Genomic DNA, 56,538 nt, shown 5'->3' with positions numbered 1-56,538 from the left:
GGCGGGCCGGGCGGACAACGTGAACGCCGGCTGGATCGTCGTACCGGACCGGGCGCCAGGTCTGTCGGATGCCGCGGTCGCCGCGACCGGGGGCACCGCCCTGCTGCCGGCCACCGTCTACCGCACCGATCCCGGAACGCGGACGGTGAACCGGCCGCTGACCGCGCTCGGTGTCGACCCGACGGGCTTCGCCGCCGCGAACCGGGCACTCACCGTCGTCGCCGGCTCCCTGGAGGACCTGCGGGGCAACGACACGGTGGTGGTCACCGCCTCGGCGAACCTGCTGCCGTCCGCGCCGTACGAGCTGGTCTTCGCCGACGGGACGGTGGTGCCGTTGCGCGTCGTCGCGGTGGTCACCGACAACTCGCTCCCCGGCGACCTGCTCGTGCCCCGGGCCGTGGTGCGGGCGCACGACCCGTCGGCGTTGACCTCCACGGTGTACGTCCGGGACCGGATCGATCCGCCGGCCGGCGCGCGGATCGTGGACGTCGCCACCTGGGCGGCCGAGGCGGACGCCGCCGAGGACCGCCTCGTCTGGCTGTTCACGCTGCTGCTGATCGGTGTGTCGGCCGGCTACGGGGCCATCGCGGTGGCCAACACGCTGCTGCTGTCCGCCGCCGGCCGGGTCGCGGACCTGCGGCTGATCCGGTTGGCCGGGGCGACCCGCCGGCAGGTCGTCTGGCTGGTCACCGCCGAGTCCGCCCTGGTGGTCCTGATCGGCGCGCTGCTCGGTGGCGCGGTCGCGTTCGTCGGCCTGCTCAGCATCCGCGCCGGCCTGGCCGAACAGGTCGGCGCGTCCGTCGACCTGGTGGTGCCCTGGTCGGTGATCGCCGGTGTGGTGGGGCTGTGCCTGCTGCTCGCCGTGCTGGCGAGCGTGTTGCCGACGTGGCGGTCACTGCGTCACCGCCCCGCGCGGACCCCGGCCGGCGTCGTCGGATGATCGTGCCCCCTGAGCGGGAGCGCCGCTCACTCGACGACCGGCAGCACGACCTCGTTGCGGCGCAGGAACCACGGCTTCCACGGCAGGTCGAAGCGTGCGTACCGGACGGCGCCGGTGGGTTGCAGCCCGGCCGCGGTCACCGACCGGCCGAGCATGGTGGCCCGTCGGCCGAACGTCTGCTCGGTCCACCGTCCGGAGAAACGCATGGCCGCCGCCAGTTGTGCCGCAACCTCGCGGACCCGTACCCGGGCATCCACCGGCTCGGGCACGGTCGCCGCGGTGCAGGTGGCCGGCAGGACGAACTGGATCAGGTACGCGCCCGGCCAGTCGCCCTCGATCTGGACCACCGGCACGGTCATGGCGATCTTCTCCGAGCCGCTGGCCGCCGAGGTTGTCGGCTCGGCCGCACCGATCGGGCGTCGGGCCCGATTCGCGCCGCCGAGGTAGCCGGCCAGCGGTCGGAACGCCTCGATCGGCGCCCGGGTGAACGAGGCCTGGACCTGCATCTCGGCCACCAGGTGGGCCGGGTACCGACGCAGCTCGAACCCGGGGTGTCGGGACACCACCCGGTACGGCTGCTGTTCGATCATCGTGCGGCTCCCAGGGTCTGCTGGGACAGACGCTACCGCCCGTCCGGCCCCCGCTCGGCCGAAGTCGACTGCTCCGGCCCCGCAGTGACCGCCCGCGCGGTCAGCCGCCAGTACTGCCGCTTGCCCTCGTCGCGCAGCACCACCCCGAGCAGACCCAACTCCCGGCGCAACTCTCGGGCGTCGTCGCGGCGGTCCCGATCCATCGCCCGGTCGCGGGCACGCAGCAGCGCGTCCGCGCCGGCCGGCAACCCGGGCAGGTCGGGCACCCACAGCCGGTACGCCGACCGGTGCGGGTCGCCGTCCGCCCAACCCCAGCCGTGCGTCCGGAACGCCGCCGCCAGGCGCTCGGCCGGCAGGTCCGTCGGCTCCCGGACCAGTTCCGCGCCGTCGCCGTCGAGCAGCACCAGGTGCTTGTCGGCGAGGAAGACCACCCGGGTGTCGACCCGGGCGACGGCCCGGTCCTGGTCGGAGCGGCGTAGCCGGACCTGCGCCGGGTCGACGGTGACGATCAGCCGTTCGGCGGTGCCGATTCCGGCGATGACCAGGCCGGCGAGGACTCCCACGGCGACGCTGCCGGTGGTGGCCTGCGGCTCGGGCAGCCGGTCCAGCCACTCGATCAGGTCGCCGAACGGCACCCAGGGCAGCCGGGTGAGCCAGCCCGTCGCTGCCGCGAGGAGCCATCCGGCGCCCGCGCCGAGGAGTGGGAATCCACCCCACAGGACCGCCAGCTCCACCGGGCCGCCGCTGACCACGGTTCGTGGTCGGTAGCCGGCCGTGTCCATGGTCAGGACACCTCGCGGCGCAGCGTCCGGAACAGCCCGGCGGCCAGCGGCAGGACCAGCCAGACCAGCAGGGACACCGCTATCCGCCCCCACTGCTCCCCGGTGAGGGCGTCGCTGCTGAACAGCGGTTCCATGGTCTTGCTGGTGTCCAGCCACTCGGAGGGGCCGCGCAGGGGCCGGACCATCTCGCCGAGCACTCCCCAGACGGTGGGCAGCAGGAAGTAGCCGACGATGGCCAGGGGCGGGTTGAGCAGCAGCAGACCGAAGGCGGCGCCGATCAGCACGTTGGTGACCTGGAGGATCAGCGCGTTCACGATCAGCGACCCGTCGAGCTGCCAGCTGCCCGCGCCGCCGATGGCGGAGGCGACCAACGTCCCGACGGCGGCGAGGGCGAGGCTGGCCAGCACCGAAGCCAGCGCCGCCACCATGACCGCGGCCAGCTTGGCGGTCACCACCCGCTCCCGGCGGGGCACCAGGGCGTACGTGGTGAGGGCGGTCCGTTGCGACCACTCGCTGGTGATCGAGAGGATGCCGAGCACCGGCAGCAGCACCCCCACCGGCAGCAGGGAGGGGACGAAGAAGTTGGCGAACGTCTGGTCGGCGTCCTCGGCGTAGATCAACTGGAGGGTGACGACCACGGCGGCGATCAGGCCGATGGTGATCAGCAGCCAGCGTCCGGCCCGGGTGTCGACGAGCTTGCGTAGCTCCACGACGGTGAGCCGGGGCAGCGACGGTCGGCGTACCGGGGAATGGTGCCGGGGCGCGACGGCGCCGGCGGCGGGCGCGGTGGTGGTGGTCATCGGACGGCCTCCTTGGTGGATTCGCCGGCGGTCAGGGTGAGGAAGAGTTGTTCGAGGCCGCCGCCGTCGGCGGGGCGCAGCTCGGCCAGCGCGACGCCGGCATCGGCGGCGGCCTGGCCGACCGCCTCGGCGTCGGCCTGCACGAGCAGCCCTTCGGAGCTGTCGGCGGCGCTCAGGTTGGCGGCGTCCAACGCCCGGCGCAGCGCCGCCCCGTCGCGGGCCCGGACCAGCGTGCCGCCGCCGGCCAGCAGCTCGTTCTTGTCGCCCTGGGCCACGATCCGGCCACCCCCGATCACCACCAGCCGGTCCGCGACCGCCTCCACCTCGCGCAGCAGGTGGGAGGAGAGCAGCACGGTGCCGCCCCGGTCGGCGAAGTCGCGCAGCAGGCCGCGCATCCAGAAGATCCCCTCCGGGTCCAGGCCGTTCGCCGGTTCGTCGAGGATCAGCACCCGGGGGTCACCGAGCAGCGCGTGCGCCAGGCCGAGCCGCTGGCGCATCCCCAGCGAGTACGCCCGTACCCGACGCTTCGCGGCCACCGCGTTCAACCCGACCAGGTCGAGTTTCGCGGCGACCTCGCGGCGGTCCAGACCCATGGTGTACGCGGACAGCGTCAACGCCTCGCGGCCGGTGCGCCCGGCGTGCTGGGCGGAGGCGTCCAGCAGGACACCGACCTCCCGCCCCGGGTTGGGCAGCTCCCGGTACGGGTGCCCGGAGACGGTGGCGCGGCCGGCGGTCGGCGCGGTGAGCCCGCAGATCATGCGCATGGTGGTCGACTTGCCCGCCCCGTTGGGGCCGAGGAAGCCGGTGACGGTGCCCGGCTCGCACTGGAATGACACGTCGTCCACGGCCGGGTGTGGCCCGTATCGCTTGGTGAGGTTCTCCACGGTGATCATGCGGTTGAGCCTGCCCGCGCCGCCCGGCCATCCGCTGCGGCCACCGGTCGGTGCCGCGTCGACCTTGGTCGATCATCGGATCTCGACTTTGGTAGCTGGTCGTGTCGCCCGTCGGCTGCCTAGCATGGTGCCGTGACCAGCCTCGCCGTCCCGGAACACCCCTGGCTGCTGCCCGGGGCGCTGGCCGGCGCGGCCAGCCCGGACGCGGCGACCCGGCGACCCCGGCGCACCACCCGGGACTGGGCTGTCGACACCCTGGCCTTCCTGATCAGCCTGCTCTGGGTGCTGTTCGCCACCGCGGACGCCCTGTCGCCGGATCCGGCGATGGCGATCCCGCTCCCGCACGACTGGATGACCGGCGTGGACGCGCTGCTCGGGCTGGTCTGCTGCGGGCTGCTCTGGCTGCGTCGGCGCTGGCCGCTCGGGCTGGCGGTGGCTACCCTGCCGCTGAACCTGTTCTCGATGGCCGCCGCCATCCCGCTGTTGATCCTCTACTTCACCGTCGTGGTGCACCGGCGCACCGCCGTCGCGGTGGCGGTCACCGGCACCGGGCTCCTCACCAACCTGGTCTTCAGCTGGACTCGTCCGGATCCGGCCATGCCCTACTGGGCCACCGTCGCCTGGGGCGTCGTGATCACTGTCGCCGTGCTGGCCTGGGGGATGTTCGTCCGGGCCCGCCGACAGTTGATCGTGTCGCTGCGGGAGCGGGCCGAGCGGGCCGAGGCCGAGCAGCAGCTGCGGGTCGCCCAGGCCCGCCACCTCGAACGCACCCGGATCGCCCGGGAGATGCACGACGTGTTGGCGCACCGGATCTCACTGCTCAGCCTGCACGCCGGTGCGCTGGAGTTCCGGCCGGACGCGCCGGCCGACGAGGTGGCCCGCGCCGCCGGGGTGATCCGGGGCAGCGCGCACGCCGCTCTTCAGGATCTGCGGGAGGTGATCGGGGTGCTCCGGGCCGAGGACGGTGGCGACGACGCCCCGGAGCCGCCCCAGCCGACCCTCGCCGATCTGCCGGCCCTGATCGCCGAGTCGCGGTCGGCCGGGGTGCGGGTCAACGTCAGCGACAGCGTCGCCGAGCCGGGGGAGGTGCCGGCGGCGTTGGGCCGGGCGGCGTACCGGATCGTGCAGGAAGGGCTGACCAACGCCCGCAAGCACGCGGCCGGCGCAGCGGTCACCGTGGACGTGGCCGGCGGGCCGGGTGCCGGCCTGACCGTGGCGATCGGCAACCGGTGGCCGGTCGGTGCGCCCACCGGCGGCACCCTGCCGGGTGCGGGCACCGGCCTGGTCGGCATCAGCGAGCGGGTCACCCTGGCCGGCGGCCGGCTCGCCTACGGTCGGGACGACGCCGGCGACTTCCGGTTGGCCGCCTGGCTGCCGTGGCCGGCGTGACCGGCGCGCCAGACGGGGCGGGCCCTTCCAATGCGGCCGACCCTTCCGGCGAGACCGGCCCTTCCGGTGCGGCGGGGCCGCAGTCGGTCGTGCCGTCGGTGCGCGTGCTGATCGTGGACGACGACGCGCTGGTCCGGGCGGGGCTCTCGATGATCCTCGGCGGCCTGCCGGACCTGACCGTGGTCGGCGAGGCGGCCGATGGTGCCGAGGTGCCCGCAGCCGTCGCCGCGTACGCCCCGGACGTGGTGCTGATGGACATCCGGATGCCCCGGGTGGACGGGCTGACGGCCACCGAGGCGCTGCGTGCCCAGCCGCACCCGCCGGAGGTGCTGGTGCTGACCACCTTCGACGCCGACGAGCAGGTGCTGCGGGCGCTGCGCGCCGGGGCGGCCGGCTTCCTGCTCAAGGACACCCCGCCGGCGGAGATCGTGCACGCCGTACGCCGGGTGGCCGCCGGCGAGGCGACGCTCTCCCCGACGGTGACCCGGACGCTGATCGCCCACGTGACCGCCGCCGACCCCGGCCCGGTCGGCCCCGACCCGCGCCGGGAGCGGGCGCTGCGGTTGCTCACCGGGCTCAGCGAGCGGGAGCGGCAGGTGGCGGTCGCGCTGGGGCGGGGCCACACCAACGCGGAGATCGCCGGGGAGTTGTTCATGAGCGTGGCGACGGTGAAGGCGTACGTCTCCCGGCTGCTGACCCGCCTCGACCTCAACAACCGGGTCCAGGTGGCCCTGCTCGTGCACGACGCCGGCCTGGTCTGAGGGGCGGTTTCGCCGGTGCCAATGGTCGGGCACACCAACACGGATGACGTTACACTCATTCTTGGTTGTTCCATCTTTGGCAGTATCAGGGGTGATCGTGGACGGCTTTGTCGGACGGGACCGAGAGCTTCACCTTCTGGACGGCATGCTCTCTCGGGTGCAACGGGGTGGTCGGGCGGGCCGGCCGGGGCGTGCCCTCCTGATGCGCGGTCGCCGGCGGGTCGGAAAGTCCCGCCTGGTGGAGGAGTTCGTCGAGCGGGCCGACGTGCCGTATCTCTTCTTCACCGCTTCCGCGCAGCCCACCATTGCCGCCGACCTCGCTCTCTTCGTGGAGGAGGCGGCCGCCTCGACGCTGCCGGGGGCACAGATCCTTCGGGAGCAGCAACCGCAGACGTGGGACGCCGCGCTCACCCTGCTCGCCGCCGCGCTGCCGACTGACCGACCGAGCGTCGTCGTCTTGGACGAGATGCCGTACCTCATGGCGGGTGATCCAGGCTTCGAGGGTACGTTGCAGAAGGTCTTCGATCGTGAGCTGTCCCGGCGGCCGGTCCTGCTGATCTGCGTCGGATCTGACCTGGCCATGATGGAGGCCCTGAACGACTACGGTCGGCCGTTCCACCAGCGAGCCACCGAGATGGTCGTTCCGCCGCTGAGCCCAGCCGACGTCCGCGACATGCTCGACCTGTCCGCCGCCGACGCGTTCGACGCCTACCTGGTGTCCGGCGGTCTGCCCTTGATTCTCGACGAGTGGCCGACCGGCGCATCCGTCCACGAGTATCTGACCGATGCGGTCCGGGATCCGACCTCCGCCCTGCTGGTCAGCGGCGAGCGAGCACTGGCGGCGGAGTTTCCGCCCCAGTCCCAGGCAGGGCTGGTGCTGCGGGCCATCGGCTCCGGTGAGCGGACCTTCTCGTTGATCTCCCGTGCCGCGGGGGATCTTCCACAGGCGTCCCTGAACCGCGCCCTGCGCCTGCTGACCCAGAAGCGGGCTGTGGAAGTCGCCGTTCCGCTGTCGACGAGGCCGTCGCGGGAAACCCGTTATGCGGTGGCCGACCCGTACCTGCGCTTCTGGCTGTCCTTCCTGGGGCCTCACCTCTCCGAGATCGAGCGCGGGCGAGGTGACCTGACCCTGGACCGGATCGTCCGGTCATGGACGTCCTGGCGCGGGAGAGCCATCGAACCTGTCGTCCGAGAGGCGCTGCGCCGGCTGCCCGGAGACGCGCTGCCGGCGGAAGCGGCGGTGATCGGTGGCTACTGGACCCGGACCAACGACCCGGAGATCGACATTGTTGGCGCCGACAGTGGGCCCGTCGCTCGGCGTATCACCTTCGTCGGATCGATCAAGTGGCAGGAGAGCCGTCCCTTCGACGCGCATGACCTGGGCCGATTGCTCCTGCACCGGTCTCGGCTTCCCGGTGCCGACGAAACGGTCCCGGCCGTTGCCGTGTCCCGCAGCGGCACCGCCGTCGACGGGTTGCGCGTGCTGTCGCCGGAGGATCTGCTTGCCGCGTACCGGGATTGAACTTTCGTCCGACGTCTCCCGTACCAATGGACGAGGATGTCGGTGCGGTGAGTCCGCCGTACCGCTGCCGAGCTGCGGGAGGCCTGCCGTGCGAGTTGGTGAGCAGTCGACGGATCCCATCGACCAGGTACTGGGTGAGGTGCCAATGCCGGCACCGCTGACCCCGGAGGATGTTCGGCTCGCGGTCCGGGCGGTGGTCGTACACACCGCCGAGGAGTGGCCCACCGGGCCGCTGTGCCGCAACGACGGTGCCTCCTACCCGTGCCGCCTGCACCGCTGGGGGCGGCGCGTGTTGGAGGCACACGGGCTCAACGAACGGCAGATCGAGGCGTTGATCCGGCACGGCAACCCGTTCGTGCACGTACCCTTCCCGTTCACGGCGACCGGGCCGTCCCCGGCGCGTACCGCCGCTGGCCGGCCGGCGACGACCGGCTATCCGGCACCGGCCGGGCGCACCGGGGGGTTGCCGGCGCGGCAGCAGGCCGCGCGGGTCGTCCCACCGGGCGTACGGCCCACCGCTGCTGGCCGGCCGGTGACTGCCCCCGTCACCGCGCCGCGCTGGCCCCGGGCGAGCTGAGCGCTACCCCTCCGCTCGCGGACCCTGGGCCGACACGACGTCGGCCCGGCGCGGAGATTCCCTCTCCGCGTCGGGCCGGCGTCGCTCCGACAGGTGGCTCAGTCGTTGCCGGCTCCGATGCCGCAGTCCGGCGCGGACCAGTTCGTCGTGTTCGAGCTGCGGTCGCTGTTGTTCTCCCGACGCGAGTCGACGTGCACGTGGTCGTCGTGGTCGGGGTAGCCCGGCCCGTAGATCCCGCTGAACCCCTTGTCACGGGCGGCACGGGCGACCTGGCACAGCGATGACGTCCGTGAGGTGACGTCGGCCGCGTTGCCGTAGAGGTGTTGGCTGTCCGACGCGCCGCCGACCTGGTTGTTGCAGGCGCGACTGCGGAAACCACTGGACACGTTGAGCGGCTTGTCGCCGAGGCTCTTGCGCAGCGCCTCCAACTTCCACATGGTGCGCAGCGCGTTCTGCTTGGTCTGCGCCGCCGACAGAGGGCCGCCGCTCCACCCGCTGCCGCCGCAGCCGTTGTCCAGCTCGCTGTAGCTGAAGTGCGCGGGTGTGCAGTCGTTGTCCTGGAGTTGGTACAGCTTGGCGTAGGTCTGCGGGCCGGCGATGCCGTCGGCGCGCAGCCCGTACGCCTGCTGGAACCGTTTGACCGCGGCGGCGGTCTTCGGCCCGTACCGGCCGTCGTTCTCGACGATGTCCCGGTGGCCGGCCCACCCGGCGACCCGGATCTGCAACTGGCGGACGTCGTCGCCGGAGCGCCCCTGGGTCAGGGTGCGGTTCCACGTGTAGCAGCCGTCCGCATGCGCCGCCGGCGCGGCGACCACCGCGGCGATCGCTGCCCCGGGCAGTGCCAGGGCGAATGCGATGGCAGCACGCTTCAAGGTGTTTACGCGCACAGAAGTCCTCCCGATAGGAGAGCGATTGGGGTGGCCACGGGACATCGACCTGGAAGTCCCGCGATTTCCACCCTGACACTGATCAGGGCGGTTGGAGGCAATTAACGAGAATCGTCCTCACAAATCGCTGTCCCTGGGTATTGGCTGGGAATTCGACTGATTTGCGAAACAGTCATTTCCTGCCGATCGGCCCCTGTTCCGGCCAACCACACCGAACGTCGCAATCAACCACACCGAGGGTGATGTTCCCTGGCCGGCGACGGCCGGTAACGTCAGCCCGGGCGGCGGACTGGCGGAGGTGCACGTGGCACGCGGTGGCGTCTTCTGTGTCGAGGGTCAATGGCACCGCGACCTCAACGAGCGAGGCTCCGTGCTGCCCACCCTGGAGCTGCTGGAGCGGCTGGGCAAGATCCGTTTCATCCACAAGGACGCGGCCACCCGCGACGAGCTGTTCTACTTCCTGGACCGCTGGCTGCTCAAGCAGTACGCCGACCATCGGGTCGGTTTCTTCGCCATGCACGGCGAGCCGAGCCGACTCTGCCTCACCGACTGGCAGTCCGTGGAACTGAACGAGGTGGCCGATCTGATGGCCGGCCGCGCCGAGGGGCGACGGCTCTATTTCGGCAGCTGCTCGGTCCTGCGAGCTTCGGACGCCGTGCTGCGGGAGTTCCTGGAGGTCACCGGAGCCGCTCTGATCTGCGGTTTCACCCGCGAAGTCGACTGGGTCGAATCGGCAGCCTTCGAAACCGTCCTTCTCGACGTGCTCGCCAACGGCCAGCGCCACAATGCCGCCGAGTTGCGAATGGGCTCGGCCCACTGGGCGCCGCTCGCGTCGTACCTCGGTTTCCGGGTGATCTACGCCAACGGCCGGGCCTGGCGCCCGTCCGGCCGCCCCCGGGTGCCCACCCAGGCGGTGCACCGCTCCACGGCCCGGCCCCGCTGACCCGCCGTCGGCGCTGCGCCCGTGCCCTGGTAGGAACGACGAATGGCGCGCAGCATCGCACGGAACACCCGGGTCGACCGGGATGACCTGCTCGACTTCCTCCGGCCACGACACCGCGTCGTGCTGATGACCACCCGGGCCGACGGGCGTCCGCAGTCCTCCCCGGTCTCGGCGGGGATCGACGGGCAGGGTCGGCTGGTCGTCTCGACCTACCCCGAGCGGGCCAAGGTGACCAACATCCGCCGGGACCCGCGGGTGTCGGCGTGCGTGCTCAGCGACGACTGGAACGGCCCCTGGGTGCAGATCGACGGCACCGCCGAGGTGCTCGACCTGCCCGAGGCGCTGGAGCCGCTGGTCGACTACTTCCGCAGCATCTCCGGCGAGCACCCGGACTGGGACGACTACCGGGCGGCGATGGTGCGCCAGGGCAAGTCGCTGATCCGGGTCACCATCGACGCCTGGGGTCCGATCGCCACCGGTGGCTTCCCCGCCCGCCTGGCCGACTGACCCTTCGTTCGGTGGATCTACGGGCTGGCGTTCATCGACTACGGTGAGCCAGGCAAGATCCACTGACACGAACGGGGACCTCGTGAACAACCTTTCTGCCCCTCGCCGGCTGCTTGCCTGGGCGGTGCCGGCCACCCTGGCGCTCGCCGTCGTCGCACCCGCCCTGCCGGCCCAGGCTGCTCCGGTGGGCACCCCGACCTCGGCCGTCACCGGTCCGGTCGACAAGGACCTCAACGGCGACGGCGTACCGGACCTGGTGACCGCCGGCGGCACCACGACCGGCCTCGACTCCGGCGTCTGGACGGCGCGGGGCCGGGTCAACGCGACCACCGGCGTCGGCACCGGCCGGGTGAAGGTCCCGGCGGTCAACATCGGTATCTACGGCAACGGGGTCACCGGCGACGAATCGCCGGCCGACTTCGACGGTGCCCAAATGATCATCGGCCGGTTCTTCGGCACCACGAACCAGGACTTCCTGGCCTACTACCCGGGTGGCGACAACGCTGGCGGCGGCAGCATCATCGCGGGCGTCGGCGACGGCACGATGGCCAAGCCCTACAACGCACAGGTCAGTCTCGCGCGCGAGTTCCTCTCCGACGAGCACGGCAACGCGCCGATCCAGCTCGTCAACGGGTACGTGGCGGACGGCGCCGACACCACCATCGCGGACCTGCTGGGCATCGTCGGTGACGCGACCAATGGGTACCGCCTGGCCTACTATCCGAACTACTGGGGAGCAGGCCTCTACCTTCCGCTGCCCCAGGACAACGCCACCCCGACCGGGGGCAGCGACTGGCAGAACTGGACGCTGGCCAGCACCGAACTGGCCTCGGGGATGGCGCTGGTGCTGCGGAACAGCACCACCGGCGACCTCTACCTGTGGCAGGGCGTCACCATGACCGACAACGGCGACGGGACCGGCACGCTCGCCTACACCCAGTACCGGCTCGCCTCCGGCTGGAACACCGGCGTCACGATCAGCAGCCTCACCGCCGCCGACCTGAACGCCGACGGTGTGGCCGACCTGTGGGCGGTCTTCCCGGACGGGACCGTGCGGGCGTACCTGATCTCGAACCTCTCCACCAGCAAGCCGGCGAAGATCCGCGCGATCCAGGCGCAGCAGCTCAACTGAGCTGAGGTGTGGGGCCGGTCAGCTGCGGCCGGCGGGCCCCGCACCGCCTCAGCCGAGCAGCGCGGCGTAGACGAGTTGGCGCAGCTGGGAGCGGAGCGGGTAGGTGCTCGACGGCATCAGCTGGGTGAACAGCAGCGCGGTGACCTCCTCGGCCGGGTCCACCCAGAACGCGGTGCTGGCCACGCCACCCCAGTAGTACTCGCCGACGCTGCTCGGCACCCGGCTGGGGATCGGGTCGTCGACGACCGCGAAGCCGAGGCCGAAGCCGATCCCGTCGAGGGTCGTCTCGGCGAAGCCGCCGGTGGACAGGGTGCCCAGGTCCTGGCCCCCGGGCAGGTGGTTGCGGGTCATGAACCGTACCGTGCGGGGCCCGAGCAGCCGGACCCCGTCCAGCTCGCCGCCGCGCAGCAGCAGCTGGGTGAAGCGGTGGTAGTCGGCGGCACTGGAGATCAGACCGCCTCCTCCGGACAGCAGGGCGGGCTTGTGGAACGCGAGCGAGCCGAGGCTGTCGTAGCGGACGGCCCGGCCGCTGCGCGGCTCCGGTACGTAGAGCGCGGCCAGCCGGTCGGCCTCCTCGCCCTCCACCCACCAGTAGGTGTCGGTCATGCCCAGCGGGCCGAAGATCCGGTCGGCGAAGAACGCGTCGAGGCTCTGTCCGGAGATCACCTCGACGAGTCGGCCGAGCACGTCGGTGGCGACCGAGTAGCCCCAGGCGGAGCCGGGCTGGAACAGCAGCGGCAGCTCGCCGAAGGCGGCGCAGGCGCTGGCCAGGTCGACGTCCGCCGGCGGGTACAGGTCGTAACCGGCGGCCCGGTACAGGCCGTCGACCACCGAGGTCTGCATGAAGCCGTACGTCAGGCCGGCCGTGTGGGTGAGCAGGTGCCAGACCCGGATCGGCTCGGTCGCCGGCACGGTGTACGGCTTGAGCATCGACCCCTTGGAGTAGACCCGCAGGTCGGCGAACTCGGGGAGCCAGCGGCTGATCTCGTCGGTCAGCTCGAACCGGCCCTCCTCCCAGAGCATCATCGCCGCGACCGAGGTGACCGGCTTGGTCATCGAGTAGATCCGCCAGAGCGTGTCCGCCTCGACCGGCGCACCCGACTCCCGGTCCCGCAGCCCGTACGTCGAGGCGTGCGCCACCTCGCCGCGGCGGGTGACCACCACCTGCCAGCCGGCCAGTCGACCGTCGTCCACGTACCGGCCGAAGTGCTCGTCGATCCGCGCCAACCGCGCCGGGTCGAAACCGATCTGATCCGGGTCCTTGCTTCGGGCGACACTCACGCCGCCGAACCTACTCGCCGGTATGGCCGTACCGGAAGGGGGGCCGACACTGGTCGGACCGGCCGCCGGCTGTCGTTGGTGACCACTAACCTGGCCGGATGCCGGAGCTGACCGAGGACGCGATCTTCCGCAACGAGGACTGGTACGGCGAGGAGCTGACCGACCGGCACTTCGTGGGCTGTGAGTTCTTCGACGTGGACCTGACCGAGGCGGTGAGCCGGGGGGCGGTCTTCACCGGGTGCACGTTCGGCAACGTCCGGTTCAACGCGTCGCGACATGTCGACTCGGCCCTCACCCGCTGTGTCTTCCGCCGGTGCAACTTCTTCGAGGCCGAGTTCACCGGCTGCAAGCTGGTCGGCAGCACCTTCGTCGACTGCGACCTGCGCCCGTTGACGGTCGACGGCGGTGACTGGTCCTTCGTCGCGATGCCCGGCGCGGACCTGCGGGGCGTCCGGCTGACCGGGGTGCGGATGCGGGAGGTGGACCTGACCCGGGCCAATCTGACCGGTGCCACCGTCACTGGCGTCGATCTGTCCGGCGCGCAACTGCTCAATGTGCGGCTCGGCGGCGCGGACCTGCGGGGCAGCGATCTCACCGCCCTCGACCCGACGGTCGTCGAGCGGGCCGGCGCCATCGTCGACGTCGGGCAGGCCGTGGTCATCGCACAGTTGCTCGGTTTTCGGATCGGCTGACCCCGAACGGCGCTCGTGGCCTGCCGAAGTGTCCGCCCGCGCGGCGAGGGCCGCCGTCGGCGCCCGGCTGCGGGCTGGACACGTCCGGCAGTCCGGATCTAGCGTGTCGTCCACACCGCTACGAACGCGAAACGGCCCACAGTGGACGGTGTGATCCGCGGCGGTGGTCGGCGGCGGCCGGGTGGTGGAGTTGGAGGGGTCGGTGGCGGACGAAGACCGCACGCGGACTGATTCGGGTGCTGGGGACGCATCAGCGAAGCACCGTTCGGGTGCCGTCACCTCCGGGCAGACCCGCGCCACGCTGCGCCGGGTCGCCCGTGCCCGACAGCGACGACGCTGGGCGGTGGAGGGTGTCGCCGTACTCGCCTGCCTGGCGGCGTTGATCTCGTACCTGAGCATCCGGTCGGACCCGGCACCCGAGGACGACCAGGCGGGTCGCCCGGGCGGTGTGACCGGAGTCGCCGCCCGATCTCCCGGTTTCCCGGCCACCGACGGGCGCACCGGTGACGCGGGGCCGGCGGAGCCCGGCCTGCGTCCGCGCCAGCGCCCGCCCTCGCCCGACCCGACACCGTCGACGACCGCGCCGGCCCCACCGCCGCCGTCACCCCGGTCGCCGGTGCTGTCGGTGACCCGGGGGGAGATGCCCGCCGAGGTCAACCTCACCGCCGTGGGCACCCGGGACTGGGTGCACTGGGGGCAGCGTGGGGGCAACTCGACGGTCCGCAAGCGGGCCGGCTCCGGGGAGATCGTCGACGAGGGTGGTGCCGGCACGCGGGTCGCCTGGGACGGCAACCAGGAGCACGTGCGGTGGTCCGACGGCTCGTCGCAGCGGTCGGCGCGGGACAGCTCCGAGGGCGTCTACACCTGTGGCACCGGCAACGGGTTCTCCCTCGCCGTCGCGGGCAGCGGTGAGTCGCGCACGGTCCAGCTCTACGGCGGCATCTGGATGGCCCGGGGGCGTCTGGAGGCGCGGTTGTCCACCGGCGGACCCGCCAGCAGCGTGGTGCTGGAGGACCCGTACACGAGTCAGAGCGCTCAGTTCACCATCCGGTTCACGGTGCCGAAGGGTGCTCGACTGCTGCTGACCTGGAAAGTCGAGAAGGTCTTCACTCCGCACTGCGGCAACGTCGGCCTCCAGGCCGTGGCGGTGCGCTGACCGACCAGTCGCTGCGCGGCGGCACAGCGGGACAGTTTGTCCGTCGCCCAGGGTCGAGAAGGTCGTAGCTTTCTGCTGTCCCCATCCGACCATCCAGTGTGGAGGCAGCGGAGATGAGTAGTAGTACCGCCCACCGCGTCCGTCGCGCGGCTTCGTCCGGTGCCGGTGAAGCGTCCGGAGAGGTGCTCCGCGACATCCCCCTGCCGCCGTACGTGACGGGCGAGGACACCCAGTTCGCGGTGCGGGCGGTGGTGGTGCACGCCCCCCGGCGGTGGTCCGGGGGAGTGGTCTGCCGCAACGATGCCAGCCCGCACCCGTGTCGCCTGCACCGCTGGGGCACCCGGGTGCTGGCACTGCGCGGGCTGCGGGCTGCCGAGATCGCCGCGCTCATCGAGCGCGGCGACCCGACGGCGGTGGTCCCCCCACCGGACCGTCCGGCCTGAGCGCGCGTCCGGCCGGGAGGCACCAGCCCGCGCCTCCCGGCCGCCGCTCAGCAGGTGATCGGCTTCACCCAGGAGCACTCGACACCCTCCGGGGTCCGGGGAGTCTCCGGCACTGCCGGAGGCGCCATCCGTGTGGCGCTCGTGCCGCCCGTGCGGAAGCCGGCAAGTGCCACCGCGATCTGGTCCTCCAACGGCTTGACCGACGCCGTCAGGTAGTTGTTCAGCAGGATGGCGAACGCCAACAGTCGGCCGTCGGCGCTGGTGACGTAGCCGGAGAGGCCGGAGACACCGGTCAGGCTGCCGGTCTTCGCGTGCACGTTGCCGGCCGCCGGGGTGCCGGCCATCCGGCTCCGGAGAGTGCCGCCGACGAACCGCTCGGGTTGCCCGGCGACAGGTAGGGCCGCGTACCAGGTCCCGAACCACGGTTCGGCGCGGACGGCGCTCAGCAGGTTCACGAACTCCGCCGCCGGGACCAGGTTGCGCCGGGACAGCCCCGATCCGTCGCGCTGGCGCAGCCGCCCGGTGTCCATCCCGGTGTCGGCGACGTACTCGCTGATCGCGGTCATTCCGGCGGCCCAGGTGCCCGAACCGTTCAGCACCCGGCCGATCTCCTTGGTCAGCACCTCGGCGTGCCCGTTGTTGGAGAGCTTGAGGAACGGTGTCATCAGCTCGCCGAGGCTCATCGAGTCGTGCCGGGCCACCGGGTGGGCCGTCCCCGGGGTGGGCTGGCCCAGCACGGTCCGGCCGACCACCCGGACGCCGTGCCGGTGCAACGCCGCCCGGAACACGTCGGCCGCGTAGCCGGTGGGCTCCCAGACGGTCACCCAGTCGCTGGCGGGCTCGTCGTCGAGGGCGATCTGGCCGGTCACCACCACGGTGTTGCCGCCGTGTTCGCGCTCGATCGAGATCGAGGTCTCGCCCTCGGCGACCGTCACGGCCCGGTTGTCGACGCGGACGTACCCGGTGGGTGGGGTGGTGCTCACCACCGGCGGGGCGCCGGCCCGGCCGGCGGGTGCGGCCTGCACGATCACCGTCCCCGCGTCGTAGTCGGTGTCCGGGGCGACGGTGAGCGCGGAGACCTGCGCGGCGTAGTAGTAGGGCTCGTCGTCCCAGGTCCAGTCGGGGCCGAGGCGGGTGTCGTCGTAGCGGGTGTCGTCGGCGACCAGGTTGCCGGTGACCACCCGTACGCCGTCGGCGGCGACCTGGGCGGCGAGCGTGTCGTAGTCGGCGGCGAGCATGGTCGGGTCACCGCCACCGCGCAGGTAGAGGTTGCCGGTGAGCAGGCCCGCGTGGCGCTTGCCGTTGGTCTGCACGTCGGTGGTGAAGCGGTGCCCCGGACCGAGCAGCCCGAGGGCCGCCGTCGAGGTCATCAGCTTGGTGTTGGAGGCCGGGATCAGCCGACGGTCGCCGTTGCGGTCGTAGAGCGGCTGTCCCGTGCTGGTGTCGACCACGACCACCGACGCCTGTGCCCCGCTGAGGCGGGCGTCGCCGAGGATCGTGTCGATGGTGTCGTGCAGTCGGGTCGTCGCGGGGGTGGGCGACTCGGCCGTGGCACCCGGCGCGCCGGCGGTGGCCGCGGTGGCGACCAGTGTGAGCACAGCGAGGGCCCGGACAAAGTGACGGCGATGCATGCGCTGATGCTGCCACGAAGATATTCGCCGGAGAAGAGCAGTGCGCGAAAGTTACTGCCAATTGGACTACGTGGGCCGTCCCACCGACTTCTCGTGTCCGCCCCAGTAGTGCCGCTGCGCCCCCATGACCAAGGGCGCGACCAGGGCGGCGAGTGCCCCGCCGAGCAGCGGGAAGACGATGAACACCCAGAGCTGTCGCAGGGCCACGCCGCCCTCGAAGACCGCCGGGCCGAACGCCCGGGCCGGGTTGACCGCCGCGCCGGTCAGCGTCAGACCGACCAGTTGGGTCGCGGCGAGGGCCAACCCGATGGCCACCCCGGCGGTACCCGGGTTCTCGCTGCGGCTGGTCACCACCAGGACGACGAGGACGAACAGGAAGGTCAGCACGACCTCCAGCACCGCCGCGCCACCCCGGTTGATGTGCGCGCCGTAGCCGTTGGTGCCCAGTGCCCCGGTCTGGTCCGCGACGTCACCCCAGCGGGTCAGCGCCCAGAGCACGAAGGCCGCCACCGTCGCGCCGACGAACTGGGCGATCCAGTACGCCACCGCGCCGAGCGCCGAGATCTTTCCGGAGAGCAGCACACCGAGTGTCACCGCCGGGTTGACGTGACTGCCGGAGAGCGGGCCGATCGTGTAGACGAGAGCCAGCATCACGAACCCGAAGGACAACGCGACCACCACGACGCCGCCCTGAACCCGCGCGGCGACGGCGCTGCCCACTCCGAAGAAGACCAGCAGCAGAGTGCCGAGGAACTCGGCCGCGTACCGACGGAAGTCGCTCATCCACTCAGCGTAGGCGCAGGTCAGGAGGTCATTGCTGAAAAGTCTGTGATCGGCGCGACGGTCGATCTCGGGCACAGCGGTGTCGAAGACGGTGTTGTCCACTGCGTGGACACCCACTCTGCGGACGTCGTGGTGATCGGCGCCGGTCAGGCCGGCCTGAGCGCCGGCTACCACCTGCGTCGGACCGGTTTCCTGCCCGGCAGCGGCTTCGTCATTCTCGACGGCGACGACGGGCCGGGAGGGGCCTGGCAGCACCGCTGGCCGACGCTCGTCTTCGACCGGGTGCACGGTTTCCACGACCTGCCCGGGCTGCCGCTCCCGCCCGCCGAGCCCAAGCGCCCGGCGGCCGAGCAGGTGAGCGCCTACTTCGCCACCTACGAGAGGACCTTCGAGCTGCCGGTACGACGGCCGGTGCGGGTCCGCGCGGTGCGTTCCCGCCTGGACGGGCGGCTGGACGTGCGCACCGACCAGGACCGCTGGATCGCCCGGGCTCTGATCAACGCGACCGGCACCTGGACCAGGCCGTTCTGGCCGCACTACCCCGGCCGGGCGTCGTTCCGGGGCCGGCAACTGCACACCGCCGACTACCGGGGGCCGGCCGAGTTCGCCGGCCTGCGGGTGGTGGTTGTCGGTGGGGGCACCTCCGCCGTGCAACTGCTCGGAGAGGTCTCCACCGTCGCGGCGGCCACCACCTGGGTGACCCGTCGACCGCCGGAGTTCCGGGACGAGGAGTTCGGCCCGGAGTTGGGCCGCGCCGCGGTGGCCCGGGTGGACGAGGCGGTACGGGAAGGCCGCCCACCGGGCAGTGTGGTGGGCGTGACCGGGCTGCCGGTCACGCCTGAGGTGCGCCGGCTGCGTGCGCGAGGTGTCCTCGACCGGCTACCCGTGTTCGACCGGATCACACCCGACGGGGTGGCCTGGGCGGACGGGCGGTTCGTCCCGGCGGACGTGATCCTCTGGTGCACCGGCTTCCGTGCCGCCATCGACCACCTCGCCCCGCTGGGCCTGCGCGCACCGGGCGGCGGTATCACGATGGACGGCACCCGGGTGGTCGCCGACGAGAGGGTTCACCTGGTCGGTTATGGCCCCTCGGCCAGCACGATCGGCGCCAACCGGGCCGGCCGCGCGGCGGTCAACGAGATTCGCGCCTGGCTGGCGCCGGCCCCCGCTCTCGACTGACCGGGCTCTATTTGACGGATCGCCGGTCAACGGGCACGGTGGGGGAGACGGGGCCCTCAGCTGCTCCGATCCGATGCGACGGCGACGACCGTTCGCCCCTTCTGTCGCCTCCCAGGTGTGCTCGTACGCGGGCCGGTCATCCGGTCTGCGAGGGTTCCGACCGGGAGCCGAGATTCCACGAGGAGTTCCACTCATGCTCACCATGACCGACAATGCCGTGCTCGTCATCCGTGACCTCGCCAACCAGCAGGACGTCGCCGAGGGCGGCGGAGTGCGGATCGCCGCCGACACCGAGGCCGGGTCGCTCTCCGTGGAGTTGGTGCCCGAGCCGGTGCAGGGCGACCGGGTGGTCGACAACCAGGGCGCCCGGATCTTCCTGGACGAGGATGCCGCCGAACTCCTCGGCGACGCCTCGGTGGACGCCACCGTCGACGACGAGGGCATCATCCAGTTCGGCTTCACCGAGAAGCAGTAACCACCCGTCTCACCGCAGCGAGCGTCCGCGCTGTGGCGGACCGGGCCGGGGGTGCCACCTCGGCGCGGTGTCGCCGTCCGGGCGCAACAGCGTGGCGAGCACGTGCGCCAGGTGGTGTGAGGTGCTCCAGGCTGCCCAGTTGGCGGCCGAGCCGGCACCGGCGCCCCGGCGGGCCCGGCGTAGCAGCTCGTGGTCACCCCAGGAGAACGCCGCCCCGGTGCTCGGCCAGTGTGGTGCCGACACCAGCGTGCGGCACAGGTCGGCGAACCGTTCCTCGCCCCGGCCACCTCGCCGCGCCCAGCGGTAGATCCACCAGCTGCCGTCGTCGGTGTACCGCACCGTCGGCAGGCGGTCACCGGGGTCACCCGTGCCGGGCACGGCCGGGTGGACGCCGTAGTCGCCGTAGTCGACCCCGGCGTCGGCCAGTCGTTGCCAGAGCTGCCAGTCCCAGCGGTCCAGGCGGACCGGCTCGTCGGTGGGCAGCCGGGACAACGTCGGCGGCATCCCGCCCGCTGCCACCGTCACCGACCGCCAGGCATGCCGGCGCGCCCAGTCGAGCAGCCGGCGCACCCGAGGTTCGACCGCCCGCACATCCGCCGGGCAGCACACGTCCCCCGCGTCCACCAGCAGGTCGCACTCCTCCGGGGCGAGGTCGGTGAACCGCCAGACCCGTTCGACGGCGGTGGTGCTTGCGTCCGGCCCGGCCCGGTCCTGTCCGGCCCGCAGACGGATCAGCGCCCGTCGGCCGCACGCCCGTGCCGCCGCGCCGTGCGTGACCAGCCGGTGGTCGCTCTCCGCGAGACCGATGACCGGCACCAGCGGTACGCCCCAACGGCTCAGCTCCGCTGCGCGGCTGTCGGGGAGGGCGCTGACGTCGACGGCCGGCAGTAGCCCGGGTGGTAGCCGGCGCAGACCGTCCAGGATGGATCTGTCGACCACGCCGATCTCCAGGATCGGGGCGACCAGCGCGCTGGCCGTGAGGTCGAGGTGGCTCAGGGCATCCAGCTCACTGCGGCGGCAGGCGAGGATGGGGCGGTAGACCGGTTCCGCCGCCCGGCTCCCGGGGGCGGGCACCATACTTCAATCTAGCCAGGCATGCGCATATGTCACAGCCGATGGAGTCGGAATTCGGCTGCCCGACTGTCACCTCCGCGACTACTCTGCTCCGATGCCTGCGCCGACGCACCGTTACCGATCCGACGACGAGGACAGCGCCCGGTGGGCCGGGTTCCCGTTCCGCGACGGCGACATCGTGATCAGCACCCGGTCCAAGAGCGGCACCACCTGGATGCAGATGATCTGCGCGCTGCTGGTGCTGGGCACCGCGGAGCTGCCGGCACCGCTGAACGTGCTGTCGCCCTGGCTGGACTGGCTGGCCGAGCCCCGTGACGTGGTGTTCGACAAGTTGGCCGCGCAGCCGCACCGGCGGTTCATCAAGACACACACCCCACTGGACGGGGTGCCTCTCGATCCCCGGGTGCACTACGTGGTGGTGGCCCGGCACCCGTTGGACATGGCGGTCTCCCTCTACCACCAGGCAGGCAACCTGGACCGGGTACGCCTCGCCGAGCTGACCGGCCAGCCGGCCCCGGCCGGGCCGACCCGGGAGCGCGTGCCGGTGGAGCAGTGGCTGCGGAGCTGGGTCGAGCAGGAGGTGGACCCACGCGCCGAGCTGGATTCACTGCCCGGGGTGATGCTCCACCTGAACGACGCCTGGGCACGTCGACGCGAGCCGAACGTCGAGCTGGTGCACTACGACGACCTGTTGGCCGACCTGGGCGCTGAGATGCGCCGGCTCGCCGACCGATGGGACCTCCCGAGGCCGGGGCCGGATCTGGTCGAGGCGGCGACCTTCGGTCGGATGCGGGAGCGCGCCGACCGGCTCGCTCCGGACACGCTCGGTGTGCTGCGCAACCGCCGGGCCTTCTTCCGCCAGGGCGGCTCGGGGCAGGGGCGCATCCTGCTGGACGCGCACGCGCAGGCCCGCTACGAGGAGCGCGTGGCCGCGCTGGCACCGCCCGACCTGATCTCCTGGCTGCACCGCTGACCCGCCCCCGTTACCCGCCGACGCTTGCCTCGGCTCCGCCGTCGATCATGGAGTCGTGGTGCCTGATTTGATGTCATCGCAGCTGCTTTGTCACCCACCAGAGCTCCATGATCGACGGGGTGGGGGTGGGGTGGGCAGTAACGAGCGCACGGCGCCGCTCGACCGTGGTCGGAACGTCGCCGCGCTCTGGCCGTCTCCCACCACCGCAGCCGTTCGGCGGTACGCCGGCGGGGACCTGGCTCGACCGGCCGTTCGTGCCGGTCGGGTTGTCGATCCCCGGTCCGTGCGGATCCAAACCCGCCGGACGTGGGGAATTCCACCATCTGTGAGTCCCGGCGTGGCGCGCTGCCGAACGGGGTATGAGCGTCGGCATGGAGCATTTCACGATCGCGACTGTCGCCGAGGAGAGCCCGGATTTCCGGCGGGTGCTGTGGACCGGCGAGCACACCCAGTTGGTCGTCATGACCATCCCCGCCGGTGGCGAGATCGGCGAGGAGGTCCACGACGGCATCGACCAGATCCTGACGTTCGTTAGCGGCGTGGGCGAGGCCCAGGTCGCCGGTGCGAAGCGGAAGGTCGCCGCGGGCGACCTGGTCGTGGTGCCGTCCGGCACCAAGCACAACTTCGTCAACACCGGGCCCAACCCGCTGGTGCTGTACACCGTCTACGGCCCGCCGGAGCACGCCGACCAGGCCGTGCACCGGACCAAGGAGGAGGCCGACGCGGCCGAGGCTGCGGGCGAGGACGAGCCACCGACGGAGTGATCCGGCCGCCGGCTGTCTGATCCGGCCCGACGCGGGTACCCGCGTCGGGTGGAGCAGCAGCCGGCGATCTCCGACTACGGATTCCTCTCGGACTCTCGTTCGGGTGCCCTGGTCGGCAAGGACGGCTCGATCGACTGGTGGTGCCCGCACCGGTTCGACGGGGCGTCCGTCTTCGGGCGGCTGCTCGACCCGGGCGCCGGGCATTTCAAACTGGCACCGGTGGGCGTCGGCGGACCGGGGCATCGGATGGAGCGGGCGTACCTGCCGGACTCCCTGGTGCTGCGGACGGTGCACCACACGCCGCAGGGCAGCGTGGCGGTCACCGACGCTCTCGCCGCCGAGGTCGGGGCCCGTGCGCACGAGCTGGGCAGGAACTCGCCCGCCGTGTTGATCCGAGTGGTGCAGGGGCTGTCCGGGCGGGTACGGATGGCGCTGGACTTCGCGCCCCGACCGGAGTACGGCCTGCTCACGCCGTACCTGCACGAGCAGCCGGACGGCGGGGTGCTGGCCGGCGCGGGCCCGGTGGTGCTGGTGTTGCGCGCCGACGGTCTGCGTCTGCGGGCGGGTGTCGACCGGGTGGACCACGAGTTCGAGATCTCCGCCGGTCAGGTGATCGGGATGGACGTGGCGTTCGGTGAGGCGTACGGCAGCCCGCCGGCCCGGATGGAGCCGTTGGCCACCCTCGCCGAGACGACGCGGGCCTGGCAGGCGTTCCGGGACACGCACGTGTACTCGGGCCGGTACCCCGAGCTCGTCCGGCACAGTGCGACGGTCCTGACCGGCCTCACGTACGCCCGCAGTGGCGCCGTCGCCGCGGCGCTGACCAGTTCGCTGCCGGAGCAGATCGGCGCCGACCGGAACTACGACTACCGGTACTCCTGGCTGCGGGACTTCTCGTTGACGATGCGCGCGCTCTGGGTGGCGGCCTGTCCGGACGAGACGTCCCGCCTGTTCGCCTGGGCGACCCGCTCGATCGGCCGGTTCGGGAACGAACCCGTGCCGGTGCTCTTCGGGTTGGAGGGTGAGCGGGACATCTCCGAGCACCACTGCGATCACCTGCGCGGATACCGCGACAGCAGGCCGGTCCGGGTCGGCAACGACGCTTGGCGGCAGCGGCAGCTCGACGTGCCCGGGGAGGTGATGTCGGCGGTGTGGCGGCTGCGCGACTACCTTGGCGCGCCGTTCGAGGACGAGCTGCGGGAGATGGTGCTCGGGTTGACCGAGCAGGTGGCCGCGACGTGGCGTCTGCCGGACCGGGGCATCTGGGAGACCCGGGGCGAGGAGCGTCACTACGTCTCGTCCAAGGTGTCCTGCTGGCTGGCGCTGGACCGGGCGGTGGGGCTCGCCGACCGGCTCGGCGACCGGGCCGACCCGCGTCGCTGGGCCGCGGTACGCGACGAGATCCGCGACGCCGTGCTGCGGGAGGGGTGGAACGACCGGATCGGGGCGTTCACCGGCGCGTTCGGGTCGGCGGAGCTGGACGCCTCGGTGCTCGTCATGCCGGTGGCGCGTTTCCTGCCGGCCACCGACCCACGGATGCGCTCCACCATCGAGATGGTCGAGCGTGAGCTGGGCACCGAGGGCGGGTTGCTGCGGCGGTGGACGACCGACCCGGCCGGCTTCCTGCTGTGCTCGTTCTGGCTGGTGGAGTGCCTGGTGATGGCGGGTGAGCCGAAGCGGGCCGAGGCGCTGTTCGAGCGGGTGGTCGGGTACTCCAACGACGTGGGGCTGTTCAGCGAGCAGATCGACCTGACCACCGGGATGCAGCTCGGCAACACCCCGCAGGCGCTCTCGCACATCGGGTTGATCAACGCGGCCTGGCGGTTGACCGAGCCGGACAGTTTCTGATCGGTCGGAGACTTCTCCCCGGTCGAAATCCTGCAACAGACCTGCAAGCGCAAGGCATTGACGATGATGCTTGCGCAGTCCTAGCCTCGAAGCAGCGGGAAAGCCCTTTCCCAAGGTCTTTTCTCCCGCTTCACCCCGCTTCGGCTTCGGGCATCCGACCGGGGGCACCCACCGATCCCAGGCGAAGGCACCGCCGTGTCGACACGTCCCCAGGCGGGCCGTCGAGGGATCGCCACCACATGCGTCAAGGAGGACAACTGTGCAGAAGAGACGATCCCCCGGCCGACGACCACTCCTGCTGGCGGTGGGCGTCGGCGTGACCGTGACAGCCCTCGCCGCCGGGATGACCTCGGCCTTCGCGGCCACCGTCTTCAGCGACGACTTCAACGACGGCAACACGTCCGGCTGGTCCAAGTCCGGCGGCACCTGGACGGTCGACGGCTCGGGTGTGCTCAACCAGTCCAACGCCGGCAGCGAGCTGGCCCGGCAGTTCGCCGGCCAGACCAGTTGGACCGACTACTCCGTGCAGGCTCGGGTCCGGCCGGCGAGCTTCGGCTCGTCCACCGCCCTGGTGGGGCTCGCCGCACGGTCCACCAGCAGCACCAAGATGTACCGGCTGGCCCTGCTGGGCTCCGGTCGGGCCGAGCTACAGGCGGTCAACGGCAGCTCCGTCACCGCGATCGGCTCCGCGTCGCTGGGCGTCGGCACCGGCACCTGGTACGCCCTGCGCATCGAGGCCAGCGGCAGCACCATCCGCGGCTTCGTCAACGGCACGCAGATCGCCTCCGGCAGCAACAGCCTGACCGGGGCAGGCCGGATCGGCCTGGTCACCGCGTACGCCAGCGGCGGCTTCGACGACGTGCTGGTCGACTCCTCCGGGGGCGGCACGCCGACCACGCCGCCCACCACCACGCCGCCGCCGACCAGTCCGCCACCGACCACGCCGCCGCCGGCAGGCTGGCCGACGCCCACCGGCAGCCAGAAGGTGGACGCCACGATCCCCGTGTCCGGGAGCTTCGACGGCGGGCTCAAGCGCTACTACGGCATCGGTGACGGCGGGCAGAGCGAGAGCCAGGACCCGATGTTCGAACTGGCCGCCGGCGCCACCCTCCGCAACGTGGTCATCGGCGCTCCGGCCGGCGACGGTGTGCACTGCGAGGGCAACTGCACCCTGATCAACGTCTGGTGGGAGGACGTCGGCGAGGACGCCGCCACCTTCCGGGGCGGCACCACCTACACCGTCGACGGCGGCGGCGCCCGCTCGGCCAGCGACAAGGTCTTCCAGCACAACGGCTCGGGCACCGTCTACATCAAGAACTTCCGGGTGGAGAACGCCGGCAAGCTCTACCGCGCCTGCGGCAACTGTTCGACGTCGTACCAGCGGCACGTGGTGATCGACAACGTGACCGTCCGGAACACCGACGCGATCGCCGGCATCAACACCAACTGGGGCGACACCGCCCGGTTCAGCCGGATCACCATCGTCGGCGACCCGGACCGGGAGACGTCGATCTGCGTCAAGTACAAGGGCGTACCGAAGGGCAGCGAGCCGACCGAGATCGGCGAGGGCGCGGACGGGGTCAACTGCCTCTACTCACCCTCCGACATCACCTACCAGTAGGCACCGCACGCCGGCACCCCGCAGCCCGTGGGGTGCCGGCTCTCACCCCAGCACGGGTACGCCGGACACGTCGACGGTGTCCGGATACTTCAGTCCGGCCCCGGTGTTGAGCACCACCACCCGTTCGCCGGCCCGGATCCACCCGCCGGCGCGCAGTTGCCGCGCCGCCGTGAGGCAGGCCGCGCCCTCCGGGCAGAGCAGCAACCCCTCCCGGCCGGCGAACTCCCGAAGGTCGGTCAGCAGGTCCGCGTCGTCGACGGCCACGGCCGTGCCGGACGACTCCCGCAACGCCGCCAGGATCAGCTCGTCGCCCAACGGGGCCGGCACGGTGATGCCGAACGCCACCGTGTGCGCGTCCTCCCACGGCTGCGCCCGATCCTCACCGGCGGCGAACGCCCGCACGATCGGCGCGCAGCCGGTCGACTGCACCGCCACCAGTCGGGGCAGCTTGTCGCCGACCCAGCCCAGCTCGCGCAGCTCGTGCATCGCCTTGTGGATTCCGATCAGGCCGACACCGCCGCCCGTCGGGTAGACGATGACGTCCGGGATCTGCCAGCCGAGCTGCTCGACGATCTCGTACCCCATCGTCTTCTTGCCCTCGAGCCGGTAGGGCTCGCGCAACGTGCCGGCGTCGAAGATCGTCCCGTTCGACTCCGCGATCAGCTCCGCCACCCGTCGACCGGCGTCGCCGATCAGCCCGTCGACCAGGCGCAGGTCGGCGCCGGCGGCGACGCACTCGCGTCGGCAGATGCTCGGCGCGTCCAGCGGCATGACGATGGTGGCGCCCATTCCGGCCCGCGCGGCGTACGTGGCCCAGGCCGACCCGGCGTTGCCGTTGGTGGGCATGGCGATCCGCTCGACGCCCAGCTCGCGGGCCCGGCTCACCCCGACCGCCGCGCCGCGTGCCTTGAACGAGCCGGTCGGGATCAACCCCTCGTCCTTGATCATGAGGTCCGTGATGCCGATCTCGGCGCCGTACGCCGGGGCGCGCAGCAGCGGCGTCCAGCCCTCACCGAGCGTCGTGACGTGCCGTGGATCGCCGACCGGCAGCAGCTCCCGGTAGCGCCACAGGTCGGCCGGGCGCAGCGGAAAGCGTTCCGGGGTGACCGCCTTCGCCACCGCCGGCAGGTCGTAGCGGGCCAGCACCGGGGAACCGCACTCGCAGAGGTTCTGCAACTGGTCGGCGGCATGCTCCCGCCCGCAGCGCGGGCAGTCCAGGTGGGTCAGGTACACGTCGCTCCTCGCCGTCAGACCGGGTCGACGCTCAGCCGGTGCCGGCTGAGCCGTCCCGGCTCGTGGACCGAGTCCAGCCGCGTGGCGACCACGGCCGGCAGACCTTGCTCCTGCCCGGCGCGCAGGGCCTCGTCGCCCGCGCCGGGGAACCACGGCGGAGTCTGCCAGTGCGCACCCGCCAAGGCCAGCCCATCGAGCAGTTCCCGGCGTTGCGCGTACGGCACGTCGACGCTGCTCACGCCCCCCAGCGCGGCACACCCACATTCTCCGGCGAACCGGACCATCGCGTTGGCCGCCGGAGTGTCCGGTTCGCTCGGCGGCAGACGGCTCGGCGGGGTAGAACGGACCTCATGGACCTCACCGACCAGCCCGCCGTCCTGCTCCCCGGTGACGTGCGGATGCCCCTGCTCGGCTTCGGCACCTGGCAGGCCACCGGCCAGGCCGGCTACGACGCCGTGCTGGCCGCGCTCGACACCGGCTACCGGCACATCGACACCGCGACCGTGTACGGCAACGAGCGGGAGGTCGGCCGGGCGGTGCGGGAGAGCGGGCTGCGCCGAGAGGACGTCTTCATCACCACCAAGCTCCCGCCGAACCGGGTGGGTCAGGAGCGCGCGACCCTGGAGGCCAGTCTGGAGGCGCTCGGCGTCGACCACGTGGACCTCTGGTTGATCCACTGGCCGCCGTCGTCGCCGACGGACAGCATCCCGCTGTGGCGCGAGTTGTTGGCCGCCCGCGACGAGAACCTGACCCGGGCGATCGGCGTCAGCAACTACAGCACCGGGCAGATCGACGAGTTGATCCAGTCGACCGAGGAGAACCCGGCGGTCAACCAGATCGAGTGGAGCCCGTCGTTGTACGACCGGCAGCGGCACGCCGAGCACCGGGACCGGGGAGTGGTGCTGGAGGGGTACAGCCCGTTCAAGACCAGCGACCTCAGTGACCCGGTGCTGACCAGGATCGCGGCGGCGCACGGCGTCTCGCCGGCGCAGGTGGTGCTGCGCTGGCACATCGACCACGAGATCGTGGCGATTCCGAAGTCGGTGACGCCAGAGCGGATCACCGCCAACTTCGACGTCTTCCACTTCTCCCTGACCGCGGAGGAGATGCGCGACATCGACGCGCTCGGCGACGCCTGAATCGGCGATTTCCTTCAGATACTGCCTGGGTGATGAAGGGTATCGACATCGACGTTCATGACGGTATAGCGTGCCCGTCATCACGATCGTCGATCCGTTCGTGCCCGCCGTCGCTGGAGGATCGCCATGACCCGATCACCATCCATCCGTCTACGCCGCCGCGGGGTGCTCGGCATCCCCGCCCTGGTGGTCGCCGCGCTTACCGTCATCGCCCGACCCACCCCGGCGAGCGCCGCGCCGAAGGCCGAGTGCCTCGCCGACCTGCTCCAGGACGCCTGATGGCGACCATTCCCTGGCTCGTGGACGTGCTGCGCGGCGCCGGGGTCCAGGTCGTGGTCGAGGGCGACTGGCTCAACCGGATGCGGCCCGGCTCCTTCGACCCGATCGGCGTGCTCTGGCACCACACCGCCTCCACCAGCAGCGCCAGCAACCCGCATCCGGCGCTCGGCATCTGCATCAACGGCCGATCCGACCTGCCCGGACCGCTGTGCCAGGCGCTCGTCGACTACCACGGCGTCTTCCACGTCATCTCCGCCGGCCGCTGCAACCACGCCGGCGTCAGCGGCGGCAGCGGGCCGATCCCGTCGGGGGACGGCAACACCCTGATGATCGGGTGGGAGATCGACTACAACGGCGTCAACCAGGAGATGACCGCTGCGCAGTACAACGCGTCGATCGCCGCCACCGCCGCCGTGCTCACCCGCCTCGGCCGGGACAGCAGCTACGCCCGGGGGCACCGGGAGACCAGCACCACCGGCAAGATCGACCCCTCCTTCATCGACCTGAACGTGATGAGGGCCGACGTCGCGGCGAAGATGGCCGGCAGCGGCACGGCGTGGTCCGCCACCGTGGACAACACCACCGCGGGACGGTTCGCCGCCAGCGCCAACTGGGGTGTCTCGACGTACTCCAGTCAGCGCTACGGCGCCGACTACCGGTACGCCGATCCGGTGGCCGCCAGCGACCCCGCCTGGTACCGGTTCAACGTGCCGGCGGCGGGCAACTACCGGGTCGAGGCCTGGTGGCCGACGAACAGCGGCTACAACAGCGCCACCCCGTACATCGTCGCCACCAGCGCCGGCAACCGGACCGTCTACGTCGACCAGCGGGTGACCGGCGGGCAGTGGCGGGTCCTCGGCACGTTCGCACTGCCGGCCGGTGACGCCAACCGGGTGGCGGTGAGCCGGTGGAGCAACGCCACCGGTCTGGTGATCGCCGACGCCGTACGCCTCACCCGGGTCTGACCGCGTCCGTCGCCCGACAGAATCGGGCGGCGGATGTCGGTTCGTTGATCTAAGGTCATCGCTCCGCCTCAGTAAGGAGCAACGTGATCCACTTCCGCACCATCCTGGCGACCGGCATGACCGTCGCCGCGACGGTCACTCTGTTCGCCGGCCCGGCGCAGGCCGACAGCGTCAGCCGCCACGCACACGCCCACTTCGACGGCGACGGCAGCATGTTCGTCGACGTGACCCGGCCTGCGGTCGGCGACACCGTCGTCGACGTCGAGTGGCAGAAGAGCGCGTGTGGCGTCACCGACGGCGTTTACGGCTGCGACAGCGTCTCCCGCCGCGCGTACGACGTGCCGGTCACCCGCTTCTCGTTCTCGTTGACCGGTGCGAAGCTCACCGCGACGGTGCCCTACCTGGAGTCTCGGCAGCACTGCGACATCGTCGACGGGGACGAGATCTGCGGTGAGCGGCAGGAGAGCTCGGGCAGCACCGTCCTCAAGGTCACCTGGGTGGCCAACGACGAGCCGCTCCAGCGTGAGCGGTGGACGGGTGATGACGGCACCGTCCACATCACCACGTCCGCCTGGACGACCGTCTCGGGCAGCGGGTTCGGCAGCACGTACGACGATCCGGCGACCAGCTTCGGCAAGCTGTCCCGGTCGCGGGCCATCCCGCCGGCCGCCTGAGCGGACCGGGATGACACCAGGACCGTGCGGTGGTGACCAATTGATCACCACCGCACGGCCCTGGCCGTGTCGCTCAGTTACGCGAGCAGGTGGCCCCGTTGAGCGAGAAGCTCGTCGGTGACGAGTACGACCCGTTCAGCGTCCCCTGATATCCGAAGCTGGCCGTGCCGCCCGGCGCGATGGACCCGTTGTGGCCGACGTTGCGGGCGGTCACCGCGGACCCGCTCTGGCTGACCGTGGCGTTCCACGCGTTGGTGACGGTCTGCCCGCCGGGCAGGCTGTAGTTCAGCGTCCAGCCGTTGATCGCGCTGGACCCGGTGTTGGTGACCTGCACGTCGGCGGTGAAGCCGTTGTTCCACGAGTTCGCCGTGTACTTCACCGCGCAGCTCGCGCCGCCGCTCGGCGGCGGGGTGGTCGGCGGCGGGTTGGTGGGGTTGCCACCACCGTTGACGTTCGCCGAGAACGACGTCACGGCCAGGCCGACGCCACCCTGCCACGGCTCGAAGCCGGCCTGGATGCTGGTCAGGTACCAGGAGTTGGTGATCGCGCCACGGTTGCGGGTGTCGTTGATGAAGTCCAGCACGCTGAAGTTCAGGCTGGAGATCGCCGACGACGCGACGTAGGAGATGACGTTGTTGGAGCCGTTGCTGCCCCGCCAGACCTCCCAGGTGCGGCCGGCGAGGTTGGTGGTGCCGACCACCGAGCCGATGGGCTGGATCGGGCCCTGCCGGTTGAGCCAGATCATGATCTCCATCTGGTTCACCCCGTCCCGCTTGGGAGACGGGTCCAACCAGATGTCGTACGACGCGTTGTAGGTGGCCCCGCTGACGTACCGGTAGGAAATGCTGCTGGTCGCACTGCTGATCTGGGACACCTGGATCGGCAGGTTCGTGCCGGGGGAGCAGTTGGTGTAGTGACAACCGAAGAACACCGAGGGGTACGCCGTGGGCGCGCCGTTGGTCGGGCTGCTGCCGTTCAGGGTGGTGATCTCGAAGCCGTTGTTGGTGACGTTGATGCACTGCTGGGCGGTGGTGCCCCAGCGGTTGTTCTGCACCACGTACCGGCCCTGGATGACGGCCGAACCGTACTGCTCACAGATCTGGGTGTCGGCAGAGGCGCTGCCGCCGAGGGCCACGGCCACCAGTGAGCTGGTGAGGAGGAGCCCGGCGGCGGCCAGGGCCCGAAGTTGACGTTTCATGACGCTCCTTGACTCGGCGCGTGCCGGGCGCCGGATGTGGTGGGGTGGTGCGGGAGCGCTCCCACGCTCAACGACACATTTACATGCTTGAAACTAAGGCGCAACTGCATGAGTCAAACTGGCGAATTGTGAGGATTGCCACGCCCCCGCCGGATGGCCGCCACCGGACGGCCAGCTAAGCACCGCGAGCCGCCGACGAGCGTCGTCGAGCCGGCCGATCGGGGCCTGGCGTGGGCCAATAGCTCCGAGTAGCGTGTTGCCTCCAACGCGTTCCGCTCCCCCTCCGGAGGCGTACACCACCATGGGTGGCTCCCCCCTGCGCATCCTCGTCGTCGGCGCGGGCATCGCCGGCCTGGCCGTGGCCCGGGCGCTGCGCCTGGCGGGCTTCCGGCCGGACGTCACCGACAAGCTGCCGCCGGGGGAGTCCACCGAAACCGGCCTCTACCTGCCCGGCAACGCCGCCCGCGCGCTGCACCGGCTCGACCTGCACGACCCGGTCCGTCCGCTGGGGCAGGTGATCCGCCGGCAGCGGTTCTTCGACGCCGCAGGTTCGCCGCTCTGCGAGGTCGACCTCGACGCCCTCTGGGCCGGCGTCGGCGAGTGCCGGGCGCTGCCCCGCGCCGACCTGCACCGGGTGCTGCTCAGCGGCGCCGGCGGCGCCGTCCGGCATGGCGCCGAGGTCCGCACGCTGGAACTGCTGCCGGGCGCGGTCGGCGTCACCTTCACCGACGGCACCACCACCGAGTACGACCTGGTCATCGGCGCCGACGGTCCACGCTCCTCGGTGCGGGCGCTGGCCGCGCTCGGGGGGCCGCCCCGCCCGGTCGGACAGGTGGTCTACCGCGCCGTGCTGCGCGACGGCCCACCGGTCGCCGAGTGGACCGCCCTGCTCGGCCAGCGCTCCGGCTTCCTGATGGTGCCGATGGGCGCCGGGCGACTGCACCTGTACGCCGACGAGGCCGGCACCGAGGAGCCCGCCGAGCCGTTGGCCCGGTTGCGTGAACTCTTCGCCGACTACCGGGGCCCGGTGCCCGAGGTGCTGGCCGCGCTCGACGACGTGCACGTCGGGATCACCGACGAGGTGGAGTTGGGCCGCTGGCACCGGGGACGCGTGCTGCTGGTCGGCGACGCCGCGCACGCCACCGCGCCCACCCTGTCCCAGGGTGCGGCGATGGCCCTGGAGGATGCGGTGGTGCTGGCCGAGTCACTGCGTGCCGCCAACAGCGTGGAGGCGGCCCTGGTGGCGCACGAGAGTCGTCGCCGTCCGCGTACCCGATGGGTGCGGGACCGGACCCGGGACCGCAACCGGACCAGGGACGTGCCGCCGGCGCTGCGCGACCCGCTGCTGCGCGGACGCGGCGGCCGGATCTTCGGTGAGCACTACCGGTTGCTGCTCGGCCCGCTGTAGGCCCGTTGTAGATCGTGTCACGCCACCCCACGCGGCGCTGCGACCTGCCGGGGACTATCCTCCTTGCGGATGACGGCCCGCCGATAACCAGCGTGTGCCGAGCGGGACAACCGAGAACCGGAGGCCACTCGTGACCACCGTCGCACCCAAGCCGGTCGTGACCCGGCCCTGGCCGGTCCGGGAGCCGGTCAAGGGGTCGGCCATCGCGCGGCTGCTGCGAACCACGGACGCGAAGCAAATCGGGATCATGTACATGGTCACCGCGTTCGTGTTCTTCATGATCGGTGGCCTGATGGCCCTGATCATGCGGGCTGAGCTGGCCCGACCCGGGCTGCAGTTCCTGTCGCCCGAGCAGTACAACCAGCTCTTCACGATGCACGGCACGATCATGTTGCTGTTCTTCGCGACGCCGATCGTGTTCGCCTTCGCGAACTACATCGTGCCGATCCAGATCGGCGCGCCCGACGTCTCCTTCCCCCGACTGAACAGCTTCGCCTACTGGCTGTACCTGTTCGGCGGCACGATGGCGACCGCCGGTTTCCTCACCCCGGGTGGTGCCGCCGACTTCGGCTGGTTCGCGTACGCGCCGCTGAGCAGCGTCGAACACTCGCCCGGCGTCGGCGCCAACATGTGGATCATGGGTCTGGCCATCTCCGGTCTGGGCACCATCCTCGGCGCGGTGAACATGATCACCACGGTGCTGACCCTGCGCGCGCCCGGCATGACCATGTTCCGGATGCCGATCTTCACGTGGAACATCCTGGTCACCAGCCTCCTGGTGATCCTGGTCTTCCCGCTGCTGGCCGCCGCGCTCTTCGCGCTCGCCGCGGACCGCATCCTCGGTGCCCACGTGTACGACCCCGCGACCGGCGGGCCGATGCTCTGGCAGCACCTGTTCTGGTTCTTCGGGCACCCCGAGGTGTACATCGTCGCGCTGCCGTTCTTCGGCATCATCAGCGAGGTCATCCCGGTCTTCTCCCGCAAGCCGATCTTCGGTTACAAGGGTCTGGTCGCCGCGACCGTCGCGATCGCCGCGCTCTCGATGAGCGTCTGGGCGCACCACATGTTCGCCACCGGCCAGGTGCTGCTGCCGTTCTTCAGCTTCCTGAGCTACCTGATCGCCGTGCCGACCGGTATGAAGTTCTTCAACTGGATCGGCACCATGTGGCGGGGCCAGATCAGCTTCGAGACGCCCATGCTCTGGGCGGTCGGCTTCCTGGTCACCTTCCTCTTCGGTGGTCTGACCGGTGTGCTGCTGGCCAGCCCGCCGATCGACTTCCACGTGTCGGACTCGTACTTCGTGGTGGCGCACTTCCACTACGTGCTCTTCGGCACGATCGTGTTCGCGGTGTTCGCCGGCATCTACTTCTGGTTCCCGAAGATGTTCGGCCGGATGCTCGACGAGCGGCTGGGCAAGGTGCACTTCTGGCTCACCATGATCGGCTTCCACACCACGTTCCTGGTGCAGCACTGGCTCGGCAACGAGGGCATGCCCCGTCGGTACGCCGACTACCTGCCCGGTGACGGCTTCACCACGCTGAACATGATCTCCACGATCGGCGCGTTCATCACCGGTATCTCCACGCTGCCGTTCATCTACAACTGCTGGAAGTCGTACAAGACCGGCCCGGTGGTCGAGGTGAACGACCCCTGGGGTCACGGCAACTCGCTCGAGTGGGCGACCAGCAGCCCGCCGCCGCTGCGCAACTTCGACCGGATGCCCCGCATCCGCTCCGAGCGGCCGGCGTTCGACGCGAAGTTCCCGGAACTGGCCGCCGGCGGCCAGAGCCTGGCCGGCCCGCCGGAGGGTGGTTCGAAGCCGCTCACCAGCGAGTCGGACGGCGGGGCCAGCTACCGCGAGGACACCGCCAGCGACATCGACCGGCACTGACGCTCAGGTTCAGCAGTACGAAGGGCGCCGCCCCCGGGACCACCCCGGGAGCGGCGCCCTTCGCCATTGCCAGCTCTTCCCCGCACGGGCCTCCGCGGCGGTCGCAGTCGGGTCGGGGGTTGCGGCGGTGGTCGCGGTGCTGCGGTGCTGCGGTGCTGCGGTGCGGCGGTGCGGCGAGGGAGGAGGGGCGAGGGGTGAGGCGAGGGGGTGAGAGGTGTGGCTTTGTCCGTTGAGGGGGGCGCAGCCGTCAGTGGGCGACGGGGGTGAGGTCCACCTCGACGGGCGGCGGGGTGGCCGCAGCGACACGGCGGCGACGCAGTTCGATCGGGAGCACCACCAGGGTGACCAGCGCGCCGAGCGCTCCGGTGACCACGAAACCCCAGATCGGCGAGCTGGCGTCGATCACCGCGCCGGCGAGCGGCGCACCGATCGCGATGCCGACGGTGACCGCGGACCCGTGCAGCCCCATCGCCTCACCGCGTACCGGCGCGGGGACCAGGCGGCTGACCGCGTCGGAGCCGGCCGCGATGGTCGGCGCGCACAGCGCGCCGGCAGGGATCAGCGCCAGGCACAGCAGCCACCAGTGCGCACCGCCCAGCCCGACCGGGATGGTGCACAGGGCGAGCGCGGCGGTCAACGCCAGTGGGGAGAACGAGCGGTGCACAGCCCCGTAGGCGAACCCTCCGGCCAGCGAGGCGACCGCCCAGATGGCCAGCACCGCGCCGGTCCAGCCGACCTCACCGCTGGCCCGCAGCACGGCGACCACCGCCACGTCGGTGCCGCCGAGCACCAGGGTCGCCGCGGCGCTGAGTGCCAGTACGGCGAGCAGTCGGGGAGTCAGCCACTCCCGGCGAGGCACCCGCTGGGGTGGGCCGCTGGGCTCTGCGGTGGCTTCGCGGATCGGCGGGTTGACCAGCCACAGGGCGATTCCGGCCGCGACGATGCCCCCGCCGACCAGGTACATGGTGGTCTGCGCGGAGATCGCGGTGACCAGAGCGACGGCCAACGCCGGGCCGATCATGAACGACAGCTCCACCGACATCGAGTCCAGCGCGTACGCCGGGCGGCGCTGCTCCTCAGGGACCAGTGCGGCGATCGACTGACGGACCACGGAGAAGATCGGCAGGGCCAGGGAGCCGGCCACGAAGGCAGCCGGCAGCAGCAGGGGGTACGGCAGTGACGGCGCGGTGGACCAGAAGATCGCCTCGGCGATGCCGGTGAGCACCAGGACCGGGCGTAGACCCCGACGGTCCACAAGTCGGCCGAGAATCGGCCCGCCGATCGCCGCGCCCACGGTGACCGCCGCACCCACCAGGCCGGCGGCCCCGTAACCGCGATGGAGGTCGAACACCACGTGGAAGGTCAGCGTCACCCCGGTCGCGGTGAGCGGGATGCGGGCGAGGACGGCCACCACCAGCAGCGACCGCAGGCCGGGCAGCGCGAGCGCTTGCCGGTAAGGCTTCATGTTCACGTGGGTCCGTACCTCCGGCGTCATCCTCGACCGGAGACGGCCCGATGGCCAACCATTTACGCTCTCATGCGGCCCTGATCACAGGGTCCCCGTGCAGAGTCACCCCGGCACCCTCCATCGCGCGAAGCGCCACGTCGGTGGTCGCCGGGGCGACGGCCGCGGTCAGCTCCAGCAGCACGGTGGTGGCGAACCCCTCCCGGGCGGCGTCCAGCGCGGTCGCCCGCACGCAGTGGTCGGTGGCGATGCCGACCACGTCGACCCGGTCCACGTCGTGCCGGCGCAGCCAGTCGGCCAGGCACTCGCCGTCGGCGGCGTGCCCCTCGAACCCGGAGTACGCCGCCGCGTGCTCGCCCTTGTGGAAGATCGCCTCGACCCGGCCGGTGTCGAGCTCGGGGTGGAACTCGGAGCCGCTGGTGCCGACCACGCAGTGCCGGGGCCAGGACTCCACGAAGTCCGGCGGATCGCCGAAGTGCGCACCCGGGTCGACGTGGTAGTCCTTGGTGGCGACGATGTGCGTCCACCGGTCCGGCTCGCTGGCGAGCAGCCGGGAGATGCCCGAGGCCACCCCCGCGCCGCCTGCGACGGCCAACGAGCCGCCCTCGCAGAAGTCGTTCTGCACGTCCACGATGATCAGCGCGTTGGCCATCGGGGGATTCCTCTCAAGGTCCGGCCCGCGGGGGCGGTCGTGGGTGAACTCAGTCGGAGGGCACTACGGTGACCGGCACGGCCGGGTCGCCGGCCGAGAGCTTCAGCCCCTCCCACGGGATGGAGATCAGGCACTCACGCAGGTGTTCCCGTGACGCGTCGAGCGAGGGTAGCGACACCGGTTCGCCGCCGACCACGTACGAGTGCTGGAGCATGCGGTCGTTCGGCTTCCGGTCCGGTACGCCCTGCGGGACGATGACCTCCTCGGTGGCGGTGCCGGTCGGCTTGTGCCGGCGGACCGCGACCTTCCGACCGCCGATGGTCGCCTTGTGCTCGGAGCGCTTCACCACCGGCCGCCCCTCGACCTCGACGAGCTTGTAGACCAGCCCGGCGGTCGGCGCTCCGGAGCCGGTGACCACGGCCGTGCCGGCGCCGTACATGTCCACCGGTTCGGCGGCCAGCGAGGCGATCGCGTACTCGTCGAGGTCACCCGAAACGATGATCTTGGTTTCGGTGGCGCCCAGCGAGTCGAGCAGCTCCCGGGACTGCTGAGCGATCACCGCCAGATCGCCCGAGTCGATCCGTACGGCCCGTAGGTGTGGCCCGGCCACCGCGATCGCGTTGCGGATGCCCTGACTGATGTCGTACGTGTCGACCAGCAGCGTGGTGTCCCTGCCCAGCGTGGCGACCTGTGAGGCGAACGCCGCCCGCTCGTCGTCGTGCAGCAGGGTGAACGCGTGCGCCGCCGTGCCCGCCGTCGGGATGCCGTAGCGCGCACCGGCGGCGAGGTTGGACGTGAACCGGAACCCGGCCAGGTACGCGGCCCGCGCCGCGGCCACCGCGGCCTCCTCGTGCGCCCGCCGCGATCCCATCTCGATCAGCGCCCGGCCCCGTGCCGCGGTCACCATGCGCGCCGCCGCCGCGGCCACCGCGCTGTCGTGGTTGAGCACGGAGAGCACCAGCGTCTCCAGCACCACGCACTCGGCGAAGCCGCCGGAGACGGTGAGGATCGGTGAACCGGGGAAGAACAGCTCACCCTCGGCGTACCCGTCGATGTCGCCGGTGAAGCGGTAGTCGGTGAGCCAGGCCGCGGCCGATTCGTCGACCACCCCGGTCCGGCGCAGGAAGTCGACCTCGGAGGGGTCGAACCGGAAGTCGCGGATCAGCTCGACCAGCCGGGCGGTGCCGGCGACCACGCCGTACCGGCGGCCGCTGGGCAGCCGGCGGCTGAACACCTCGAAGACACACCGGCGGTCGGCGGTGCCGTCCCTCAGTGCCGCGCTGACCATGGTCAGCTCGTAGTGGTCGGTCAGCAGCGCGGGTCGGTGGTTGCTCACCGCCCCAGCCTAAGGTTCAGCCCACGTCGCTGCCTTCGTGGCCCGGGATCGAGCGCAGCGCGGCCCACAGCTCCGCCCGGCCGGTCACGCCGAGCTTGGCGTAGATCCGCTGGAGGTGGTTCTCCACGGTGCGTGCCGAGAGGTAGAGCCGTTCGGCGATGGCCCGGCTGGGCGCGCCGTGCGCGGCGAGACGGGCCACCTGCCACTCCCGCTCGGTGAGCACCGGCGCGCCCGCGTGCAGCGCCGGCGTCCGGATCGAGCCACAACGCCCGAGCAGCCCGGCCAGGCGCTCCCGGGCGTCGTTGGCCGCCGCCGAGTGCTGCCGGCGCAACCGCTGCACAGCCTGGGAGGTGGCCTCGGCCGCGTACACGGTCAACTCCAACGCGGCATAGTCGTCGGCGACCGCGAGCAGATCGGTGGCAGAGTCGGTCGCCGCGGCGCGGGCGTGCCGGGCCAGCAGCGGCGGAAGCACCCCGTCGACCCGTTCGGAGAGTTCGGCGAGGCGCTGGGCGACGGTACGGCGGCCACCGTCGGAGCAGGTGGGACCGACCGGCATGCTCGCCTGGTCCAGTCGCACCAGGTCGTGCAGCACGTGCACCTCGTGTCCGGCGAAACCGTCCGCGCGCAGCCGGTCCACCAGGTCGCCGAGGTGCTTGACCGCGCCCGGCACGTCGCCGGACGCGGCGAGGGCCGCGCCCCGGGCCTGCTCCAGCCACGGGTAGAGCACCGCCATGCCCGGCGCGTGGGTGCGGTCCGCCTCGGCCATCGCCGCGGTCGCCTGCGCGGCGTCACCGCGCAGCGCCGCCGACTGGGCGCGCTCCGCCTGGGCCAGGCCGGCGTAGACCCGGCTGGTGGCCAGCACCGCGCAGGCCCCCAGGGCGGTCCGCATGGCCGCGTCGCTCTGCCCGCGCATCCGGGCCGCGTACGCCTGGAGGATGGCGAGGTAGCCGGTGCCGAGCCGGAAGTCACCGGCACCGGCGAGGTCGGCGAACTCGTCGGCCACGATCGCGTCGATCCCGGCCAGGTCGCCGGTGAGCATGAGCCTGGTGCCCCGGGCCAGCTCCAGTGCCAACTGCAGGTACGGCATGTCGGTGCGCCAGTTGGCGGCAGCGGAGTGCACCTGGGCGATCGCCGTACCGCTGCGGTTCAGCTGGCCCTGCGCGGCCTGGACGTACGCGATGGTGGAACGCGCCAGCTCGCGGGCGGCGACGCCGGCCGCCGGCCGGTCCAGGACGCGTTGGCTGAGCCGCACGGCGGTCGTCGTGTCCAGCCCGTGCAGGCGCATGATCGCCTCGAAGGCGTGCACCCGGGACCGGTCCGCGGAGTCGCTGAGTTGCTCGACCCGGCTCGCGATCTCCTCCACCGTGGACTGTCGGCTCAACCCCCAGTAGCTGACCATCCCGCGCACGGTCAGCCAGCGGCAGAGTCGCCGCTCGTCGCCGGGCTCGGGGGTCACCCCGTCGAGAACCCCGATCGCCTCCTCGGGCCGGTCGGCGAACATCAGGATGGTGGCCAGCAGTTCGGCCGCGTCGGAGCCGCCGTCGGCGTTGAGCGCGGCGCGTGCCAGGCGGGTGGCCAGCGGCACGTCGTACCGGGTGAACGCCTGGACGGCGGCATCCACCAGCAGCGCCGGGTCCTGCGCCGTGCCTGAGTCGAGTCGCCAGACCGCCACCCGTAGCAGGTCGTCGCGGCGGCGCTTGCCAACCTGTTCGAGCAGTTCCGCGAGGTTCGCCTGGAGGCGGCGGGTGCGGCTGACCGGGCACCGGCGGCGCATCACCTCGCCGTAGAGCGGGTGGGCCAACCGGACGTCGGTGCGCCGGTCGTGCTGGATCACACTGATCAGGCCGCGTTCCTCGGCGGTCTCCACGTCCGCCTGGTCGGCGGCCTGCTTGAGCAGGTGCAGGCCGAGTGGTTCGCCGAACGCCACGAGTTCGACGACCGCGCGGACGCCGTCGGTGAGCTTGCCGACCCGGGTGTCGATCAGGTCGGTGAGGTTGGGCGCCAGCTCCAGTCGCCCGGTCCACTTCCAGATCCCGTAGGTGCGCTTCAGTTCCGCGCTGCCGCTGGCGGCGTGCACCAGCTCGCGTAGCAGCAGCGGGTTGCCGGCCGAGAGTTCCCCGAGCCGGTCGGCGGAGCCGGCATCGACCGGGCCACCCAGGATCGCCGCCAGCAGGCCGGCGGTCTCCTCCTGTGGCATCGGGGTCAGCTCGACGTGCTCGACCAGGTCGTCGGTCCAGAGTGCGCGAATCGGCAGCGGAATCTGCTCGCCGTCGCGCAGGGTGCCGAGCACTGTGGCGTTCTCCGCACGGGCGACCAGGTGCACCAGCGCCGCCGAGGGCGGGTCGAGCAGGTGGGCGTCGTCGATGGCGAGCACGATGCGTCGGCCCGCCGCCTGCTGTTGCAGCACGTTGAGCGCCCAGCGCAGGATGCCCGCGGGGGAGAGGCCCTGCGGCTGCTCGGCGGGGAGGACCTGCACCAGCCCGCCGAACGGCAGCGCGGCGGTGGTGGCGCTGGCCGCGATGGACCAGATCGCGAACCGGTCGGTGGGCAACGCGTTGACGCCTTCGCGCAGTAATCGGCTCTTGCCGATGCCCGCGCTGCCGCTGAAGAAGAGCCCTCGGCCGGCCTCGCCGGTCACCGCCGCCAGCAGGCGGTTCAGCTCATCTGTCCGGCCGACGAACTCCCATCGACTCATCCGCGCAGCATATCGATCGGAATCCGTCCGCGCCCGTACCGTCACCGAACGAAGTTGAGTAGCCACACAATTACCGATGAGTATTCGATGTGTTCCACCCGGTCGCTGGCCCGCCCGTAGTCTTCCGGCATCCGGGTTCTTCACCGTTCTTCCAAGCGACCGGGCAACCGGTCACCTGCCACGGGAGGCCACCTGATGAAGCAGGGCCCTCTCCCCTCGATCGATTCGCCGGACGACATGGCCGGCCCAGCCGACCTGCCCATCTGCGGCCCGCTGCCCACTCGGGTCGGCGTGACCGGGGCTACCCCGGCGGAGCCGCTGGGCGTGGTCGCCGTCGGGCCGGCCGGTGCCGACCGGCGCGCCGTGCTCGCCACCCTGCTCGGGCTCGACCCGGTCATGCTCACCGTGCCGACCGGCAGTTGGCTGGTGGTGCGCAACGCCAAGGTGCCCACCCGGGCCGCGTTCGTGCCCGGTTACCGCCAGCCGCACTCCTACGGCGCCGACCGCAACGCCGCCGGACCGGCGTTGGCCCGTCCGCCCCGGCGTGTCGAGCTCAGCGTGCCAGAGCCACTGCTGCGGCACTTCACCCTGATCGACAGCCCGGACACCGCCACCCTCGGCGTGGCCGGCACCCGGGTGCTGCTCGACGCGGTGGGCCGGGCCGGCGCGCTGCTCTTCGTGATCGCCGCCGACCAGGCGTTCACCGCCGCGGAGCTGAACCTGCTCACCGAGGTCGCCCCGACCTCGGTGGAGGTCGTCTTCGCAGTGACCCCCGGAGCGGCGAGCTGGGCACCCCTGGCCGACGGCGCGGCGACTACGGAGGACGCGGGGGCGTCCGTCCCGCCGGCCGAGGGTGCGGCGACCGAGGTCGACTCGGCCTCGGTGACCGTGGCGGCACACCGTGCGGCGCTGTTGGCCGCGGTGCCCGCGCTGGCCGGCGCACGGTGGTTCCCGGTCGGTGACGCCGAGTCCGCCGCCGACCTGCGGCGGGCGCTGGTGGGATGGTCGTCGCGGGAAGGGCTGCAACGGGCCAGTGTCGACCCGCCGGTGTTGCCGGGCGAGCATGGCCGCATCCCGGTGGCCGCCGACCCTGGCGACTGGTCCGATCGACTCGACCGGCACACCCGCTCGTGCGCGCAGCGGATCCGTCAGCACCTCGCCCTGGAGTTGGCGAACATCCACCTGCGGGCGGTCCAGGAGATCGTGTTCGGGGTCGGCTGCGCGGGCCTACCGGATCTACTGGACCGGGAGATGGCGGCGTTGTCGTTGTTGGCCACGGCGCAGTGCGACCAGGCGGTGCACGGCATCATGAACGACGTCGTGGGCCGGGTGCTCGGCGTGCCGCCGACCGAAGGCGTGCGACGGCGGATCTCCACCGCCGTGCGGTACGGCATGCTCGACGACCGACCCGGCCAGGAGCTGGACAAGGTGCTACTGATCACCAGCACGGCCGGGGTCGCGGGGCTGACCGGCCCGGAGGCGATCGACGCCCTCGCCAGCTATCCGGCGGCGGCCCGCACCGAGGTGCTCCCGCCGGTCGCGGTGGCGCTCTCCGGCGGGTGCTGGCAGCAGTGGCGTACGCCCGGCAACGACGACCACAGCGCGGCGCGGGCCTGGTCCCAGCGGGCCGTGCGGGAGGTCGAGCTGGGGTTGTCCCGGGAGATCTCCCGACGGTTCGAGGTGATCCGCCTCTCGCTGGGCACGGTGCTCTCCGATGCTGTCGACCACGGCATCCTGCTCGCCTGACCGCGTGGTGGCACCTCGGTCCGGGTTCGTCTCGCACCGCGCGCCCGATGGCGTGTGGGGCGACTCAGGGGTGCCCGGGGTGGGCGATCCACGCCGGGCCGGCGTTCCGGTTCCTCGGTTCCGGGAAACCGGTGGCACGATGGGGGGCATGGCGGCTCCGCAGGTTGCACCGGTCGAGACGCCGGCCACTGACGAGGTGCCGGCGTCCGACCGGCAGTGGGTGACGATCGTGTGGGACGACCCGGTCAATCTGATGACGTACGTGACCTGGGTCTTCCAGAAGCTTTTCGGCTACAGCCGGGAAAGGGCCGAGCAGCTGATGCTGGACGTGCACCACAAGGGCCGTGCCGTGGTCTCCACAGGTGCCCGGGAGCGGATGGAGCACGACGCGTCGCAGCTGCACGCGTACGGGCTGTGGGCGACGGTGGACAAGTCGTGAGTATGTTCCGTCGCCAGGCCGGCTGCTACGTCGCCACCTTCGCCGTGGACGAGGCGCGGGTGTTGCGCAAGGTCGCCTCCGAGGTGGTCGGCCTGCTCACCGATGGCTTCGACCACACCGACCCGGTCGTCGGTCGACTCTTCCCGGCGGTCTATCCGCAGGACGCCCCGGGCACCGCCGAGTTCCGCCGCTACACCGAGGGCGACCTGAAGACCGCGAAGATCGACCAGGCGGGGGCCATCCTGGCCGCGCTTCCCGACGAGGCGGGCGGCGAGGTGCGGCTGGACGCCGAGGCGGCCGAGGCGTGGTTGCGGGCGCTGAACGACGCCCGGCTCGCGATGGGTGTCCGGCTGGAGATCAAGGACGGCACCGATCTGGGCGAGGAGTTGGACGACGCGGTCGCCGAGGACCCGGCGTCCAGCCGGGTGTTCCAGCTTTCGGTCTACGCGTACCTCGGATACTTGCAGGAGTCGCTGCTCAACGCCTTGATCGACTAGGCGTGACCGGCACCACTTCGGCCCGTGCTCATCAGGCGTTAGGCTGGTGCTCGTGCTGAGCATCGACCGGTCGATCATCGACGCGATCGTCGCCCACGCGCGCCGGGATCACCCCGACGAGGCGTGCGGCGTGGTCGCCGGGCCCCTCGGCAGCGACACCCCGACCCGGCACATCCCGATGGACAACGCCGCGCGGTCGATGACCTTCTACGAGTTCGACTCGATGGAGCACCTGCGGGTGTGGCGGGAGATGGACGATCGGGACGAGGAGCCCGTCGTCATCTACCACTCGCACACCGCCACCGAGGCGTACCCGTCGCGGACGGATGTCTCCTTCGCGGGCGAGCCGGGCGCGCACTACCTGCTCGTCTCGACCCGCGAGCCCGACTCGGAGGAGATCCGGTCGTTCCGGATCGTCGACGGCGTGGTCACCGAGGAGCCGGTCCAGATCGTGGAGGCCGGCGTCGACCCGCATGCCGTCCAGTCCTACATGTTCGGGCAGAGCCCGGCGACGGTCGACTACGAGTGTTCCGGCCGCTGATCCGTCAGCGTCCGACCCGTCTCGTCCCGTCACCGTAGGTACACCCGATCGAGGAGCTCGACATCATGGCCATTGAGGTTCGCATCCCCACCATCCTGCGCAGCTACACCGGCGGCGCCAAGGTCGTCGACGGCGCCGGCGACACCCTCGCCGATCTGCTCACCGACCTGGACTCCCGGCACGGCGGTCTGCGCGGCCGGCTGATCACCGAGGCGGGCACGTTGCACCGCTTCGTCAACGTCTACGTCAACGACGAGGACGTCCGCTTCCTCGGCGCGCTGGACGCCAAGCTCTCCGACGGCGACAGCGTCACCATCCTGCCGGCCGTAGCCGGCGGCGCGTTCGGCTTCGCCGCCGCCGCGGCGATCAGCTCGCACGGTGCCGCCGCTGCGGCGATCAGCTCGCACGGTGCCGCGGCAGCGGCGGTGCGCGGCGCCGTCGCGGCTCGCTGAGGTCGGCCGCCATGGCGCGGTACGACAGTCTGCTCGACGCGTGTGGGGGCACGCCCCTGGTCGGCCTGCCCCGGCTCTCCCCGACGGTGCCCGACGGGGCACCGCCGGTGCGGCTCTGGGCCAAACTGGAGGACCGGAACCCGACCGGCAGCATCAAGGATCGCGCGGCGCTGTTCATGGTGCGGGCGGCGGAGGAGGCCGGCCGGCTCCGGACGGGTGACACCATCCTCGAGCCGACAAGTGGCAACACCGGCATCTCGTTGGCGATGGTGGCCAAGTTGCGCGGCTATCGGTTGGTCTGCGTGATGCCGGAGAACGTCTCCACCGAGCGGGTCCAGCTACTTCGGATGTACGGTGCCGAGATCATCTTCTCGCCGGCGGCGGGTGGTTCCAACCAGGCGGTCGCCACGGCCAGGCAGATCTCGGTCGAGCACCCCGACTGGGTGATGCTCTACCAGTACGGCAACGAGGCCAACGCTCGGGCGCACTACGAGACGACCGGGCCGGAGCTGCTGCACGACCTGCCCACGATCACGCATTTCGTGGCCGGGCTCGGCACCACCGGCACGCTGATGGGCACCGGCCGCTACCTGCGGGAGAAGGTCGACGGGATCCAGGTCGTGGCCGCCGAACCGCGGTACGGCGAGCTGGTCTACGGCCTGCGCAACATCGACGAGGGATACGTGCCGGAGCTGTACGACGCCTCGGTGCTCTCCCGGCGGTTCTCGGTCGGCACCCGGGACGCGGTGCTGCGTACCCGGCAGCTCGTGGAGGTGGAGGGCATCTTCGCCGGCTTCTCCACGGGTGCCATCCTGCACGCCGCCCTCGCGGTGGCGCACGAGGCGGTCCGTGACGGCCGGCGTGCCGATGTGGCCTTCGTGGTCTGTGACGGCGGGTGGAAGTACCTGTCGACCGGCGCGTACGGTGGCACGCTCGCCGACGCCGAGGACGCCCTGGAGGGGCAGCTCTGGGCCTGACCTGGTGAGGGCTTTTCCGTTACGGGCCGTCGACGTGCGTCGGCGGCCCGTAACGCTGCCCACCGCGCCGTGAGCAGGTGTCACGTTCGTGACAAGTTCCGTTGGATCATTCTTGCCGCCGGGCACCCCGGCGTAGGCTGCGCAGCGTGACGCACGCGTCGGTAGAGATCATGGCTGTAGCGACGGCCGACATGAATGCTACTGACAGTGACAGCGAGACGACTCGATGCGACTGACCGTCCTCGGCTGCGCCGGCAGCTTTCCCGGTCCGGAGTCACCGTGTTCGGCCTACCTCGTCGAGGCCGACGGTTTCCGGCTCCTGGTCGACTTCGGCTCCGGGTCGATGTCCAGCCTCCAGCGGTACGCGGGGCTGCACGCGCCCGACGCGATCCTGCTGACCCACCTGCACTGTGACCACATCCTCGACGCCGTGACCTACGTGGTGGTCCGCCGGTACGCCCCGGAAGGCCCCTACCCGGCGCTGCCGGTGTACGCGCCCGCCGGCGCGCCGGACCGGCTCAGTGCCGCGTACCACGACGACGACACCATCGACGACGTCTACCAGTTCTACGCGCTTGAGCCGGGCACCTTCCCGATCGGCCCGTTCACGGTCACCGTCGACCGGGTCAACCACCCCATCGAGACGTACGGGGTGCGGCTGGAGCACGACGGCCGGTCGCTGTGCTACTCCTCGGACACCGCGACCTGCGACGCGTTGCTGCGGCTGGCCCAGAACGCCGATGTCTTCCTGTGCGAGGCGAGCTTCCTCGACGGGGTGGACAACCCGCCGGATCTGCACCTGACCGGCCGGGAGGCCGGCGAGGTGGCGACCAAGGCCGTGGTCGGTCGGTTGCTGCTCACCCACCTGGTCGCGGCCTGGGGCAGCGAGGCGCACACGCTGGAGTCGGCCGCTTCCGCGTACACCGGACCCATCGACGTGGTCCGTCCCGGCGCCAGTTACGACGTCTGACCCATCCCGTCCCGGTTGGGGTGGGCCGGGCCGCGGTGTTGTGCCGTACTGTTCGCCGGCCGGTCAGCGGACGGTCGTCTGACGCACCCGTGGCACCCGCACGGTGTGGGCATGCGGATCGCCATCGTGACCGAGTCGTTCCCACCGGACGTGAACGGCGTCGCGCACTCCGTGGTGCGCACGGCGGAGCACCTGCTCGACCGGGGCCACGAGCCGGTCGTCATCGCGCCGGCCCCGCCCGGTGCCAGCCGGCAGAACATCGACCGACTGCCGTACCCGGTGGTGCGCATCCCCAGCGTGCCGCTGCCCCGATACCAGGGTTTCCGGTTGGGCGTGCCGACCACCACCCGGCTGACCGGGGCGTTGCTGTCGGCTGAACCGGACGTGGTCCACCTGGCCAGTCCGTTCGTCCTCGGCGCACGGGCTGCCACCCTGGCCAGCCGGCACGGGCTGCCCATGGTGGCCGTCTACCAGACCGATGTGGCCGCGTACGCGCGGGCGTACCGGGTGAGCTGGGGTGAGGCGGCGGCCTGGCGACGGATCCGGGAGATCCACAACTCGGCGCAGCGCACCCTCGCCCCGTCCACCCGGGCCGCGGCCGACCTGATCGCCAACGGGGTGCAGCGGATCTGGCTGTGGCGTCGTGGCGTGGACGCCGTGCGATTCGACCCGGCCAAACGGTGTGCGGCGCTGCGGGAGCGGTTGGCACCCAATGGTGAGCTGCTGATCGGCTACGTCGGCCGGCTCGCCCCGGAGAAGCGGGTGGAGTTGCTGGCGGCGACGTCGCGACTGCCCGGTGTGCGGGTGGTGGTGGCCGGCGACGGCCCGGCCCGCCGGCAGTTGGCCCGGGAACTGCCCGGGGTGACCTTCCTCGGCGTGCAGCAGGGTGAGGACCTGGCCCGGCTCTACGCGAGCCTGGACGTGTTCGTGCACACCGGACCACACGAGACCTTCGGCCAGACCATCCAGGAGGCGTTGGCCTCCGGGGTGCCGGTGGTGGCACCGGCCAGCGGCGGCCCGGTCGACCTGGTCGACGAGGGCGTGACCGGGGCGCTGGTGCCGCCGAACGACGGCGACGCCCTCGCGGCGGCGGTGGCCGACCTTGCCGTCGACGCCGACCGGCGGCGGGCCTACGGGCTGGCCGCCCGGGTCGCGGTCAGTCGCCGTAGCTGGGCGGCCGTCGGCGACGAGCTGATCGGGCACTACCACGCGGTACGCGCCGTGGCCGCCACCGTCGGCCTGCCGGCCGCCTCGTGACCGGGGGCACGGGCGGTCTGCGGATCGTGCGGCTCGCCAACTTCGTGACCGCGCGCTCCGGTGGTCTGCGTACCGCGCTGCGACACCTGGGCGAGGGTTACCGGGCGGCGGGGCACGATCCGGTGCTGGTGATACCCGGCCGGTACGCCTCCGACGAGTCGTACCCGTGGGGGCGGGTGGTCACCCTGCCCGGCCCGGAGATGCCGGGCAGCGGCGGTTACCGGCTGCTCGCCGGCCGGCGTCGGCTGGCCCGGCTCCTCGCCGACCTCACGCCGGACCGGTTGGAGGTGTCCGACCGGTCGTCGCTGCGCTGGACGGGCCGGTGGGCGCGGGCGCACGGGGTGCCGTCGGTGATGGTCTCGCACGAGTCGCTGACCGGGCTGCTCGGCCAGTGGGGGGTGCCGCACACGCTGCGCCGGCCGATCGCGGACCGGCTCAACCGGGCGACCAGCCAGGCGTACGACCGGATCGTGTGCACGACCCGGTGGGCCGCCGAGGAGTTCGACCGGATCGGCGCCGGCAACGTCGACCTGGTGCCGCTCGGGGTGGACCTGGACACCTTCTCCCCGGACCGGGCCGACCCGCGGCTGCGCGCCCGGTACGCCGACCCGAGCGAGGTGCTGTTGGTGCACTGCGCCCGGCTGTCCCCGGAGAAGCGGCCGGAGCTGGCCGTGCAGACCCTGTCCGAGCTGCGTCGGACCGGCGTACCGGCGGTGCTGGTGATGGCCGGCGATGGCCCGCTGCGCGGCACGCTCGCCCGTCGGGCGGAAGGGTTGCCGGTGACGTTCACCGGCTTCCTCCCGGACCGTGCCGCGGTGGCCGCGTTGCTCGCGAGCGCCGACGTCGTGCTGGCGCCCGGCCCGGTGGAGACCTTCGGCCTCGCCGGTCTGGAGGCGTTGGCCTGCGGCACCCCGGTCGTCGTCAACGCGGCCAGCGCCCTGCCCGAGGTGGTCGGGGCCGCCGGCCTGGCCGCGTACGGCTCGGGGGAGTCGATGGCCGCGGCGGTGACCCGCCTGGTGGACCGCCCGGAGGCGCAGCGGCGACTGGCCGCGCGGGCGCGGGCCGAGGAGTTCGGGTGGCCGGCCGCCGTCGCCGGGTTCCTCCGGGTGCACGACGCGAACGCCCCCGTGGGCACCCCGAGCGAGGTGGATCCCCGCACCGCATAGGGTGCAGGCATGGCGCGACCTGACGGGCGAGGGCCCTCTCAACTTCGACCGGTGACCCTGACCCGAGGCTGGAGCACCCATCCGGAGGGCTCGGTGCTCGTCGAGTTCGGCGGCACCCGGGTGCTCTGCACGGCGAGCGTCACCGAGGGGGTGCCCCGCTGGCGCAAGGGCTCCGGGCTCGGTTGGGTGACCGCCGAGTACGCGATGCTGCCCCGGGCCACCAACACCCGCTCCGACCGGGAGAGCGTCAAGGGTCGGGTCGGTGGTCGTACCCACGAGATCTCCCGGTTGATCGGTCGCAGCCTGCGGGCCAGCATCGACCTCAAGGCGCTCGGCGAGAACTCGATCGTGCTCGACTGCGACGTGCTCCAGGCCGACGGGGGCACCCGCACCGCGGCGATCACCGGCGCGTACGTCGCCCTGCACGACGCCGTGGGCTGGCTCGCCGCGCGGAAGGCGTTGGCCGGTAAGCCGGAGAAGGTGATGCACCGGTCGGTGGCGGCGATCAGCGTCGGGATCATCGCCGGCGAGGCACGTCTCGACCTGTGCTACGAGGAGGACGTCGCCGCCGAGGTGGACATGAACGTGGTGTGCACCGGCGCGGGCGACTTCGTCGAGGTGCAGGGCACCGGTGAGGCGGGCGTGTTCGCCCGGGACCAGCTCGACAGCCTGCTCGACCTTGCCGTCGCGGGTTGCACCGAATTGGCCGAAGCCCAGCGGAAGGCACTCTCCTCATGAACAAGGTCCTCCTCGCCACCCGGAACCGTAAGAAGCTGGTGGAGCTTCAGCGGATCCTGGACGGCGCGCTCGGCGCGCACCGGATCGCCCTGCTCGGGCTGGACGACGTCGAGCAGTACGCGGAGCTGCCGGAGACCGGCCTGACCTTCGGTGAGAACGCGCTGATCAAGGCGCGGGAGGGGTGTCGGCAGACGGGTCTGCCGACCATCGCCGACGACTCCGGGCTCGCGGTGGACGCGCTCAACGGGATGCCGGGGGTGTTCAGCGCCCGCTGGTCCGGCCAGCACGGCGACGACCAGGCCAACCTCCAGTTGGTGCTGAACCAGATCGCCGACGTGCCGGACGAGCAGCGGGCGGCCTCGTTCGTCTGCACGGTGGCGCTGGTGCTGCCCGGCGGCAAGGAGCACCTGGTCGACGGTCGGCAGTCCGGGCAGGTGCTGCGCGCTCCGCGCGGCGACGGTGGGTTCGGCTACGACCCGATCTTCCTGGGCGACGGGCAGGACCGGACCAACGCCGAGCTGACCCCGGCCGAGAAGGACGCCATCAGTCACCGCGGCAAGGCGCTGCGCGAGCTGGCCAAGCTGGTCGCCAAGGTGCTGCCGCCGGCCGCCTGAGACGGCGGCGAACGTCAACAGCACCGGCCGACAGACTCCGAAGACGCTGCCGCCCGCCACCTGACCCGTGGCGGACGACAGCGATCCGACCCGGGTCAGCCCAGCGGGCCGACCTGCCGTTCGATGGCGGCGCGCAACTCCGGTCCGGCGACGACCGCACGGGCCGCCTCCATCACGGGGGCGAGGAACACGTCCGGGCCGGGCTCGCCGGCCGCCGGGCCGAGCGCGGCGACGGCGGCACGTCCGGCCGGGGACGGGTCCAGCGGGGCGCGCAACTGAAGCCCGCGTACGCCGGCCAGCAGCTCCACCGCGAGCAGGCTGGTCAGGTTGTCCAGTACGGTGCGCAGCTTCTTGGCCGCCGCCCAGCCCATCGAGACGTGGTCCTCCTGCATGCCGCTGGTGGGCAGGGAGTCCACCGAGGCCGGGGCGGCCAGTCGACGGTTCTCGGCGACGATGCCGGCCGCCGTGTACTGGGCGATCATCAGCCCGGAGTTGACCCCGGCGTCGGGGGAGAGGAACGCCGGCAGGTCCCGGGAACGGGTGACGTCGAGCAGCCGGTCCACCCGCCGCTCGGCGATCGCGCCCACCTCGGCGGCGGCGATGGCGAGGAAGTCCGCGGCGAAGCCGAGCGGCGCGCCGTGGAAGTTACCCGTCGACTCGACCCGGCCGTCCGGCAGCACCACCGGGTTGTCCACCACCGACACCAGCTCCCGCGCCGCGACCGTGCGGACGAAGTCCAGGGTGTCCCGGGCCGCGCCGGCCACCTGCGGGGCGCAGCGCATCGAGTACGCGTCCTGCACGGCGTGCGCCAGGTCGTCGCGGTGCGAGTCCATCACCCGGGAGTCCTGCAACAACCGGTGGATGTTCGCCGCCGAGGCGGCCTGACCGGGGTGCGGCCGGATCGCGTGCAGCTCGGGTAGGAACGGCCGCTCGGAGCCCAGCATCGCCTCGATGGCCAGCGCGGCCGTCACGTCGGCCATGGCGAACAGGTGCGCCGCGTCGTCGATCGCCAGCAGCAGCATGCCGAGCATGCCGTCGGTGCCGTTGATCAGCGCCAGCCCCTCCTTGGCGGCCAGCTCGATCGGCTTGAGCCCGGCGGCGGTCAGCGCGTCGGCCGCGTCCTGCCGCTCGCCGGCCGGACCGAGGACCCAGCCCTCACCCAGCAGCGCCAGCGCGCAGTGCGCCAGCGGCGCCAGGTCGCCGGAGGCGCCCAGTGAGCCGTGCTCCGGCACCCACGGGGTGATGTCGTGGTTGAGCAGGTCGACCAGGGCCTCGGCGACCAGCGGCCGGACCCCGGAGCGGCCCAGGGCGAGGGACCGGACCCGCAGCAGCATCATCGCCCGGACCACCTCGCGCGGCATCGGGGCACCCACCCCGGCGGCGTGCGACCGGATCAGCGCGTGTTGCAGCTCGGCCCGCCGCTCCGGGGCGATGAAGGTGTTGGCCAGCGCCCCGAACCCGGTGGACACCCCGTAGACGGGGCGGCCGGACGACTCGATGCCGTCCACGATGGCCCGACTGGTCGCCATCGCGTCGATGGTGGCCGGGTCGAGGACGACCGTGGCGGTGCCGCGGGCCACCGCGAGAACGTCGTCGGCGGAGATTCCGGTGGGCTGGATGGTCACGGTCGTCATGGCGTTACTCCGTTGCGCATTACCTGGCGGATCAGGGGGACACCGGGCCGGTAGGCCAGGTGCAGGTACGAGGGGGCGTCCAGCACGACGAGGTCGGCCCGAGCGCCGGGGGTGAGGACACCGATGTCGTCGCGGCGCAGCGCCCGCGCGCCACCGGCGGTCGCGGCCCAGACCGCCTCCGCCGGGGTCATCCGCATCTCGCGGACCGCCAGCGCCACACAGAACGGCATCGAGGAGGTGTACGACGAGCCGGGGTTGCAGTCCGTCGCCAGCGCCACGGTGACACCGGCGTCGAGCAGTCGGCGGGCATCCGGGTACGGCGAGCGGGTGGAGAACTCGGCTCCCGGCAGCAGCGTCGCCACCGTGCGGGTCCCCGACCCGTCGCTGTGGGCCGTGCCGGCCAGCGCGTCCACGTCGGCGTCGCTCAGGTGGGTGCAGTGGTCGACGCTGGCTGCGTCCAGCTCCACGCCGAGCCGCACCCCGCCCCCGGGGCCGAGCTGGTTGGCGTGGATCCGTACGCCCAGCCCGGCGGCCTGACCGCAGGCCAGGATGGCCCGGGCGTGGTCGACGTCGAAAGCGCCCCGTTCGCAGAACACGTCGACCCACTTCGCGTACGGCGCGGCGGCGGCCAACATCGGGCCGCAGACCAGGCTCACGTAGTCGTCGGGGCGGTCGGCGTACTCGGCGGGCACCACGTGCGCACCCAGGAAGGTGGTCTCGGTGCTGCTCTCGGCGGCGATCCGCAGTGAGCGGGCCTCGTCGGCGACGGTCAGCCCGTACCCACTCTTGATCTCCATGGTCGTGGTGCCCTGGCGCAGCGCCTCCCCGCGCAGCCGGCGCACGGTGGCCCGTAGCTCGTTGTCGGTGGCGGCCCGGGTCGCTCCGACAGTGGTCCGGATGCCGCCACCGGTGTAGGGCTGACCGGCCATCCGGGCGGCGAACTCGGCGGCGCGGTCCCCGGCGAAGACCAGGTGGGCGTGGCTGTCCACGAAGCCGGGCAGCACCGCCGCTCCACCGGCGTCCAGCCGCCGGTCGGCGGCCGGCGCGTACGCGGACGGCCCGACCCAGACCACCCGGCCCTCCTCGACCAGCACGGCCGCGTCCCGGCGGATGCCCAGCGGGCCCTCGCCGGCACCGTTGGTGACCAGCTCCCCGATGTTGTCGACAAGCAGGCTGCTCACGAGGGGGTCACCGCCTCGATGGCCGCCGACAACTCGGCCGGCACGTCGACGCTCAGGTGCCGACCCTCGGCCACCACCACCCGACCGTCCACCACGACCTGCGTGACGTCCGCCGCGGAGGCAGCGAAGAACACGCCGACCGGCGGCACCCCGGCGGTACGGGCGCTGTCCAGCCGTACGGTGACCAGGTCGGCGCGGGCGCCGACGGCGATCCTCCCGGCGTCGGTCCAGCCCAGCGCGGCGTGCCCGGCGGCGCTGGCCGCCGTCAGCAGGTCGAGCGGCGCGAAGTGGCCGCGACGGCGGGTACGCAGCCGCTCGTCCAACTCCACCGCGCGGGCCTCCTCGAACAGGTCGACCACCGCGTGACTGTCGCTGCCCAGGCTGAGCCGGATCCCGGCGTCGGCCATCAGTCGGGCCGGGCCGATCCCGTCGGCGAGGTCCCGCTCGGTGGTCGGACAGAGGCACACCCCGGTCCGGCTGTCGGCGAGCAGGGTCAGGTCGGCGCTCGTCGGGTGCGTGGCGTGCACGGCGGTGGTGTTCGGCCCGAGCACGCCGTGCTCGGCGAGCAGCGCGGTCGGCGAGCGCCCGTGCACGGCCCGGCACTCGTCGTTCTCGGCGGGCTGCTCGGAGAGGTGCACGTGCAGCGGTCCCTGCCGTTCCTCGGCCCACTCGGCGACGGTGCGGAGCTGGTCGGCCGGGACCGCCCGCACCGAGTGCACGGCAGCGCCGACCCGGACGTGGTTGTCCGTCGGCTGGAACGCGCCCGCCCGCTGCGCCCATCGGGCCGCGTCCCCGTCACCGAAACGGCGCTGCGGGCCGGTGAGGGCCTGTCCGTCCACGGTGGAGGTCAGATAGCAGGTGTCCAGCAGGGTGAGCCGGATCCCGGCGTGCGCGGCGGCCTCGACCAGCGCCGCGCCCATCGCGTTCGGGTCGTCGTACGCGCCGCCGTCGGGCCGGTGGTGCAGGTAGTGGAACTCGCCCACGCCGGTGACCCCGGCCAGCGCCATCTCCGCGTAGACCGCGCGGGCCAGGGCCAGGTAGGTGTCCGGGTCCAGTCGGTCCGCCACCGCGTACATCTGGTCCCGCCAGGTCCAGAAGTCACCCCGGCCGCCGTGGGTACGCCCACGTAGTGCCCGGTGGAAGGCGTGCGAGTGCACGTTGGACAGGCCGGGCAGGGTCAGTCCGGGCAGCGGCACCGCGTCGGCGTACACCTCGACCCCGGCCGGTGGCCTGCTGGCGGGGGTCAGCGGCGTCACCGCCGCGATCCGGCCGCCGTCGACCTCGATGAGCACGTCGGGAGTGGGTTCGGCGTGCTCGGGCAGCCAGGCGTATTCGGCGAGCCAGCGGACGGTGGTCATACTCCTCGCCTCCTTTGGAGCTGAATCGTCTGCGACATCAACGACCGGGCTGACATCAGCCGCCGGGTTGACACCGGCGTTCGGGGTGGCGCCGACAGTCGGGGCCCTCCGGCTGATTCGTTTACGACATCAGCTCCAAAGGACGACAACAGGAGATGCCGCACCTCGCCACGCCGGAGACTCCGCACCCACCGGCGCCGCAGCTCCGTGCCGTCCGAGGAGCGGCTCGCCACCCCGTTCACCGGCATGTCAGCTCCTCCAGCACCCGGGCCAGCGCCCGTACCCCGGCGGCGCAGTCGTCGTCGCTCGCGGCTTCGGCGGGGGAGTGCGACACCCCGGTCGGGTTGCGCACGAAGAGCATCGCGGTGGGCAGGTGCCCGGCGAGCACCCCGGCGTCGTGCCCCGCGCCGGTCGGCAGCACCGGCGCGTCCAGCAGCCTGGCGAGGCGTTCGGCCAGCCCACCGTCGAAGGCGACCAGCGGAGTCGCCGACTCCTCGGTGACCGTCACCGCCGTACCGTCGCGGCGGGCCCGCTCGGCGAGCTTGCCGCGTACCGCGTCGACCAGGCCGGCGAGCGTCTCCGGGTCGGCGGCCCGGGCGTCCAGCCAACCGGTGACCTTCGACGGGATCGCGTTGGTGGCGTTGGGTTCGACGGCGACCCGACCCACGGTGGCGTGCGCACCGCGCAGCCGGGCCTCCTTGTTGGCCGCCAGCACCGTGAACGCGTAGGTCAGCATCGGGTCGCGGCGGTCGGTCATCCGGGTGGTGCCCGCGTGGTTGCCCTCCCCGACGACGTCGAAGCGCCACCGGCCGTGCGGCCAGATCGCGCTGGCAACCGCGACCGGCGCGTCGGTGTCGACGAGCGCGCGGCCCTGCTCGACGTGCAACTCGACGAAGACGCCGATCCGGCCCAACAGCTCCGGGCGGGCGCCCGCCGGTTGGTCGCCGAGTGCCTCGGCGAAGCTCACCCCGGCCGCGTCGCGCAGGCCGGCCGCGCGGTCGGGCGGCAGCGCACCGCTGAGCAGCCGCGACCCCAGGCAGGGTACGCCGAAGCGCGCACCCTCCTCCTCCACGAACGCGGCCAGCACCAGTGGCCGGTCCGGGGTGACCCCGGCGGCGCGTAGTTCGTCCACGGCGAGGAAGGCGCTGACGATGCCGAGTGGCCCGTCGTACGCGCCGCCGTGTGGCACCGAGTCGAAGTGGCTGCCGGTCAGCACGGCGTCGGAGCCCTCGGGATCACCCCAGTGGGCGAAGAGGTTGCCGTTGCCGTCCTCGGTGACCGGCATCGCGCGACGCTCGGCCTGCGCGCGGAACCAGGCCCGTAGTTCCAGCTCGGGCGCGGTCAACGCGTACCGCAGGTAGCCGCCACTGTCGGCGTCCCGCCCGATCGGCGCGATCTCGTCCCACAGGGCCCGGAAGCGGGCGGAGAGGTCGCCGGTCACGAGTCGGCGCCCTCGGTCATCGGGATGCGGACTCCGGTGCGGTCGGCGACCTCGCGGGCACTGTCGTAGCCGGCGTCGACGTGCCGGATCACGCCCATCGCCGGGTCGTTGGTGAGCACCCGTTCGATCTTCTGACCGGCCAGGGCGGTGCCGTCGGCCACACACACCTGCCCGGCGTGGATCGACCGGCCGATGCCGACGCCACCGCCGTGGTGGATGGACACCCAGGACGCGCCGCTGGCGGTGTTGACCAGGGCGTTGAGCAGCGGCCAGTCGGCGATGGCGTCGGAGCCGTCGGCCATGCCCTCGGTCTCCCGGTACGGGCTGGCGACGCTGCCGGTGTCCAGGTGGTCCCGGCCGATCACCACCGGCGCGGAGAGTTCACCGGAGGCGACCATGTCGTTGAACCGCACGCCCGCCCTGTCCCGCTCGCCCTGGCCGAGCCAGCAGATCCGGGCCGGCAGGCCCTGGAAGGCGACCCGCTCACCGGCCAGCTTGATCCAACGGGCCAACGACTCGTTCTCCGGGAACAGGTCGAGGATGGCCCGGTCGGTGGCGGCGATGTCCGCCGGGTCGCCGGAGAGCGCCGCCCACCGGAACGGGCCCCTGCCCTCACAGAACAACGGCCGGATGTACGCCGGCACGAAACCGGGGAAGTCGAAGGCACGCTGGTAGCCCGCGAGCTGCGCCTCACCGCGGATCGAGTTGCCGTAGTCGAACACCTCGGCGCCGGCGTCGAGGAAACCGACCATCGCCGCCACGTGCCGGGCCATCGACGCCCGGGCCCGGTCGGTGAACTCGGCCGGCTTCGCCGCGGCGTAGTCGCGGGCGTCGGCCAGGTCCACCCCCACCGGCAGGTACGCCAACGGGTCGTGCGCGCTGGTCTGGTCGGTCACGATGTCGATCTCCACGCCCCGCACCAGGAGTTCGGGGAAGACCACCGCCGCGT

The 56,538-nt window shown here is 72.0% G+C and carries 54 protein-coding genes and 1 pseudogene (2 of these 55 running past the window's edge); 34 read left to right on the top strand and 21 right to left on the bottom strand.

Annotated elements, in window-relative coordinates; all coding sequences use genetic code 11:
- A protein-coding gene (locus ABGB10_RS06800; protein ID WP_347659985.1) for an FtsX-like permease family protein crosses the window boundary here: on the top strand, positions 1-940 show its final stretch. Its footprint begins 1,490 nt before the window's first position; only the last 940 of its 2,430 coding nucleotides appear in the window; its start codon lies off the left edge, out of view; it ends in the stop codon at positions 938-940.
- Between the two features lie 26 nt (positions 941-966).
- Here ABGB10_RS06800 and ABGB10_RS06795 read toward each other — a convergent pair whose 3' ends face one another.
- The 4 genes from ABGB10_RS06795 to ABGB10_RS06780 are packed head-to-tail and all read right to left on the bottom strand — an operon-like array spanning position 967 to position 4,005.
- On the bottom strand, positions 967-1,530 hold the full coding sequence (locus ABGB10_RS06795) for a heme-binding protein (RefSeq protein WP_347659984.1): 564 nt from the start codon (positions 1,528-1,530) through the stop codon (positions 967-969).
- Positions 1,531-1,562: 32 nt separating this feature from the next.
- Positions 1,563-2,312 (bottom strand): hypothetical protein, encoded by a 750-nt coding sequence (locus ABGB10_RS06790; protein WP_347659983.1) that lies wholly within the window; start codon positions 2,310-2,312, stop codon positions 1,563-1,565.
- Positions 2,313-2,314: 2 nt separating this feature from the next.
- Entirely contained in the window at positions 2,315-3,112 is a 798-nt protein-coding gene (locus ABGB10_RS06785) for an ABC transporter permease (protein WP_347659982.1), read from the bottom strand.
- A complete protein-coding gene (locus ABGB10_RS06780; RefSeq protein WP_347659981.1) occupies positions 3,109-4,005 on the bottom strand; it encodes an ATP-binding cassette domain-containing protein in 897 nt (298 codons plus the stop codon). Before ABGB10_RS06780 ends, ABGB10_RS06785 begins: the two co-directional genes overlap by 4 nt.
- 132 nt (positions 4,006-4,137) lie before the next feature.
- Here ABGB10_RS06780 and ABGB10_RS06775 point away from each other — a divergent pair, with 132 nt between their 5' ends.
- The 4 genes from ABGB10_RS06775 (at position 4,138) to ABGB10_RS06760 (ending at position 8,254) form a co-directional block, all read left to right on the top strand.
- The gene (locus ABGB10_RS06775; protein ID WP_347659980.1) at positions 4,138-5,394 is read left to right on the top strand and encodes a histidine kinase; all 1,257 of its coding nucleotides are present in this window, start codon (positions 4,138-4,140) and stop codon (positions 5,392-5,394) included.
- Between the two features lie 89 nt (positions 5,395-5,483).
- The gene (locus tag ABGB10_RS06770) at positions 5,484-6,155 is read left to right on the top strand and encodes a response regulator transcription factor (RefSeq protein ID WP_347660153.1); all 672 of its coding nucleotides are present in this window, start codon (positions 5,484-5,486) and stop codon (positions 6,153-6,155) included.
- Positions 6,156-6,312: 157 nt separating this feature from the next.
- Positions 6,313-7,677 (top strand): DUF234 domain-containing protein, encoded by a 1,365-nt coding sequence (locus tag ABGB10_RS06765; RefSeq protein WP_347659979.1) that lies wholly within the window; start codon positions 6,313-6,315, stop codon positions 7,675-7,677.
- 145 nt (positions 7,678-7,822) lie between these two features.
- Entirely contained in the window at positions 7,823-8,254 is a 432-nt protein-coding gene (locus tag ABGB10_RS06760) for a hypothetical protein (RefSeq protein WP_347659978.1), read from the top strand.
- Positions 8,255-8,352: 98 nt separating this feature from the next.
- Here ABGB10_RS06760 and ABGB10_RS06755 read toward each other — a convergent pair whose 3' ends face one another.
- Positions 8,353-9,141 (bottom strand): D-Ala-D-Ala carboxypeptidase family metallohydrolase, encoded by a 789-nt coding sequence (locus ABGB10_RS06755; protein ID WP_347659977.1) that lies wholly within the window; start codon positions 9,139-9,141, stop codon positions 8,353-8,355.
- 304 nt (positions 9,142-9,445) lie between these two features.
- On the opposite strand from ABGB10_RS06755, the gene ABGB10_RS06750 reads away from it, so the two are divergent.
- From ABGB10_RS06750 to ABGB10_RS06740, 3 genes are all read left to right on the top strand, one after another.
- On the top strand, positions 9,446-10,084 hold the full coding sequence (locus tag ABGB10_RS06750; protein WP_238645255.1) for a hypothetical protein: 639 nt from the start codon (positions 9,446-9,448) through the stop codon (positions 10,082-10,084).
- A 42-nt stretch (positions 10,085-10,126) separates the two neighbouring features.
- The gene (locus ABGB10_RS06745) at positions 10,127-10,591 is read left to right on the top strand and encodes a PPOX class F420-dependent oxidoreductase (RefSeq protein ID WP_145785295.1); all 465 of its coding nucleotides are present in this window, start codon (positions 10,127-10,129) and stop codon (positions 10,589-10,591) included.
- Between the two features lie 82 nt (positions 10,592-10,673).
- Positions 10,674-11,723: a hypothetical protein gene (locus ABGB10_RS06740; RefSeq protein WP_347659976.1), complete on the top strand. Its 1,050-nt coding sequence runs from the start codon at positions 10,674-10,676 to the stop codon at positions 11,721-11,723.
- Positions 11,724-11,771: 48 nt separating this feature from the next.
- Here the strand turns inward: ABGB10_RS06740 and ABGB10_RS06735 are convergent, their stop codons facing one another.
- On the bottom strand, positions 11,772-13,004 hold the full coding sequence (locus tag ABGB10_RS06735) for a serine hydrolase domain-containing protein (RefSeq protein ID WP_347659975.1): 1,233 nt from the start codon (positions 13,002-13,004) through the stop codon (positions 11,772-11,774).
- A 98-nt stretch (positions 13,005-13,102) separates the two neighbouring features.
- On the opposite strand from ABGB10_RS06735, the gene ABGB10_RS06730 reads away from it, so the two are divergent.
- The 3 genes from ABGB10_RS06730 (at position 13,103) to ABGB10_RS06720 (ending at position 15,295) form a co-directional block, all read left to right on the top strand.
- Entirely contained in the window at positions 13,103-13,696 is a 594-nt protein-coding gene (locus ABGB10_RS06730; RefSeq protein WP_347659974.1) for a pentapeptide repeat-containing protein, read from the top strand.
- Positions 13,697-13,898: 202 nt separating this feature from the next.
- A complete protein-coding gene (locus ABGB10_RS06725; protein WP_347659973.1) occupies positions 13,899-14,852 on the top strand; it encodes a hypothetical protein in 954 nt (317 codons plus the stop codon).
- Positions 14,853-14,965: 113 nt separating this feature from the next.
- A complete protein-coding gene (locus ABGB10_RS06720; protein ID WP_347659972.1) occupies positions 14,966-15,295 on the top strand; it encodes a hypothetical protein in 330 nt (109 codons plus the stop codon).
- Positions 15,296-15,342: 47 nt separating this feature from the next.
- On the opposite strand, the gene dacB is transcribed toward ABGB10_RS06720, so the two are convergent.
- Positions 15,343-16,926 carry a D-alanyl-D-alanine carboxypeptidase/D-alanyl-D-alanine-endopeptidase gene (gene dacB / locus ABGB10_RS06715; protein WP_347659971.1) on the bottom strand — a complete coding sequence of 528 codons (1,584 nt, stop codon included), beginning with the start codon at positions 16,924-16,926 and terminating at the stop codon, positions 15,343-15,345.
- 66 nt (positions 16,927-16,992) lie between these two features.
- Positions 16,993-17,709: an aquaporin gene (locus ABGB10_RS06710; RefSeq protein ID WP_347659970.1), complete on the bottom strand. Its 717-nt coding sequence runs from the start codon at positions 17,707-17,709 to the stop codon at positions 16,993-16,995.
- Between the two features lie 105 nt (positions 17,710-17,814).
- Here ABGB10_RS06710 and ABGB10_RS06705 point away from each other — a divergent pair, with 105 nt between their 5' ends.
- Together ABGB10_RS06705 and ABGB10_RS06700 are read left to right on the top strand one after the other, a co-directional pair.
- The gene (locus tag ABGB10_RS06705; RefSeq protein WP_347659969.1) at positions 17,815-18,888 is read left to right on the top strand and encodes an NAD(P)-binding domain-containing protein; all 1,074 of its coding nucleotides are present in this window, start codon (positions 17,815-17,817) and stop codon (positions 18,886-18,888) included.
- A gap of 193 nt (positions 18,889-19,081) precedes the next feature.
- Positions 19,082-19,363 carry an adhesin gene (locus ABGB10_RS06700; protein ID WP_347659968.1) on the top strand — a complete coding sequence of 94 codons (282 nt, stop codon included), beginning with the start codon at positions 19,082-19,084 and terminating at the stop codon, positions 19,361-19,363.
- A 9-nt stretch (positions 19,364-19,372) separates the two neighbouring features.
- Here the strand turns inward: ABGB10_RS06700 and ABGB10_RS06695 are convergent, their stop codons facing one another.
- Positions 19,373-20,440, bottom strand: a complete 1,068-nt coding sequence (locus tag ABGB10_RS06695) for a hypothetical protein (RefSeq protein ID WP_347659967.1) — start codon at positions 20,438-20,440, stop codon at positions 19,373-19,375.
- A 91-nt stretch (positions 20,441-20,531) separates the two neighbouring features.
- Between ABGB10_RS06695 and ABGB10_RS06690 the strand changes: the two genes are divergently transcribed.
- The 4 genes from ABGB10_RS06690 to ABGB10_RS06675 all read left to right on the top strand — a co-directional run bounded on the left by ABGB10_RS06690 (position 20,532) and on the right by ABGB10_RS06675 (position 25,643).
- On the top strand, positions 20,532-21,410 hold the full coding sequence (locus ABGB10_RS06690; protein WP_347659966.1) for a sulfotransferase domain-containing protein: 879 nt from the start codon (positions 20,532-20,534) through the stop codon (positions 21,408-21,410).
- A gap of 371 nt (positions 21,411-21,781) precedes the next feature.
- Entirely contained in the window at positions 21,782-22,174 is a 393-nt protein-coding gene (locus tag ABGB10_RS06685; RefSeq protein ID WP_347659965.1) for a cupin domain-containing protein, read from the top strand.
- Between the two features lie 48 nt (positions 22,175-22,222).
- A complete protein-coding gene (locus ABGB10_RS06680) occupies positions 22,223-24,022 on the top strand; it encodes a glycoside hydrolase family 15 protein (RefSeq protein WP_347659964.1) in 1,800 nt (599 codons plus the stop codon).
- A gap of 259 nt (positions 24,023-24,281) precedes the next feature.
- The gene (locus tag ABGB10_RS06675) at positions 24,282-25,643 is read left to right on the top strand and encodes a pectate lyase (protein ID WP_347659963.1); all 1,362 of its coding nucleotides are present in this window, start codon (positions 24,282-24,284) and stop codon (positions 25,641-25,643) included.
- A gap of 42 nt (positions 25,644-25,685) precedes the next feature.
- Here the strand turns inward: ABGB10_RS06675 and ABGB10_RS06670 are convergent, their stop codons facing one another.
- A complete protein-coding gene (locus ABGB10_RS06670; RefSeq protein WP_347659962.1) occupies positions 25,686-26,876 on the bottom strand; it encodes a threonine synthase in 1,191 nt (396 codons plus the stop codon).
- A 14-nt stretch (positions 26,877-26,890) separates the two neighbouring features.
- Positions 26,891-27,124: pseudogene (locus ABGB10_RS06665) on the bottom strand (ATP-dependent DNA ligase); the annotation flags it as partial.
- Positions 27,125-27,226: 102 nt separating this feature from the next.
- Here ABGB10_RS06665 and ABGB10_RS06660 point away from each other — a divergent pair.
- The 4 genes from ABGB10_RS06660 to ABGB10_RS06645 all read left to right on the top strand — a co-directional run bounded on the left by ABGB10_RS06660 (position 27,227) and on the right by ABGB10_RS06645 (position 29,933).
- Positions 27,227-28,015: an aldo/keto reductase gene (locus ABGB10_RS06660; protein WP_347659961.1), complete on the top strand. Its 789-nt coding sequence runs from the start codon at positions 27,227-27,229 to the stop codon at positions 28,013-28,015.
- Positions 28,016-28,141: 126 nt separating this feature from the next.
- Complete coding sequence (locus ABGB10_RS06655) at positions 28,142-28,294, top strand: hypothetical protein (RefSeq protein WP_347659960.1); 153 nt, start codon at positions 28,142-28,144, stop codon at positions 28,292-28,294.
- Positions 28,294-29,259 (top strand): N-acetylmuramoyl-L-alanine amidase, encoded by a 966-nt coding sequence (locus tag ABGB10_RS06650; protein ID WP_347659959.1) that lies wholly within the window; start codon positions 28,294-28,296, stop codon positions 29,257-29,259. Before ABGB10_RS06655 ends, ABGB10_RS06650 begins: the two co-directional genes overlap by 1 nt.
- A gap of 83 nt (positions 29,260-29,342) precedes the next feature.
- Positions 29,343-29,933 carry a hypothetical protein gene (locus tag ABGB10_RS06645; RefSeq protein WP_347659958.1) on the top strand — a complete coding sequence of 197 codons (591 nt, stop codon included), beginning with the start codon at positions 29,343-29,345 and terminating at the stop codon, positions 29,931-29,933.
- Positions 29,934-30,006: 73 nt separating this feature from the next.
- On the opposite strand, the gene ABGB10_RS06640 is transcribed toward ABGB10_RS06645, so the two are convergent.
- A complete protein-coding gene (locus tag ABGB10_RS06640; RefSeq protein WP_347659957.1) occupies positions 30,007-31,131 on the bottom strand; it encodes a cellulose binding domain-containing protein in 1,125 nt (374 codons plus the stop codon).
- A 301-nt stretch (positions 31,132-31,432) separates the two neighbouring features.
- Here ABGB10_RS06640 and ABGB10_RS06635 point away from each other — a divergent pair, with 301 nt between their 5' ends.
- A complete protein-coding gene (locus ABGB10_RS06635; protein ID WP_347659956.1) occupies positions 31,433-32,539 on the top strand; it encodes an FAD-dependent monooxygenase in 1,107 nt (368 codons plus the stop codon).
- 130 nt (positions 32,540-32,669) lie between these two features.
- Positions 32,670-34,430: a cytochrome c oxidase subunit I gene (gene ctaD, locus ABGB10_RS06630; RefSeq protein ID WP_347659955.1), complete on the top strand. Its 1,761-nt coding sequence runs from the start codon at positions 32,670-32,672 to the stop codon at positions 34,428-34,430.
- Positions 34,431-34,677: 247 nt separating this feature from the next.
- On the opposite strand, the gene ABGB10_RS06625 is transcribed toward ctaD, so the two are convergent.
- Genes ABGB10_RS06625 through ABGB10_RS06610 form a run of 4 tightly spaced genes read right to left on the bottom strand, consistent with a single transcriptional unit; the run spans position 34,678 to position 40,578 of the window.
- On the bottom strand, positions 34,678-35,925 hold the full coding sequence (locus ABGB10_RS06625) for an MFS transporter (protein WP_347659954.1): 1,248 nt from the start codon (positions 35,923-35,925) through the stop codon (positions 34,678-34,680).
- 40 nt (positions 35,926-35,965) lie between these two features.
- The gene (locus ABGB10_RS06620; RefSeq protein ID WP_347659953.1) at positions 35,966-36,547 is read right to left on the bottom strand and encodes an isochorismatase family protein; all 582 of its coding nucleotides are present in this window, start codon (positions 36,545-36,547) and stop codon (positions 35,966-35,968) included.
- Positions 36,548-36,596: 49 nt separating this feature from the next.
- The gene (locus tag ABGB10_RS06615; RefSeq protein WP_347659952.1) at positions 36,597-37,883 is read right to left on the bottom strand and encodes a nicotinate phosphoribosyltransferase; all 1,287 of its coding nucleotides are present in this window, start codon (positions 37,881-37,883) and stop codon (positions 36,597-36,599) included.
- A gap of 16 nt (positions 37,884-37,899) precedes the next feature.
- On the bottom strand, positions 37,900-40,578 hold the full coding sequence (locus ABGB10_RS06610; protein WP_347659951.1) for a LuxR C-terminal-related transcriptional regulator: 2,679 nt from the start codon (positions 40,576-40,578) through the stop codon (positions 37,900-37,902).
- Between the two features lie 195 nt (positions 40,579-40,773).
- Between ABGB10_RS06610 and ABGB10_RS06605 the strand changes: the two genes are divergently transcribed.
- From ABGB10_RS06605 to rdgB, 11 genes are all read left to right on the top strand, one after another.
- The gene (locus ABGB10_RS06605; RefSeq protein WP_347659950.1) at positions 40,774-42,324 is read left to right on the top strand and encodes a hypothetical protein; all 1,551 of its coding nucleotides are present in this window, start codon (positions 40,774-40,776) and stop codon (positions 42,322-42,324) included.
- A gap of 148 nt (positions 42,325-42,472) precedes the next feature.
- Positions 42,473-42,763 (top strand): ATP-dependent Clp protease adapter ClpS, encoded by a 291-nt coding sequence (clpS, locus tag ABGB10_RS06600; RefSeq protein WP_030487198.1) that lies wholly within the window; start codon positions 42,473-42,475, stop codon positions 42,761-42,763.
- Positions 42,764-42,765: 2 nt separating this feature from the next.
- Complete coding sequence (locus ABGB10_RS06595; protein WP_347660152.1) at positions 42,766-43,260, top strand: DUF2017 domain-containing protein; 495 nt, start codon at positions 42,766-42,768, stop codon at positions 43,258-43,260.
- Positions 43,261-43,312: 52 nt separating this feature from the next.
- Positions 43,313-43,801, top strand: coding sequence for a M67 family metallopeptidase (locus ABGB10_RS06590; protein ID WP_347659949.1), 489 nt, complete (start codon positions 43,313-43,315; stop codon positions 43,799-43,801).
- A 65-nt stretch (positions 43,802-43,866) separates the two neighbouring features.
- Complete coding sequence (locus ABGB10_RS06585) at positions 43,867-44,253, top strand: MoaD family protein (RefSeq protein WP_347659948.1); 387 nt, start codon at positions 43,867-43,869, stop codon at positions 44,251-44,253.
- Positions 44,254-44,264: 11 nt separating this feature from the next.
- Positions 44,265-45,230 carry a pyridoxal-phosphate dependent enzyme gene (locus tag ABGB10_RS06580; protein ID WP_347659947.1) on the top strand — a complete coding sequence of 322 codons (966 nt, stop codon included), beginning with the start codon at positions 44,265-44,267 and terminating at the stop codon, positions 45,228-45,230.
- Positions 45,231-45,456: 226 nt separating this feature from the next.
- A complete protein-coding gene (locus tag ABGB10_RS06575) occupies positions 45,457-46,200 on the top strand; it encodes an MBL fold metallo-hydrolase (protein ID WP_347659946.1) in 744 nt (247 codons plus the stop codon).
- A gap of 111 nt (positions 46,201-46,311) precedes the next feature.
- Positions 46,312-47,457, top strand: coding sequence for a glycosyltransferase family 1 protein (locus ABGB10_RS06570; protein ID WP_347659945.1), 1,146 nt, complete (start codon positions 46,312-46,314; stop codon positions 47,455-47,457).
- Complete coding sequence (locus ABGB10_RS06565; protein WP_347659944.1) at positions 47,454-48,623, top strand: glycosyltransferase; 1,170 nt, start codon at positions 47,454-47,456, stop codon at positions 48,621-48,623. Before ABGB10_RS06570 ends, ABGB10_RS06565 begins: the two co-directional genes overlap by 4 nt.
- A 9-nt stretch (positions 48,624-48,632) precedes the next feature.
- Positions 48,633-49,361: a ribonuclease PH gene (rph, locus tag ABGB10_RS06560; protein ID WP_347659943.1), complete on the top strand. Its 729-nt coding sequence runs from the start codon at positions 48,633-48,635 to the stop codon at positions 49,359-49,361.
- Positions 49,358-49,975 carry an RdgB/HAM1 family non-canonical purine NTP pyrophosphatase gene (gene rdgB, locus ABGB10_RS06555; RefSeq protein ID WP_347659942.1) on the top strand — a complete coding sequence of 206 codons (618 nt, stop codon included), beginning with the start codon at positions 49,358-49,360 and terminating at the stop codon, positions 49,973-49,975. The genes rph and rdgB overlap by 4 nt, the downstream gene beginning before the upstream one ends.
- Before the next feature lie 95 nt (positions 49,976-50,070).
- Here rdgB and hutH read toward each other — a convergent pair whose 3' ends face one another.
- The 5 genes from hutH to hutU form a co-directional block, all read right to left on the bottom strand.
- Positions 50,071-51,609, bottom strand: coding sequence for a histidine ammonia-lyase (hutH, locus tag ABGB10_RS06550; RefSeq protein ID WP_347659941.1), 1,539 nt, complete (start codon positions 51,607-51,609; stop codon positions 50,071-50,073).
- The gene (hutI, locus tag ABGB10_RS06545) at positions 51,606-52,790 is read right to left on the bottom strand and encodes an imidazolonepropionase (RefSeq protein WP_347659940.1); all 1,185 of its coding nucleotides are present in this window, start codon (positions 52,788-52,790) and stop codon (positions 51,606-51,608) included. The genes hutH and hutI overlap by 4 nt, the downstream gene beginning before the upstream one ends.
- Positions 52,787-54,148, bottom strand: a complete 1,362-nt coding sequence (locus tag ABGB10_RS06540; RefSeq protein ID WP_347659939.1) for a formimidoylglutamate deiminase — start codon at positions 54,146-54,148, stop codon at positions 52,787-52,789. Before ABGB10_RS06540 ends, hutI begins: the two co-directional genes overlap by 4 nt.
- Positions 54,149-54,386: 238 nt before the next feature.
- The gene (locus tag ABGB10_RS06535) at positions 54,387-55,589 is read right to left on the bottom strand and encodes an allantoate amidohydrolase (RefSeq protein WP_347659938.1); all 1,203 of its coding nucleotides are present in this window, start codon (positions 55,587-55,589) and stop codon (positions 54,387-54,389) included.
- On the bottom strand, positions 55,586-56,538 hold the 3' portion of the coding sequence (gene hutU / locus ABGB10_RS06530) for a urocanate hydratase (RefSeq protein WP_347659937.1). 706 nt of this gene lie beyond the right edge of the window; only the last 953 of its 1,659 coding nucleotides appear in the window; its start codon lies beyond the right edge, outside the window; its stop codon occupies positions 55,586-55,588. The genes ABGB10_RS06535 and hutU overlap by 4 nt, the downstream gene beginning before the upstream one ends.

This window comes from Micromonospora sp. B9E7, assembly GCF_039871815.1.
GTDB lineage: Bacteria > Actinomycetota > Actinomycetes > Mycobacteriales > Micromonosporaceae > Micromonospora.
This window is presented reverse-complemented; position numbering and strand designations above follow the sequence as displayed.

Coding starts and splice junctions, on each gene's coding strand:
- ABGB10_RS06625 (WP_347659954.1), bottom strand. CDS start 35,925: ATGACGCCGGAGGTACGGACCCACGTGAACATGAAGCCTTACCGGCAA.
- ABGB10_RS06570 (WP_347659945.1), top strand. CDS start 46,312: ATGCGGATCGCCATCGTGACCGAGTCGTTCCCACCGGACGTGAACGGC.
- ABGB10_RS06620 (WP_347659953.1), bottom strand. CDS start 36,547: ATGGCCAACGCGCTGATCATCGTGGACGTGCAGAACGACTTCTGCGAG.
- ABGB10_RS06785 (WP_347659982.1), bottom strand. CDS start 3,112: ATGACCACCACCACCGCGCCCGCCGCCGGCGCCGTCGCGCCCCGGCAC.
- hutH (WP_347659941.1), bottom strand. CDS start 51,609: ATGACGACCGTGACCATCCAGCCCACCGGAATCTCCGCCGACGACGTT.
- ABGB10_RS06605 (WP_347659950.1), top strand. CDS start 40,774: ATGAAGCAGGGCCCTCTCCCCTCGATCGATTCGCCGGACGACATGGCC.
- ABGB10_RS06640 (WP_347659957.1), bottom strand. CDS start 31,131: ATGAAACGTCAACTTCGGGCCCTGGCCGCCGCCGGGCTCCTCCTCACC.
- rdgB (WP_347659942.1), top strand. CDS start 49,358: ATGAACAAGGTCCTCCTCGCCACCCGGAACCGTAAGAAGCTGGTGGAG.
- ABGB10_RS06575 (WP_347659946.1), top strand. CDS start 45,457: ATGCGACTGACCGTCCTCGGCTGCGCCGGCAGCTTTCCCGGTCCGGAG.
- dacB (WP_347659971.1), bottom strand. CDS start 16,926: ATGCATCGCCGTCACTTTGTCCGGGCCCTCGCTGTGCTCACACTGGTC.
- ABGB10_RS06585 (WP_347659948.1), top strand. CDS start 43,867: ATGGCCATTGAGGTTCGCATCCCCACCATCCTGCGCAGCTACACCGGC.
- ABGB10_RS06655 (WP_347659960.1), top strand. CDS start 28,142: ATGACCCGATCACCATCCATCCGTCTACGCCGCCGCGGGGTGCTCGGC.
- ABGB10_RS06660 (WP_347659961.1), top strand. CDS start 27,227: ATGGACCTCACCGACCAGCCCGCCGTCCTGCTCCCCGGTGACGTGCGG.
- ABGB10_RS06690 (WP_347659966.1), top strand. CDS start 20,532: ATGCCTGCGCCGACGCACCGTTACCGATCCGACGACGAGGACAGCGCC.
- ABGB10_RS06790 (WP_347659983.1), bottom strand. CDS start 2,312: ATGGACACGGCCGGCTACCGACCACGAACCGTGGTCAGCGGCGGCCCG.
- ABGB10_RS06745 (WP_145785295.1), top strand. CDS start 10,127: ATGGCGCGCAGCATCGCACGGAACACCCGGGTCGACCGGGATGACCTG.
- ABGB10_RS06795 (WP_347659984.1), bottom strand. CDS start 1,530: ATGATCGAACAGCAGCCGTACCGGGTGGTGTCCCGACACCCCGGGTTC.
- ABGB10_RS06610 (WP_347659951.1), bottom strand. CDS start 40,578: ATGAGTCGATGGGAGTTCGTCGGCCGGACAGATGAGCTGAACCGCCTG.
- ABGB10_RS06580 (WP_347659947.1), top strand. CDS start 44,265: ATGGCGCGGTACGACAGTCTGCTCGACGCGTGTGGGGGCACGCCCCTG.
- clpS (WP_030487198.1), top strand. CDS start 42,473: ATGGCGGCTCCGCAGGTTGCACCGGTCGAGACGCCGGCCACTGACGAG.
- ABGB10_RS06720 (WP_347659972.1), top strand. CDS start 14,966: ATGAGTAGTAGTACCGCCCACCGCGTCCGTCGCGCGGCTTCGTCCGGT.
- ABGB10_RS06730 (WP_347659974.1), top strand. CDS start 13,103: ATGCCGGAGCTGACCGAGGACGCGATCTTCCGCAACGAGGACTGGTAC.
- ABGB10_RS06540 (WP_347659939.1), bottom strand. CDS start 54,148: ATGACCACCGTCCGCTGGCTCGCCGAATACGCCTGGCTGCCCGAGCAC.
- ABGB10_RS06700 (WP_347659968.1), top strand. CDS start 19,082: ATGCTCACCATGACCGACAATGCCGTGCTCGTCATCCGTGACCTCGCC.
- ABGB10_RS06595 (WP_347660152.1), top strand. CDS start 42,766: ATGTTCCGTCGCCAGGCCGGCTGCTACGTCGCCACCTTCGCCGTGGAC.
- ABGB10_RS06695 (WP_347659967.1), bottom strand. CDS start 20,440: ATGGTGCCCGCCCCCGGGAGCCGGGCGGCGGAACCGGTCTACCGCCCC.
- ABGB10_RS06650 (WP_347659959.1), top strand. CDS start 28,294: ATGGCGACCATTCCCTGGCTCGTGGACGTGCTGCGCGGCGCCGGGGTC.
- ABGB10_RS06780 (WP_347659981.1), bottom strand. CDS start 4,005: ATGATCACCGTGGAGAACCTCACCAAGCGATACGGGCCACACCCGGCC.
- ABGB10_RS06710 (WP_347659970.1), bottom strand. CDS start 17,709: ATGAGCGACTTCCGTCGGTACGCGGCCGAGTTCCTCGGCACTCTGCTG.
- ABGB10_RS06635 (WP_347659956.1), top strand. CDS start 31,433: ATGGGTGGCTCCCCCCTGCGCATCCTCGTCGTCGGCGCGGGCATCGCC.
- ABGB10_RS06685 (WP_347659965.1), top strand. CDS start 21,782: ATGGAGCATTTCACGATCGCGACTGTCGCCGAGGAGAGCCCGGATTTC.
- rph (WP_347659943.1), top strand. CDS start 48,633: ATGGCGCGACCTGACGGGCGAGGGCCCTCTCAACTTCGACCGGTGACC.
- ABGB10_RS06760 (WP_347659978.1), top strand. CDS start 7,823: ATGCCGGCACCGCTGACCCCGGAGGATGTTCGGCTCGCGGTCCGGGCG.